Source organism: Streptomyces coeruleofuscus, from assembly GCF_039532725.1.
GTDB classification, from domain to species: Bacteria; Actinomycetota; Actinomycetes; order Streptomycetales; family Streptomycetaceae; genus Streptomyces; species Streptomyces coeruleofuscus.
This window is the reverse complement of sequence record NZ_BAAASE010000001.1, coordinates 115,343-170,652: the sequence shown is the minus strand read 5'-3', so window position 1 is coordinate 170,652 and position 55,310 is coordinate 115,343. Positions and strand designations below refer to the sequence as shown.

At 70.7% G+C, this 55,310-nt stretch carries 56 protein-coding genes and 1 riboswitch (2 of these 57 running past the window's edge); of the genes, 26 read left to right on the top strand and 30 right to left on the bottom strand.

The genetic code is table 11. The features are described 5' to 3' along the window. Both ABFX81_RS00750 and ABFX81_RS00745 read left to right on the top strand, forming a co-directional pair. Positions 1-16: the 3' end of an SDR family oxidoreductase gene (locus ABFX81_RS00750; protein WP_086850616.1), read on the top strand. 752 nt of this gene lie to the left of the window's left edge; the window shows 16 of its 768 coding nt (coding positions 753-768); its start codon lies off the left edge, out of view; the stop codon is at positions 14-16. Positions 17-86: 70 nt separating this feature from the next. After that, positions 87-629: a TetR family transcriptional regulator gene (locus ABFX81_RS00745; RefSeq protein ID WP_086850614.1), complete on the top strand. Its 543-nt coding sequence runs from the start codon at positions 87-89 to the stop codon at positions 627-629. 173 nt (positions 630-802) lie between these two features. Here the strand turns inward: ABFX81_RS00745 and ABFX81_RS00740 are convergent, their stop codons facing one another. The 3 genes from ABFX81_RS00740 to ABFX81_RS00730 all read right to left on the bottom strand — a co-directional run bounded on the left by ABFX81_RS00740 (position 803) and on the right by ABFX81_RS00730 (position 3,157). Beyond that, positions 803-1,414 carry a TetR/AcrR family transcriptional regulator gene (locus ABFX81_RS00740; protein WP_346137471.1) on the bottom strand — a complete coding sequence of 204 codons (612 nt, stop codon included), beginning with the start codon at positions 1,412-1,414 and terminating at the stop codon, positions 803-805. Between the two features lie 158 nt (positions 1,415-1,572). Continuing rightward, positions 1,573-2,964, bottom strand: coding sequence for an amidase family protein (locus ABFX81_RS00735; RefSeq protein ID WP_086850610.1), 1,392 nt, complete (start codon positions 2,962-2,964; stop codon positions 1,573-1,575). Next, entirely contained in the window at positions 2,951-3,157 is a 207-nt protein-coding gene (locus ABFX81_RS00730) for a hypothetical protein (protein WP_086850607.1), read from the bottom strand. The genes ABFX81_RS00735 and ABFX81_RS00730 overlap by 14 nt, the downstream gene beginning before the upstream one ends. A gap of 148 nt (positions 3,158-3,305) precedes the next feature. Here ABFX81_RS00730 and ABFX81_RS00725 point away from each other — a divergent pair, with 148 nt between their 5' ends. Together ABFX81_RS00725 and ABFX81_RS00720 are read left to right on the top strand one after the other, a co-directional pair. Then, the gene (locus tag ABFX81_RS00725; RefSeq protein WP_086850604.1) at positions 3,306-4,631 is read left to right on the top strand and encodes an MFS transporter; all 1,326 of its coding nucleotides are present in this window, start codon (positions 3,306-3,308) and stop codon (positions 4,629-4,631) included. A gap of 68 nt (positions 4,632-4,699) precedes the next feature. Continuing rightward, a complete protein-coding gene (locus tag ABFX81_RS00720; RefSeq protein WP_346137470.1) occupies positions 4,700-5,638 on the top strand; it encodes an MBL fold metallo-hydrolase in 939 nt (312 codons plus the stop codon). A gap of 629 nt (positions 5,639-6,267) precedes the next feature. On the opposite strand, the gene ABFX81_RS00715 is transcribed toward ABFX81_RS00720, so the two are convergent. Then, positions 6,268-6,522, bottom strand: coding sequence for a hypothetical protein (locus tag ABFX81_RS00715; RefSeq protein WP_086850601.1), 255 nt, complete (start codon positions 6,520-6,522; stop codon positions 6,268-6,270). On the opposite strand from ABFX81_RS00715, the gene ABFX81_RS00710 reads away from it, so the two are divergent. The 13 genes from ABFX81_RS00710 to ABFX81_RS00650 all read left to right on the top strand — a co-directional run bounded on the left by ABFX81_RS00710 (position 6,412) and on the right by ABFX81_RS00650 (position 16,882). Beyond that, complete coding sequence (locus tag ABFX81_RS00710; protein ID WP_346137755.1) at positions 6,412-6,990, top strand: alpha/beta fold hydrolase; 579 nt, start codon at positions 6,412-6,414, stop codon at positions 6,988-6,990. The two genes, ABFX81_RS00715 and ABFX81_RS00710, sit on opposite strands and share 111 nt — an antisense overlap. A 126-nt stretch (positions 6,991-7,116) precedes the next feature. Then, positions 7,117-8,112 carry an alpha/beta hydrolase gene (locus ABFX81_RS00705; RefSeq protein WP_346137469.1) on the top strand — a complete coding sequence of 332 codons (996 nt, stop codon included), beginning with the start codon at positions 7,117-7,119 and terminating at the stop codon, positions 8,110-8,112. A 65-nt stretch (positions 8,113-8,177) separates the two neighbouring features. Continuing rightward, positions 8,178-8,618, top strand: coding sequence for a flavodoxin domain-containing protein (locus tag ABFX81_RS00700; protein WP_086850597.1), 441 nt, complete (start codon positions 8,178-8,180; stop codon positions 8,616-8,618). Positions 8,619-8,675: 57 nt separating this feature from the next. After that, positions 8,676-9,068, top strand: a complete 393-nt coding sequence (locus ABFX81_RS00695) for a nuclear transport factor 2 family protein (RefSeq protein WP_086850595.1) — start codon at positions 8,676-8,678, stop codon at positions 9,066-9,068. Positions 9,069-9,093: 25 nt separating this feature from the next. Next, the gene (locus ABFX81_RS00690) at positions 9,094-9,792 is read left to right on the top strand and encodes a type 1 glutamine amidotransferase domain-containing protein (protein ID WP_346137468.1); all 699 of its coding nucleotides are present in this window, start codon (positions 9,094-9,096) and stop codon (positions 9,790-9,792) included. A 184-nt stretch (positions 9,793-9,976) separates the two neighbouring features. Then, entirely contained in the window at positions 9,977-10,846 is an 870-nt protein-coding gene (locus ABFX81_RS00685; RefSeq protein ID WP_086848291.1) for a helix-turn-helix domain-containing protein, read from the top strand. Between the two features lie 652 nt (positions 10,847-11,498). Next, on the top strand, positions 11,499-11,831 hold the full coding sequence (locus ABFX81_RS00680; RefSeq protein WP_086848293.1) for a carboxymuconolactone decarboxylase family protein: 333 nt from the start codon (positions 11,499-11,501) through the stop codon (positions 11,829-11,831). A gap of 100 nt (positions 11,832-11,931) precedes the next feature. Then, positions 11,932-12,948 carry a zinc-binding dehydrogenase gene (locus ABFX81_RS00675; RefSeq protein WP_086848296.1) on the top strand — a complete coding sequence of 339 codons (1,017 nt, stop codon included), beginning with the start codon at positions 11,932-11,934 and terminating at the stop codon, positions 12,946-12,948. A 25-nt stretch (positions 12,949-12,973) separates the two neighbouring features. Then, positions 12,974-13,345, top strand: a complete 372-nt coding sequence (locus ABFX81_RS00670; RefSeq protein WP_086848298.1) for a DUF2255 family protein — start codon at positions 12,974-12,976, stop codon at positions 13,343-13,345. A gap of 67 nt (positions 13,346-13,412) precedes the next feature. Further along, positions 13,413-14,996, top strand: a complete 1,584-nt coding sequence (locus ABFX81_RS00665) for a Na+/H+ antiporter (RefSeq protein ID WP_086848300.1) — start codon at positions 13,413-13,415, stop codon at positions 14,994-14,996. A 47-nt stretch (positions 14,997-15,043) separates the two neighbouring features. Then, positions 15,044-15,265, top strand: a complete 222-nt coding sequence (locus ABFX81_RS00660) for a hypothetical protein (RefSeq protein ID WP_086848302.1) — start codon at positions 15,044-15,046, stop codon at positions 15,263-15,265. Beyond that, a complete protein-coding gene (locus ABFX81_RS00655) occupies positions 15,214-15,828 on the top strand; it encodes an MDR/zinc-dependent alcohol dehydrogenase-like family protein (protein WP_086848304.1) in 615 nt (204 codons plus the stop codon). The genes ABFX81_RS00660 and ABFX81_RS00655 overlap by 52 nt, the downstream gene beginning before the upstream one ends. Before the next feature lie 67 nt (positions 15,829-15,895). Next, positions 15,896-16,882 carry an aldo/keto reductase gene (locus ABFX81_RS00650; protein WP_086848306.1) on the top strand — a complete coding sequence of 329 codons (987 nt, stop codon included), beginning with the start codon at positions 15,896-15,898 and terminating at the stop codon, positions 16,880-16,882. A gap of 239 nt (positions 16,883-17,121) precedes the next feature. Here the strand turns inward: ABFX81_RS00650 and ABFX81_RS00645 are convergent, their stop codons facing one another. From ABFX81_RS00645 to ABFX81_RS00635, 3 genes are all read right to left on the bottom strand, one after another. Then, a complete protein-coding gene (locus ABFX81_RS00645; protein ID WP_086848308.1) occupies positions 17,122-18,450 on the bottom strand; it encodes a TRAM domain-containing protein in 1,329 nt (442 codons plus the stop codon). A gap of 126 nt (positions 18,451-18,576) precedes the next feature. Continuing rightward, positions 18,577-20,628, bottom strand: coding sequence for an APC family permease (locus ABFX81_RS00640; protein WP_346137467.1), 2,052 nt, complete (start codon positions 20,626-20,628; stop codon positions 18,577-18,579). A gap of 299 nt (positions 20,629-20,927) precedes the next feature. Continuing rightward, positions 20,928-21,845 carry a PfkB family carbohydrate kinase gene (locus tag ABFX81_RS00635; protein ID WP_086854884.1) on the bottom strand — a complete coding sequence of 306 codons (918 nt, stop codon included), beginning with the start codon at positions 21,843-21,845 and terminating at the stop codon, positions 20,928-20,930. A gap of 248 nt (positions 21,846-22,093) precedes the next feature. On the opposite strand from ABFX81_RS00635, the gene ABFX81_RS00630 reads away from it, so the two are divergent. Further along, positions 22,094-22,765 (top strand): NAD-binding protein, encoded by a 672-nt coding sequence (locus ABFX81_RS00630; RefSeq protein WP_086854885.1) that lies wholly within the window; start codon positions 22,094-22,096, stop codon positions 22,763-22,765. Then, positions 22,765-23,442 (top strand): potassium channel family protein, encoded by a 678-nt coding sequence (locus tag ABFX81_RS00625; RefSeq protein WP_010035052.1) that lies wholly within the window; start codon positions 22,765-22,767, stop codon positions 23,440-23,442. Before ABFX81_RS00630 ends, ABFX81_RS00625 begins: the two co-directional genes overlap by 1 nt. Positions 23,443-23,578: 136 nt before the next feature. On the opposite strand, the gene ABFX81_RS00620 is transcribed toward ABFX81_RS00625, so the two are convergent. From ABFX81_RS00620 to ABFX81_RS00585, 8 genes are all read right to left on the bottom strand, one after another. After that, positions 23,579-24,310: a DUF3159 domain-containing protein gene (locus ABFX81_RS00620; RefSeq protein WP_086854886.1), complete on the bottom strand. Its 732-nt coding sequence runs from the start codon at positions 24,308-24,310 to the stop codon at positions 23,579-23,581. Positions 24,311-24,313: 3 nt separating this feature from the next. Beyond that, positions 24,314-24,712 (bottom strand): single stranded DNA-binding domain-containing protein, encoded by a 399-nt coding sequence (locus tag ABFX81_RS00615; RefSeq protein WP_086854887.1) that lies wholly within the window; start codon positions 24,710-24,712, stop codon positions 24,314-24,316. Between the two features lie 53 nt (positions 24,713-24,765). After that, a complete protein-coding gene (locus tag ABFX81_RS00610) occupies positions 24,766-25,449 on the bottom strand; it encodes a response regulator (protein WP_086854888.1) in 684 nt (227 codons plus the stop codon). Continuing rightward, complete coding sequence (locus ABFX81_RS00605) at positions 25,446-28,001, bottom strand: ATP-binding protein (protein ID WP_086854889.1); 2,556 nt, start codon at positions 27,999-28,001, stop codon at positions 25,446-25,448. Before ABFX81_RS00605 ends, ABFX81_RS00610 begins: the two co-directional genes overlap by 4 nt. A gap of 130 nt (positions 28,002-28,131) precedes the next feature. Beyond that, positions 28,132-29,298 (bottom strand): alginate lyase family protein, encoded by a 1,167-nt coding sequence (locus ABFX81_RS00600; protein WP_086854890.1) that lies wholly within the window; start codon positions 29,296-29,298, stop codon positions 28,132-28,134. A gap of 157 nt (positions 29,299-29,455) precedes the next feature. Further along, the gene (locus ABFX81_RS00595; RefSeq protein WP_086602687.1) at positions 29,456-30,211 is read right to left on the bottom strand and encodes a DUF3710 domain-containing protein; all 756 of its coding nucleotides are present in this window, start codon (positions 30,209-30,211) and stop codon (positions 29,456-29,458) included. 1 nt (position 30,212) lies between these two features. After that, positions 30,213-30,773 carry a dUTP diphosphatase gene (gene dut, locus ABFX81_RS00590; protein ID WP_086854891.1) on the bottom strand — a complete coding sequence of 187 codons (561 nt, stop codon included), beginning with the start codon at positions 30,771-30,773 and terminating at the stop codon, positions 30,213-30,215. Between the two features lie 77 nt (positions 30,774-30,850). Beyond that, the gene (locus ABFX81_RS00585; RefSeq protein ID WP_086854892.1) at positions 30,851-31,435 is read right to left on the bottom strand and encodes a hotdog domain-containing protein; all 585 of its coding nucleotides are present in this window, start codon (positions 31,433-31,435) and stop codon (positions 30,851-30,853) included. 58 nt (positions 31,436-31,493) lie between these two features. On the opposite strand from ABFX81_RS00585, the gene ABFX81_RS00580 reads away from it, so the two are divergent. After that, entirely contained in the window at positions 31,494-31,952 is a 459-nt protein-coding gene (locus ABFX81_RS00580; protein ID WP_086854893.1) for a DUF3093 family protein, read from the top strand. 99 nt (positions 31,953-32,051) lie between these two features. On the opposite strand, the gene ABFX81_RS00575 is transcribed toward ABFX81_RS00580, so the two are convergent. From ABFX81_RS00575 to ABFX81_RS00560, 4 genes are all read right to left on the bottom strand, one after another. Further along, positions 32,052-33,032, bottom strand: coding sequence for a hypothetical protein (locus tag ABFX81_RS00575; RefSeq protein WP_086854894.1), 981 nt, complete (start codon positions 33,030-33,032; stop codon positions 32,052-32,054). Between the two features lie 13 nt (positions 33,033-33,045). Beyond that, positions 33,046-33,342 carry a DUF4193 domain-containing protein gene (locus tag ABFX81_RS00570; protein ID WP_003993510.1) on the bottom strand — a complete coding sequence of 99 codons (297 nt, stop codon included), beginning with the start codon at positions 33,340-33,342 and terminating at the stop codon, positions 33,046-33,048. A 404-nt stretch (positions 33,343-33,746) separates the two neighbouring features. After that, positions 33,747-34,979 (bottom strand): ATP-binding protein, encoded by a 1,233-nt coding sequence (locus tag ABFX81_RS00565; RefSeq protein WP_086854895.1) that lies wholly within the window; start codon positions 34,977-34,979, stop codon positions 33,747-33,749. Between the two features lie 6 nt (positions 34,980-34,985). Then, positions 34,986-35,639, bottom strand: a complete 654-nt coding sequence (locus tag ABFX81_RS00560; protein WP_003993508.1) for a response regulator transcription factor — start codon at positions 35,637-35,639, stop codon at positions 34,986-34,988. Positions 35,640-36,051: 412 nt separating this feature from the next. On the opposite strand from ABFX81_RS00560, the gene ABFX81_RS00555 reads away from it, so the two are divergent. Then, complete coding sequence (locus tag ABFX81_RS00555) at positions 36,052-36,225, top strand: hypothetical protein (RefSeq protein ID WP_010035018.1); 174 nt, start codon at positions 36,052-36,054, stop codon at positions 36,223-36,225. Positions 36,226-36,395: 170 nt separating this feature from the next. On the opposite strand, the gene ABFX81_RS00550 is transcribed toward ABFX81_RS00555, so the two are convergent. Continuing rightward, complete coding sequence (locus ABFX81_RS00550) at positions 36,396-37,211, bottom strand: inositol monophosphatase family protein (RefSeq protein WP_086854896.1); 816 nt, start codon at positions 37,209-37,211, stop codon at positions 36,396-36,398. Between the two features lie 8 nt (positions 37,212-37,219). Further along, positions 37,220-38,347, bottom strand: coding sequence for a ferrochelatase (locus ABFX81_RS00545; RefSeq protein ID WP_086854897.1), 1,128 nt, complete (start codon positions 38,345-38,347; stop codon positions 37,220-37,222). Between the two features lie 159 nt (positions 38,348-38,506). Between ABFX81_RS00545 and ABFX81_RS00540 the strand changes: the two genes are divergently transcribed. From ABFX81_RS00540 to sepH, 3 genes are all read left to right on the top strand, one after another. Next, a complete protein-coding gene (locus ABFX81_RS00540) occupies positions 38,507-39,745 on the top strand; it encodes an MFS transporter (RefSeq protein WP_086854898.1) in 1,239 nt (412 codons plus the stop codon). Then, the gene (locus tag ABFX81_RS00535) at positions 39,705-41,024 is read left to right on the top strand and encodes a D-arabinono-1,4-lactone oxidase (protein ID WP_086854899.1); all 1,320 of its coding nucleotides are present in this window, start codon (positions 39,705-39,707) and stop codon (positions 41,022-41,024) included. Before ABFX81_RS00540 ends, ABFX81_RS00535 begins: the two co-directional genes overlap by 41 nt. Positions 41,025-41,546: 522 nt before the next feature. Beyond that, positions 41,547-42,581, top strand: coding sequence for a septation protein SepH (gene sepH, locus ABFX81_RS00530; protein WP_086854900.1), 1,035 nt, complete (start codon positions 41,547-41,549; stop codon positions 42,579-42,581). A gap of 101 nt (positions 42,582-42,682) precedes the next feature. Here sepH and ABFX81_RS00525 read toward each other — a convergent pair whose 3' ends face one another. Next, positions 42,683-43,534, bottom strand: coding sequence for a rhodanese-like domain-containing protein (locus tag ABFX81_RS00525; RefSeq protein WP_086854901.1), 852 nt, complete (start codon positions 43,532-43,534; stop codon positions 42,683-42,685). A 251-nt stretch (positions 43,535-43,785) separates the two neighbouring features. On the opposite strand from ABFX81_RS00525, the gene ABFX81_RS00520 reads away from it, so the two are divergent. Then, a complete protein-coding gene (locus tag ABFX81_RS00520) occupies positions 43,786-44,589 on the top strand; it encodes a VOC family protein (RefSeq protein WP_086854902.1) in 804 nt (267 codons plus the stop codon). Positions 44,590-44,708: 119 nt separating this feature from the next. Here ABFX81_RS00520 and ABFX81_RS00515 read toward each other — a convergent pair whose 3' ends face one another. The 4 genes from ABFX81_RS00515 to ABFX81_RS00500 all read right to left on the bottom strand — a co-directional run bounded on the left by ABFX81_RS00515 (position 44,709) and on the right by ABFX81_RS00500 (position 50,121). Then, positions 44,709-45,359 carry a thymidine kinase gene (locus ABFX81_RS00515; RefSeq protein ID WP_086854903.1) on the bottom strand — a complete coding sequence of 217 codons (651 nt, stop codon included), beginning with the start codon at positions 45,357-45,359 and terminating at the stop codon, positions 44,709-44,711. A gap of 56 nt (positions 45,360-45,415) precedes the next feature. Beyond that, the gene (locus tag ABFX81_RS00510; RefSeq protein ID WP_086854904.1) at positions 45,416-46,612 is read right to left on the bottom strand and encodes an alkaline phosphatase family protein; all 1,197 of its coding nucleotides are present in this window, start codon (positions 46,610-46,612) and stop codon (positions 45,416-45,418) included. Then, positions 46,612-47,199, bottom strand: a complete 588-nt coding sequence (locus ABFX81_RS00505; RefSeq protein WP_099054597.1) for a DUF5998 family protein — start codon at positions 47,197-47,199, stop codon at positions 46,612-46,614. The genes ABFX81_RS00510 and ABFX81_RS00505 overlap by 1 nt, the downstream gene beginning before the upstream one ends. Positions 47,200-47,295: 96 nt before the next feature. Beyond that, complete coding sequence (locus ABFX81_RS00500; protein ID WP_346137466.1) at positions 47,296-50,121, bottom strand: bifunctional acetate--CoA ligase family protein/GNAT family N-acetyltransferase; 2,826 nt, start codon at positions 50,119-50,121, stop codon at positions 47,296-47,298. A 177-nt stretch (positions 50,122-50,298) separates the two neighbouring features. Between ABFX81_RS00500 and ABFX81_RS00495 the strand changes: the two genes are divergently transcribed. Next, a complete protein-coding gene (locus ABFX81_RS00495; RefSeq protein WP_003993478.1) occupies positions 50,299-50,580 on the top strand; it encodes an HPr family phosphocarrier protein in 282 nt (93 codons plus the stop codon). A gap of 159 nt (positions 50,581-50,739) precedes the next feature. On the opposite strand, the gene ABFX81_RS00490 is transcribed toward ABFX81_RS00495, so the two are convergent. From ABFX81_RS00490 to ABFX81_RS00475, 4 genes are all read right to left on the bottom strand, one after another. After that, complete coding sequence (locus tag ABFX81_RS00490) at positions 50,740-51,435, bottom strand: GntR family transcriptional regulator (protein WP_086845734.1); 696 nt, start codon at positions 51,433-51,435, stop codon at positions 50,740-50,742. 186 nt (positions 51,436-51,621) lie between these two features. After that, a complete protein-coding gene (locus ABFX81_RS00485; protein ID WP_086845732.1) occupies positions 51,622-52,407 on the bottom strand; it encodes a peptidoglycan DD-metalloendopeptidase family protein in 786 nt (261 codons plus the stop codon). A 13-nt stretch (positions 52,408-52,420) separates the two neighbouring features. Further along, positions 52,421-52,584: riboswitch (cyclic di-AMP (ydaO/yuaA leader) on the bottom strand. Positions 52,585-52,776: 192 nt separating this feature from the next. Continuing rightward, positions 52,777-54,165 carry a M16 family metallopeptidase gene (locus tag ABFX81_RS00480; protein ID WP_086845730.1) on the bottom strand — a complete coding sequence of 463 codons (1,389 nt, stop codon included), beginning with the start codon at positions 54,163-54,165 and terminating at the stop codon, positions 52,777-52,779. Beyond that, positions 54,162-55,310, bottom strand: partial view of an insulinase family protein gene (locus ABFX81_RS00475; protein ID WP_086845741.1) — the 3' portion only. The gene runs 246 nt beyond the window's last position; 1,149 of the gene's 1,395 nt are visible here — the last part of the coding sequence; its start codon lies off the right edge, out of view; its stop codon occupies positions 54,162-54,164. The genes ABFX81_RS00480 and ABFX81_RS00475 overlap by 4 nt, the downstream gene beginning before the upstream one ends.

Genomic DNA, 55,310 nt, shown 5'->3' with positions numbered 1-55,310 from the left:
CTTCACCGCCGCCTGATCCGTCGTCCGCCCGCGGAAAAGCGACACGCTAAGAACATTCGTTTCCTTACGTAATGTGCTTTGTGCTTATGCGCGAGAAGGAAACATCCGAAGGGCGGGAGACAGCGGACGGCGAGGGGCGACGCACCCGCCGCCGCGATCCACGGCGCAGGGAGCGCGTACTCGACGCCGCGCTGGACGTGCTCGCCGAGGACGGGGTCGCCGGGATCACGCACCGCAAGGTGGCCGCCCGGGCGGACGTACCGCTGGGCTCCGTCACGTATCACTTCGTGAGCCTGACCGAACTGTGCACGCGGGCGTTCGCCCGGTACATCGAGCAGCGGAGCACCGAGTACGAGGCGCTCTTCGCCGAGGTGACCTCGCGCGAGGACCTGACCGAGGTCCTGGTGGAACGGGTGCGGGGAGGGCCGTCCCGGCACCGCAGCGCGGTCCTCGGCTTCGTGACCCAGGAGTGGACCAGGTCCAGCCGGGCGGTGCTGGCCCGCTTCACCGGGCCCGAGGCCGCCGCCCGCCTCGACGCCCTTCTGGAAGGAATGATCATGGACACGCTGCTGTCCACGGAACGGGAACCGCGTGCGGAGATCCGGGCAGCCACGGCTCCCTCAGCCTGAGCGCCGGCTCGGACGATCCCGCCCACACGGCCGCCCGGGTCGGGGTGATCACTTCGATCGGCTACGGCGGCTTCGTCTGCGGCCCGCCGCTGATCGGGGCCCTCGCCGACCGGACCGAGCCAACCACTTGGCCTCCACGGCCCGGTGGCCAGACCGCCCGATGAGCGAAGTGGTCAGCTGTCGGGTTTCTTCGAGCGTCGCGGGGCGGCGGCCTGGGTGGGGCGAGCGCCGGCCTCGATCTGCAGTGCGTACACGGCGTTCGTCACGAGTTCACGCGCGTATGCGGCGTCCAGTCGACCAGGGCGGAAGAGGATGCGGTACATGATCGGCGCCACGACACGGTCGATCAGCAGTTCCCTCTCGGGCACCGGCTCCCCCCGCTGCACCGCACGGGCCAACACGGCGTCGATCTGCTCTGCGGCATACGCCGAACACTGACCGGCATTGATGCCGTCGGGATCGCCGAGCAGGGCGTCCCGGATGTAGGCACGCCCGGGCGGCGAGGCCATCTCGTCGAGGAACTGTTCCGCCCACGCGTCGAGATCGGCCCGCAGGCTTCCGAGATCGGGCGGACCCGTTTCCGGGCGCAGTCGTTCGACGGCCACGTCGGACAGGAGTTCCTGCAGATCGCCCCAACGACGGTAGATCGTGGAGGGGGTGACGCCCGCCCGAGTGGCCACCATCGGGACTGTGAGCGCGTCGCGGCCCACCTCCCCTACGAGTTCACGTACCGCCGCATGGACGGACTCCTGTACGCGTGCGCTGCGCCCGCCGGGGCGGGCCATGGGCCTGGGACTCATGCGATCCACCTTAATGCAAATTTGTTGCTTCTAGCCGATGGCCGGCGTCGGCGACCCGCAGGGCTGCGTATCCGGGCGCCCGAGCACGCTGGACGCCCCTGCGGCGATGCAACCGCATGCCGGGCTGGAACGTCCGCCTTCCCTCAGGCAGCGAGGGGAGCAAGCCGCCCCGCGCCGGCCACCGACTCCTCGTAGACACGGCCCACACGGAGCACCGTCGCGTCGTGGAAGGGGCGCGCCATCAGCTGCATTCCGATCGGCAGTCCGGCGTGGTCGTGACCGACCGGCAGGGTGAGGGCCGGGACGCCGGTGATGTTGGCGGGGGCACAGAGGCGGACGTAGCTGTCCGACACGGCCTCGGTCGTGCCATCGGCCCACTCGACGGCTTGCTGCCCCGCCTCGGCGGCGGTCATCGGCACCGTCGGCGCGGCGAGAACGTCGATTCCGTCGAACATGCGAGCCCAGGCGTCTCGCATCATGGTGCGGGCCCGCTGGGCGCGGAGGTAGTCGCCCGCAGAGGTGAGTTCGCCGGCCTCCAGCAGCGCGCGAACGTCCGCCGCGTACAGGTCGGGGGTGGCCCGCAGCGACCGCTCGTGGTACGCGGTGGCCTCGGGAACCATCAGCCCCCACTGAACGGCCTGGATGTAGCGCGCCATCGGGATCTCGACGTCGACGAGCTCCGCCCCCAGCTCCGCCAGCCGCTCGATCGCGCCGCGTACGGACTCCTCGACCTCGGGCGTAACCCGGTCGAAGTAGTGGTTCCGCGGTACGCCGACCTTCAGTCCTCGCAGGTCGCCTCCCGGGAAGCGGTCCAGCATGGGGCCGGACACGCTCGCCGGGTCGCGCGGGTCGTGGCCGGCGGTCGCCGACAGCACCAGCGCGGCGTCCTGGACGGTGCGGGCGAGAGGGCCCACATGGTCGAGGGACCAGGACAGCGAGGTCACGCCTGTGCGTGGGACCAAGCCGTAGGTCGGCTTGAGGCCCACGACGCCGTTCAGGGCCGCGGGGACCCGGATGGAACCGCCCGTGTCCGTGCCCATGGCGAACGTCGCCCCGCCGGCGGCGACAGCTACCGCCGAGCCGCCGCTCGACCCACCCGCGACCCGGCTGTGATCCCAGGCGTTGTTCGTCTGCGGAGTGGTCAGGCCGTAGGCGAACTCGTGCGTGTGCGTCTTGCCCAGGAGGACGGCCCCGGCGGTGCCGAGCCGTTCGGCCACCCGACTGTCGCGTTCCGCCACGTGCCCTGTCCGGACGTGCGAACTCGCCGTGGTGGGTATCCCCTCCGCGTCGATCAGATCCTTGAGCGCCATGGGGATCCCGTGCAGCGGCCCGCGCGGTCCGCTTCCGGAGATCTCCCGTTCGGCGCGGACCGCTGCGGCCAGGGCCGCGTCGGCGGCGACGGTGACGTAGGCGCCCAGCCGTCCTTCGACGGCGGAAATACGGGCGAGCACCGATTCGGTGAGTTCGACGGGGGACAGCTCCCGTGCGCGCACCGCACGGGAGGCTTCGACCAGCGACAGCTCAAACGGTTGCATCGGCGTTCCCCTGCCCGGCTCGGTAGGAGGACGCGGGAGGGGTCTCGCCGAAATCGAGCTCGCGCAACCTGCTGATCACGGAGTGGATGTAGTTGGCCGTCATGGCCACTTCCTCGTGTCGGCCGTCCCCGAGGGGGAGCCCCGCCCGCAGCGCCCCTCGGGCTGCCTCTTGGGGGGTGAGTTCGCTGGTCATGGCGTCCTTCCGGATCTGTGCGGCGCGACGGGCCGGGGCTTGTACAGGACCTCCGACCACCGTAAACGCGAATCATTTGCTTTAGTCGATCGTAGGACCTACGGTGCCTTAAAGCAAACCAATCGCTTTTAGTACGGGAAGGACCCTCATGCAGAGCGTCCCCGCGGGCCTGACGCCTCCCCGCACCTCCCCATCCGGACGCCTGCCGTTCGCATTGCACACCTCGATCCTCATCGCGCTGCTCGCCGCATCCAGCGCGCCGACCCCGCTGTACCCCCACTACCAGGCTCAGTGGCAGTTGTCGGCCCTCGACATCACGGTGGTCTTCAGCGCCTACGCTCTGGCACTCCTGATCGCACTGCTGACGACCGGAACCCTTTCCGACCATGTCGGACGCCCCCCCGTGCTCCTGGGCGCGCTCGCGATCCAGGTCGCCTCCATGGCACTGTTCGCGACGGCCGACGGCCTGACCACCCTGATCGGCACCCGCGTGCTGCAGGGCATCGCGACCGGCGCGGCGACCAGCGCAGCAGGTGCGGCTCTCCTCGACCTGGAAGACCCCGCCCGGCCGGGGCGCCCCGCTCTGGCCAACAGCATCGCGCCGGTGACGGGCATGGCGGCCGGCGTCCTGGCAGCCACCCTGATGGTGCGCTTCGCCCCCATTCCGGCGATCACGGTGTACGCGGCCCTGATCGCCGTGTTCGCCGCGCAGGCCATCGCCCTGGTCTCGACGTCCGAGACCGTCCGCCGCCGTCCCGGAGCACTGCGCTCGACGCGGCCCCACCTGGCGCTGCCGTCGGCGGCCGCCCACGCTCTCCTGCTCAACGGCGCCGGCGTCGTCGCCGTCTGGGCACTCGGCGGCTTCTACTCGTCCCTGGGGCCGGGCTTCACACGGCTCATCTCCCCCGACGGATCCGAATACGCCGGCGGCCTGGTCTTCTTCACGCTGACGGCCGTCGCCGCCCCGACGGTGTACTTCACGCGCAGGATGCGTGCCGACGTCTCCGCTCTTCTTGGGAGCTGCGCGGTGATTCCGGCGGCCGTCCTGACCCTGGGTGCCCTCTATCTCGCCGACCCCGTACTTGTCTTCACCGGGGCGGCGCTGGCCGGGTTCGGCTTCGGAGCTGTCTCCCAGGGTGCGCTGCGCGCGGTCGTCGACTCGGTACCGGCCTGGGAGAAGGGCGGCACGCTCGCCTCCTATTACGTACTCAGCTACTTGGCGATGAGTCTGCCCGCCATCGGCGCCGGCGCCCTCACCGCCGGCTTCGGACTGCGTGCGGCAGCACTGGCCCATGCCGGCTGCGTGGCCGTACTGGCGACCGTCGCAGTCTCGACGCTGACCGCCCCGCTGCGCAGTCGGCGCCGGACACCGTCTGCGGACGCCCACTCCCGCCCGGCAACGAGCAACTACACATCCGCCTCACCGGACACACCCGCCCCAGACATCTCGGTCCTCGCGACCCATAACAGGTAAGGAAGGTCTTCGTGTTCACCTCATCGCAGACGACCAAGTCCACTACTCGCCCCGCCTCTGCCTGGACGGTGGGCAACCACACCGTACGACGCATCGACGAAGTGGTCCTGCCCGCCCAGACCGGTCCGTGGCTGCTGCCCGGGGCAACCACCGACCTCGTGAGCCGGACTCCCTGGCTGAGCCCCGAATTCGTCGACGAACAAGGCGTCCTGCGCCTGGCGAGTCACAGCTTCGCCGTCGAGGTGGACGGCATGCGGGTGCTGGTGGACACCGGCATCGGAAACGGGAAGCGGCGCTCCAACCCCGCCTGGCACAACCTGAACAGCGACTACGAAGCACGGATACGGGCGGCGGGCTTCGCGCCGGAGAGCGTTGACGTCGTGGTCCTGACCCACCTCCACGCCGACCACGTGGGGTGGAACACGCGTGCCGAGGGCGACGCCTGGGTGCCCACCTTCCCGAACGCGCGTTATCTCACCTCACGCACCGAGTGGGACTACTGGGCGGGTGTCGACATGGAGGAGGCGCGTCGACAGATGTTCCGGGACTCGGTCCATCCCGTCCGGGAAGCAGGTCTGTTCGACCTCATCGATGTCGCGGACGAGGGCACGGACGTCGCGCCGGGCATCCGTCTGCTGCCCACCCCCGGCCACACACCGGGGCAGGTAGCGGTGGAACTGAGCAGCCGTGGCGAGACCGCACTGGTCACCGGCGACAGCATCCACCACCCGGTCCAGATGGCGCATCCGGAGCTCTGCAGCTGTGTGGACGTCGCTCCCGAACTCGCGGCCAGGACCCGGACCCAGGTGCTCGGCTCACTGGCCGGTACGTCAACTCTCCTGCTGGGGAGCCACTTCCCGCCGCCGACCGCCGGACACGTGCGACGCGAGGACGGCGGGTACCGACTGGCCCCGGCTCCGTCAGGGGTCACGCCCATCGGACGGCTGAAGCGGATCGGAGCACCCAGGACGGGCCGCGCACCGAGTCGCACCGGTCCGTGCGGGTGACGTCCTGGCGTCCGCGACCGGGCGGCCCGGGAGTGGCTACGAGACTCCTCCGGCATGCGCTCCGTCGTCACCGATGGGGGCCGGGGGAAGTTACGACCGATCACCGGCTCGCGCCCTTAGCGCAAGCCGGCTGTCGGCTGTCCCTCGTGGGCGACAGTCACGCCGACGCGTTGCGAACGAGGGCAACCTGCCGGCCCCACTCGCCCCTGGCGGGCCAAGCAACGCGACCCTGCTTCAGTCTCACGAACCGAGCGTCATTCGAGCGTCAAGAGTGATGAATGCACGTCGCCGACGCAGCAGGTCAGACACCCTTGTCCGCAGGCTCCAGAATCGCCACGCACTCCACATGGTGCGTCATCGGAAAGATGTCGGCTTGGACGAGCTGCGGAAACTACCAGGTCAGCGCCGGTTTCTCGGCCAACCGACCGGCGTGCGGACGTCCCGAGCATCAAACGAGCGTCATGACGGACAGTCCGTCCACTTCACCGACGCCGCCAGGCCACCAATTAGGACTTCGAGGTGCGTCAGGTCGGACGGGACTGCCCGAGCGGCCAGTGTGGTGTCAATCCTCATGGTGCTCGGGTCGACCGGTGGGCGGAGCAAATGATCGCCTGACGGGGTGGGGACGGCTATGTCGAGTCTGACCGGTGTGGTGCGCCTGGCCAGGCAGCCATCGCCGCGTCGACCACCCGCTCCAGGGTCTGCCGTGTCGCCCCGTCGCACGCTTGCTGGTTCATCCCCTGGATGACCGCCGTATGGAAGGCCGCGAGCCCATCGGCGTCCACGTCGGCGCCGAGCAGTCCTGCATCGATGTCGTCGCGGATGCGGGCGGCGATCGACCCCGGCACCGGCGCCACCCCGAAGGCCCGGAACCCCCTCGACATCGACGAACTGGCCGAACGGTTGGTCGCGGCTGCCGACGCGGCAGGGCTCACACATTTGCAGTCAGTGGGTACTCACTCGGCGGCCCCGTCGCGATCCGCCTCGCCGCGCGCCATCCCGAGCGCGTCAGCTCACTCGTGCTGAACGCGTCTTTCGCGCACGCCGACACCCGCACCGATCTCGCAGCCTCCGTCTGGCACCAGTTGTTCGCGTCCGGTCAGCACACACTGCTCGCTGAGTACCTGAACCTGATGGGGCTCGGTGAAGCAGTTTTGAACGCCCTTACCCCGGACCAGGCCCACGTCAGAGCCGAGCAACTCGCTACCACCCTCCCCTCCGGCACCGGTGACCAGCTCGGCCTGGTCCGGCGGGTCGACGTCCGCGCCGATCTCGCCGGCATCTCCGTACCGACACTCGTCGTCATCACCACCGCCGACCCCCTGATCTCCCCCGCTCTGCAACGACACTGATTTCCTCGCACGGAACTGAGGACCAGGAGCCCCTCACCTCTTCCTGGCCAAGGCTCTGGACCAAGGAAAAGGATTCATCCACCCGGAAATCCGCATCCAGGGGAAAATTCCTTCCCCCTCACAGACGTGGACATCATCACGGCCTCGACGAAGCATGGTGCCAGGACCACCCGCCAGCGGGTCACGGATGACGAAAAGGGACAGACTGCCATGATCGAGACGGTTTCCTTCAAGAACAAGGCCGTGGAAATCGCGGCACACCTGCACCTGCCGGACGACTTCTCAGAGGACAAGAAATACCCGGCTCTCGTCGGAATTCACCCGGCCGGCGGAGTGAAGGAACAGACCATCGGCCACTACGCGAAGCGGCTGGCCGCGCACGGATTCGTCACTGTGGTCTACGACTCCTCCTACCAAGGAGAAAGCGGCGGCGAGCCTCGTCTTCTGGAGGACCCGACGGCGAGAGTCGAGGACGCCCGCTGCGCAGCGGACTTCCTCACCACTCTCCCGTTCGTCGACACCGAACGGATCGGCGTTTTCGGCATCTGCGCCGGCGGGGGTTACGCGATCAGCGTGGCGCAGACCGAACGCCGCTTCAAGGCGGTGGCCACCGTCAGCGCGGCTCCGATGGGTGAGGGCTCCAGAGGCTTCCTGGGACACCTGTCACCGGTGTCCGACCAGATCAAGACGCTGGAAATGGTCGCCCAGCAGCGCACGGCGGAGGCCAGGGGTGGGGACCCGGTCTACGCCCCGTTCGTCCCGGAAACGCTGGAAGAGATCGACGACAACACCCCGGACCTCCTGCGTGAGGGGTACGACTACTACAGGACGCCCCGCGGTCAGCATCCCCGCTCGAAGGGCGGTTTCCTGCTGAGCAGCATGGACAGGATGTATGCCTTCTCGGCCTTCGACCAGATTCCGGAACTGCTGACCCAGCCGATGCTCCTCATCGCGGGGAGCAAGGCGGACACCAAGATCTTCAGCGATCAGGCGTACGAGATTTCCAACGGCCCGAAGGAGCTGTTCGTCGTCGAAGGCGCGACGCACATCGCCATGTATGACGTACCGGAGTACGTGGATCAAGCGATCAGCAAGATGGTGAAGTTCTTCGCCGTCCTATAGCAGTGCGCTCTTCCGACGCACAGCTCGGTTCACCCGGACAAAGAAATTCGAGGAGCACGATCCGCATGTCCCCTTCCGGCCCTCCCGGAATCGCCATAGCCCTTCATTCGGGCTACGGCCACACGGCCGTCATCGCCGAAGCCGTGGCCCGTGGCGCGGCCGACTCCGGTGCCGAGGTCGTCTCGATCTCCGTCGACACGATCACCGACGAGCAGTGGGCCCAGCTGGACGCCGCTGACGCGATCATCTTCGGTTCCGCCACGTACATGGGCACCGCCTCGGCGGCCTTCCACGCGTTCGCCCAGGCCAGTAGCAAGCGCTGGTTTCCCCACGCCTGGGTGGACAAGCTCGCCGCGGGGTTCACCAACGCCGGCGCCCAGAGCGAGACCGACGCGGGTCCGGATGCGGTCCACCGCTCCGACATCGCCACCGCCGAGCACCTGGGTGCGCGCGTCGCCCGTCAGGCGGCGATCTTCCGCGCCGGGCATGCCACCCTCGCCGCCTGACCACGCGGACTTCCCGTAACAGCCACACAAACACCCCACGCACACGAGGAGTGAACCGTGTCCGAATCCCCGAGCCTGGCCCTCATCCGCCGGGTGTACGAATCCCGCATGGCCCCGGAGGTCACCAGCGAGGTCATGGCGCCGGACCTCGTCTGGGACATCACCCCCGGATTCCCGAACAGCGGCGTCTACCACGGCTGGGACGACGTGGCGAAGAACTTCTTCGGCGCGACGATGACCAGCTACGAGTCCTTCGGCGCGGTACCGGAGGAGTTCTACGCGGACGACGAAGGCCACGTCTTCGTGTTCGGGCACTACCACGCTGAGACGAAGACCGGGAACAAGGCCGACGTCCGCTTCATCCACCTGTGGACCGTCCGCGACGGCAAGGCTGTCAGCATGCGGCAGGCCGCTGACAGCCACGTCCTCCAGGAAGCCCTCAACGGCTGACATCACCACCGGGAGAAACACCCCCATGACGAAGATCCTCTTTGTGATCACCGCGTCCGACCACTGGACGCTGGCCGACGGCACCCGCCACCCGGCCGGCTTCTGGGCCGAGGAGGCGATCGGCCCGTACCAGGTCTTCAAGGAGGCCGGATACGGGATCGCCGCGGCCACCCCCGGCGGCGTACCGCCCACCGTGGACGCCCTCAGCCTCACTCCCGACTTCAACGGCGGCGAGGAGGGCGCGGAGCGCATGCGCTCCGCGCTGCGTGAGGCCACCGAGCTGGCACACCCCATGCGGATCGAGGACGTGAACATCGACGACTACGACGCCGTCTTCTACCCCGGCGGCTGGGGCCCCATGGAGGACCTGCCCGACGACGGCGCCTCCGGCAGGCTGCTCACCGACTGGCTCGCCTCCGGCAAGCCCGTGTCCCTGGTGTGCCACGGCCCCGCCGCCCTGCTCGCCACCATCGGCCCCGACGGGACCTCCCCGTTCGCCGGCTACCGCCTGACCGGGCTGTCCAATGCCGAGGAGAAGCAGAACGGTCTCGCGGACCGCGCGAAGTGGCTGCTCCAGGACCGGCTCGTGAACGAGCTCAGGGCCGACTACCGCGAGGCCGACCCGTTCACCCCGCACGTCGAGGTCGACCGCACGCTGTACACCGGCCAGAACCCCTACTCGGCCGTCCTTCTGGCCCAGGAACTGGTCAAGGCACTGAGCTGACACCACACAGCACCGCATGATCCCCAGCCACCAGGTACGCCCACGGCGCGTACCTGGCCCGCGTCTCACCTCGTGTAATCACATGAGCGGGAGATAAGATTCTCGTGCGCCGGCAGCCGAAAGCCGGGGGAGGATTACCTCCCCATCACTTACAGTGCCGGGCCCTTGTGCGAGGCTGGAGATCATGCACCGCGACCCGCACCTGAACGAGCTGGGCGAGTTCCTCAAGGCCCGCCGTGCCGAACTCAGTCCCTCCGAAGTCGGGCTCCGCGGCGGGCAACGGCGGCGTGTGAGCGGGCTGCGCCGCGAGGAAGTGGCTCTTCTCGCCTCGATCAGCACCGAGTACTACACGCGCATCGAACAGGGTCGTCTCCAGGCATCGGCCGCTCTCCTGAACGACATCGCCCGGGTGCTCCGGCTCAACGAGGCTCAGCACACCTACCTCTTCGATCTCGCGACCAGGCAGAGGGTGCGCCCGCCGTTCTCGGGCGACCGCCAGCAGGTGGATCCGCAGTTGCAGCGCATGCTGGACGATCTCACCGCCACTCCTGCCTTCGTCATCGGCCGACGGACCGACGTTCTCGGCTGGAACCAGCTCGCCGCAGGGCTGTGGACCGACTTCGGCCGCTACCCGGAAGAAGAGCGTGTGTTCATCCGGCTGCTGTTCACCGAGCCCTGGATGCGCGAGCTGTACGCGGACTGGGAGGAGGTCACCCGACTGGCCATCGCTCACCTGCGCATGGAGAGCGCACGGTATCCCGGCGAACCGCGCCTCGCCGCTCTGGTCGAGACCCTCTCCGCCCGCGACGCCCAGTTCCGTCAGTGGTGGGCCGAACATGACGTCGCCATGCGGGACAAGGGCACGAAGAAGCTCCGTCACCCGGTGGTGGGCGAGTTGACGCTCGACTGGAACACGCTCACGTGCGGTACGGACCCCGAGCAGCACATCATCGTCTGGAACGCCGAGTCCGGTTCCCCGTCCCACGACGCCCTGCGCCTTCTGGCTTCCTGGTCGGCGGAACAGAAGCGGACGGCGTCCGACACCGTCGCGTGAGCCTCCGGCCTCTCCGGGACCGGAGAGGCCGGAGGAGGACTACCTCACAGCGTTCACGCCCGTGAGGTCCGCCGACAATTCCCATAGCCCGCTGCCTGTTCCGGGCGATCGCCCAGTCCATTCCGGCCCGGGTGGGATGCATCCAGGGGCTAATCCTTCCCCTGTCCGTCGCGCCGAGCGGCACCGCCACACGGTGTCCCAGGTCGCTCCGCGCCCCACGACGCGAGGAGGCGCAGTCCGTCATGGGACGGAGTGCGCGATGTCGAGCGATCGTCCCCCGGTCGAACCGCGTCGGCCGACGGCGCTCGAACAGCCGTCCCTCTGTCGCTGCCCGCGAGCCGGACGACGTCCGCACGGCGCGGCTCCCGGTACGCGCCGACGTGTCCCGAGCCAAGGGGGGTAAGGATTTCTCCCCTGGATAAGTCCCCCCTCGAGTGGAACTCTCCCCTTTGCGAGTTCGCGCGAAGAGGCCAGGGTCGAGGAAAGGGAAGCAGACGTCCCGTCGGGCGCGGGCGGAATTGTTTCTGGACATCACCCGCATTCCGCACTTCACGCGACCGGCGAATGACGACACGCACATACACATCCCCCAGGAATGCCCGGCCGAGCGCCAGGCGACCTGATCCGAAACACCCGCCAGGAGCACCACCACATGACCGACCGGAAGAAGTTCGCGCCGGCGGCGATCCAGGAGTTCGCCCCGAAGCTCGCCGAGGTCACCGACACGGTCCTGTTCGGTGACATCTGGGAGCGGCCGGGCTTGTCCCCACGTGACCGCAGCCTGGTCACCGTCACCGCGCTCGTCGCCCTCCACCGCACCGACCAGCTCGGCTTCCACCTCGGCAAGGCGCTGGAGAACGGCGTGACCAAGGACGAACTCGTCGAGGCCATCACCCATCTGGCCTTCTACGCCGGGTGGCCCAACGCCATGTCAGCGGTGACCCAGCTCAAGGCGATCGTGGACAAGGCGGACGAGTCGGCCTGAGATCCGCCCCACCCGTCGCTCCCAGGGCGCGGGCCCCTCGTCTGCCCCGCTCCCACGCCCGGCCTCCGCAACCCGACCCATCGAAGACCAGAGGCACGCCATGCGAGCAACCGTCATCCACGCGCCCGGCGACATCCGGGTGGAGAACCGTCCCGAGCCGGAGATCACCGCACCGACGGACGCCGTCATCCGCACCGTCGCCACCTGCGTGTGCGGCTCCGACCTGTGGAGCTACCGCGGCGTCATGCCGGTCGACGAGCCGCAGCCGATCGGCCACGAGTACGTCGGCGTCGTGGAGGAGGTCGGCAGCGAGGTGTCGGGCGTCGAGCCCGGCCAGTTCGTCATCGGCTCCTTCGTCGCATCCGACAACACCTGCCCGGTCTGCCGCGCCGGTTACCACACCTCCTGTCAGCACGCGGAGTGGGTCACCGGCTGCCAGGCCGAGTACGTCCGCGTCCCCCTGTCCGAAGGCACCCTGGTCGCCGTACCGGAGCAGCCGACCGAGGAGCTGATACCGAGCCTGCTGGCGTTGTCCGACGTGATGGGCACCGGCTGGTACGCGGCCAAGGCTGCCGGGGTCAGGCCCGGTGCGACGGCCGTGGTGGTCGGTGACGGGGCGGTCGGCCTGTGCGCCGTCATCGCCGCGAAGGAACTGGGTGCCGAGCGTGTCATCGCCATGAGCCGGCACGAGTCCCGTCAGAAGCTGGCCCGGGAGTTCGGTGCCACCGACATCATCACCGAGCGCGGTGATGAGGGGGTGGCACGGGTCAAGGAGCTGACGGACGGCACAGGCGCCGACGCGGTGCTGGAATGCGTCGGCACCCAGCAGTCAATGCAGCAGGCGCTGCGGTCCACCCGCCCCGGCGGCAACGTCGGCTTCGTCGGCATGCCGCACGACGTGCGGATCGACGGGCAGGAACTGTTCTTCTCCCACGTCGGCCTGCGCGGCGGTCCCGCGCCCGTGCGGGCCTGTCTGCCCGACCTGATCCACCGCGTCCTGTCCGGCCGTATCGACCCCGGCAGGGTCTTCGACCTCACCCTGCCCCTGGACGAAGTCGCCGAGGGCTACAAAGCCATGGACGAGCGTCGCGCCATCAAGACGCTGCTGCATCCGTGACCTCGCGCCCGACGGAGAACCACCGATGACGACATGGACGAGCGACGAGCTCCAACGCATCGACGAGGCGGAGGAGTTGGAACTGGCCCCACTGCGGCGTGACGGCACGTGGCGCGCGCCGGTGCCGGTCTGGGTCGTCCGCGACGGTGACGACCTGTACGTGCGCTCCTTCCGGGGCACGGACGGCGGCTGGTGGCGTACGGCCCGCGCCGGGCGCGCGGGACACATCCGCTCCGGCGGCGTCGACAAGGACGTCGCCTTCACCGACGTACGCGACGACGAGACCAACGACCGTATCGACACCGCCTACCGCACCAAGTACGGCCACTACGGCGGCACATACGTCGACCCCATGGTCGCCTCCCGCGCCACGACGCTGCGTCTGGTCCCGAGATGAGCGGGACGATCCGGTGGGAGGCCGCCGAGCCCCCGCCGGCACCCGAACTCTCACAGGAGTAAGTCCCATGCTCGGTCTCGAACTCGTCGTACTCCTCGGCGTGGCCGTGCTGGCGGGCAACGTCCTGGCACAGCGTCTCGGCATCGCGCCGCCCGTCGTCCTGCTCGCCCTGGGCGCCCTGCTCGGTCTGGTCCCGGCCGTCCGTCAGACCCAACTACCGCCCGAAGTCGTACTGTTGCTCTTCCTTCCCGTGCTTCTGTACTGGGAGAGCCTGACGACCTCGAGCCGGGAGATCCGCTCGAACCTGCGCGGCATCGTCCTGATGAGCACACTCCTGGTCATCCTCACCGCGGGTGCCGTGGCGGCCGCGGGGCACGCGCTGGGGCTGCCGTGGGGGCCCGCGTGGGTGCTGGGCGCGGCGGTGGCGCCCACCGACGCCACGGCGGTCGGTGCCCTGGCCCGCGCGCTGCCGCGTCGCCAGGTCACGGTGCTGCGCGCGGAGAGTCTCGTCAACGACGGCACCGCGCTGGTCATCTTCGGCCTGGCGGTCGGTCTGACCGTCGGTGAGGAGCATCTCACCGTCCCCCACGTCGGGGCGCTGTTCCTCCTCGCCTACGGCGGTGGGGCTGCCGTGGGCGTGGCGGTCGCCTGGGTCAACATGAATCTGCGGCGCCGCCTCCAGGACCCGTTGCTGGGCAATCTCGTCATGATCCTGGCGCCGTTCACGGCCTATCTGCTCGCCGAGCTGATCCATGCCTCGGGCGTCCTCGCGGTCGTGGTGAGCGGGCTGATCATGGCTCAGGTGGCGCCGCGCCTCATCCGCGCCGAGCACCGCAGGCAGGCCCTGGCGCTCTGGCCTCTGGCCACGTTCATCATCAACGCCACGCTGTTCGTCCTGGTCGGTGTGGAACTGCAGTACGCGCTACGGCACATGAGCCGGCCGGACCTCACGGACGCGCTGATCGCGATCGGTGTGGTCAGCGTGGTGCTGGTAGTCGTACGGTTCGCGTTCCTGTTCGGCTCCGCCTACCTGATCCGCGCGCTCGACCGGCGACCGGAGCAGCGGCTGCGGCGCATGAGCGACCGGGCGCGCACTGTCAGCGGGTTCGCGGGCTTCCGGGGGGCGGTGTCCCTGGCCGTGGCCCTGTCGGTACCGGAGATCCTCGACTCCGGTGCGCCTTTCCCGAACCGTGACTTCATCGTCTTCGTCACCTCCGGCGTCATCGTGGTGACGCTCGTGGGGCAGGGACTGCTGCTGCCAGGGGTGGTGCGCTGGGCCCGGCTGCCGCGGGACACCTCCGTCGAGGAGGAAGAACTCCTGGCCGAGACCAAGGCCGGCGAGGAGGCCCTTGAGGCACTGCCTCGGCTCGCCGCCGATCTGGGCACGTCCCCACGGGTCGCGGAGTGGCTGCGCCAGGAGTACGAGGCCCAACTGGCCGCCGTGCGGGCGCGGGGCGCGGGCGCCGATGGCGACCCCGCCCTGCTGCACAACCGTCACTACAACGCGCTGAGGCTCGCCCTCATCGCCCACAAGCGCGGGACCGTCGTCCGGCTGCGCGACGAGCAACGGATCGACGACACCGTTCTGCGCCGGCTCCAGACCACCTTGGACTACGAGGAGGTGCGGCTGGCCGGAACGGAGGTGGAGTGAGCCGACGCCACCGGCCCGGCACGAAACCCACGAGGAAGGACCCCGTCATGCCCTCCGGCTTCATCGACGTCCACGCCCACCTCCTGCCCGACTTCTACGTCCGGCAGGCGACGGCGGCGGGTCACACCCACCCCGACGGGATGGGGAGCTGGCCGTCCTGGTCGGTGGAAGCCCACCTCGACCTCATGGACCGCAACGGCATCACGACCGCGATGTTGTGGTCCCGGCCCCCACCGGCGCGTCCACCGCCGCGGCGGCCGGCTTTCTGAACAACGCGCTCACCGCCCGCAACGTGCTCGACGCCTTCCGACTGCCCCCGGATGCCACCCTCCTGGTTACCGGCGCGGCAGGTTCGGTCGGTGGCTACCTGGTCGAACTCGGTGTCGCAGAGGGCCTGCACGTAGTAGCCGTCGCGGCCGAGGACGACGCGGACCTGCTCCGCTCACTCGGCGCGCAGACACTCGTGCCCCGCGGCCCCGGCATCGCCGAGCGCGCACTGAAGGAACTAGGCGGCCCGGTGGACGCGGTGGCGGACGCGGCCTTGCTGCACAAGCGGATAGCTCCCGCCGTCCGGGAGGGCGGCCAGATCGGCATCCTGCGCTCCTGGGACGGCGACCCAGGACGCGGCATCACGGTCAAACACCTCAACGTGCGGGAACGGGACCGGGACCGGGACGCGATAGTACGGCTCCGCGACCAGGCCGAAGACGGCACGATCACCCTGCGCCCCGCCCTGCCCTTCGACGCGGATGACGCAGTAGCCGCGCACATACGACTCGAACAAGGCACCCTGCGTGAACGCATCGTCCTGACCTTCGACCACGGCAACTGACGGTCCGACTTCGGCAGGACAGACCCACTCGGCTCATCGAGAGGGTCGACCGGCAAGGAGGAGAACAATGCACACACGAACGCTGGGGCGGGACCTGCGCGTCTCCGCGATCGGGCTCGGCGCCATGGGCATGTCCCAGAGCTACGGTCCCAATCCCGGTGACCGCAAGGACATGATCGCCGTACTCCGCGGCGCCGTCGAACGCGGCGTCACGTTCTTCGACACCGCAGAGGTGTATGGCCCGTACGTCAACGAGGAACTCGTCGGAGAAGCCCTCGCACCGCTGCGCGACCAGGTGGTGATCGCCACCAAGTTCGGCTTCCACATCGAGAACGGCGCGCCCGCCGGGCTCAACAGCCGCCCCGAACAGATCCGCGCCGTGGCCGATGCCTCCCTCAGGCGCCTCGGAGTGGACACGATCGACCTCTTCTACCAGCACCGCGTCGACCCGGACGTACCGATCGAGGACGTTGCCGGCACGGTGGGTGAACTGGTTCAGGAGGGCAAGGTGCGCTGCTTCGGGCTCTCGGAGGCCGGCGCGCAGACCATCCGCCGCGCTCACGCGGTGCATCCGGTTACGGCGGTGCAGAGCGAGTACTCGCTGTGGACCCGGGACCCCGAACCGCAGGTGCTGCCCACCTGTGCGGCCCTCGGCATCGGCTTCGTGCCGTTCAGCCCGCTCGGCAAGGGGTTCCTGACCGGAACGGTCGACGCGTCCACGTCGTTCACGGACGACGACGTCCGCACCACCATCCCCCGGTTCTCCGCGGGGAACCGCACGGCGAACCAGGCTCTTGTGGACCATGTCGCGACGCTCGCCCAGGCCAAGGGCGCCACACCCGGCCAGGTCGCCCTCGCCTGGCTCCTCGCCCAGCACCCGTCGATCGTCCCGATCCCCGGGACACGGCGCCTGTCCCGTGTCGAGGAGAACACGGACGCCACTCAACTTCCTCTCTCGGCCGACGAACTGGCCGACCTGAACGCATTGGCCGGCCGGATCGGCGTGCAGGGCGACCGCTACAACGAGCACCACATGTCCCTGGTCGACAAGTAACAGAGATACGTAGGGATTACGGTCTGACGCCTTATCAGCGCGAGCGTCACATGAGCGTCAGGACTGCCGTGTGCTGCCCCCGGCGATGCCCCGGGGCAGCACACTCCCGCCTTCCCGGCAATGACCGGAGCCGCAGGTCAGGGGCGTTCGTACGGCATGCGACGTGCTCCACCCCTTGCACCCCCGAAAAGAAGTCGACCCACAACACCAAGATCGGCCTCATCCTGCAAAACAGCAGGTCAGAAGCCCTTCTGTGCAGGCTCAAGAATCGCCACGCACTCCACATGATGCGTCATCGGAAACAGATCGAACGCCCGAAGCGTCCGCACCCGATACCCCCCATCCCGGAAGTACCCCAAGTCCCGCGCCAAAGCAGCCGGATCACAAGCCACATAGGCGATCCGCCGCGCCCCGAGGGACGACAGATGCTCCACCGTCTTCCGCCCCGCCCCGGCCCGCGGCGGGTCCAGGACGATCAGGTCGACCTCCGTGATCCCCGTGCGCGGCAACACGCTCTCGACCTTGCCCTGCTCGATGCGCACGCGGTCGAACTCGGCGAGATTGTGCCGGGCGTCCTCCACCGCACGCTTGCCGGACTCGATGCCGAGGACCGCGCCCTGCTCGCCGACCCGGTCGGCGAGGGCGCCCGCGAAGAGGCCGACGCCGCAGTAGAGGTCGAGGGCCATGTCCCCCTTGCGGGGCAGGAGGCCCTGCATGACGGCCGTCACCAGGGTGTCCGCCGCCTGCGGGTGGACCTGCCAGAAGCCGCCGCCCCCGACCCGGTGGGTGCGGCCGTCCGCGCGCTCGCGGACGAAGGGGCGGCCGTGGACGCGGTGGACGCCGCCGGAGCGCTCGTCCACGCGCAGCACCGACACCGGGTGGTCGAGTTCGACCAGCGGGAGGCGCGCACCCGGCTTCGGCGTGAGGATCACCTGGCGGTCCTGCGAACCCGTGGCCGCGATCGCCTCGACGGAGTCCATGCCGGTCCAGACCCGCTTCTCGATGCCCAGCTCGCTGACGCCCTCCGCGGCGATCATGCAGTGGTCGATCGGCTCCACCTCGTGGGAGCGGTGCCGGCGCAGGCCCGCGCGGCCGTCGGCCGTGACGGCGTACTGGACGCGGGTGCGCCAGGACGGGACCTGGCCCGCGGGCACCTTGTCACCCTCGGCGGGCACCACCGTGCCGTCCCAGCCGGCCTCCTCCGGTGTGAGCCCGGCGAGCCGCTGGAGCTGTTCGGCGATGACATCGGCCTTCAGGCGCCGCTGCGCGCCCGGCTTGGCGTGCTGCCAGTCGCAGCCGCCACAGCGGCCGGGACCGGCGAACGGGCAGGGGACGTCGATCCGGTCCTTGGAGGCGTCCAGGATCTTCACCGCGTCCGCACGCAGGAACCGGGCGCCCTGCTCGCCCTCCGTCACCCGCGCCACGACCCGCTCACCGGGCAGCGCGTGCCGGACGAACAGCACCTGGCCCTCGGACGTGCGCGCGATGCAGTGGCCGCCGTGGGCGACGGGGCCGATCTCGACCTCGTACTCCTCCCCCACCAGCGACTTCCTCGGTTCTGCCTGCATGGTGGGGTGACTCCAAAAACGTGAGGGGAAAGGGCCGAAGAAAATCGGCCGGACAACAGCCCACCAGTCTACGTGGGCGCCGCCCGGCCGATTCACGCCCGTTTCGGCACGAGCAGTCGGCTGCCCTCAGGTCTTCGGGTCCGAGGACTCCCTCGGCCGGTCCTGAGCCGGACCTCGCCGCACCGAGCCCGGCGCGTTCCACTCCTGCTGCCTGCGGGCCCGCCGCTTGGCCGCTTCGGAGGACTGGAGCTGGTAGGGCACCGAGGTCACCATGATCCCCGGCGTGAACAGCAGCCGGCCCTTCAGCCGCAGGGCGCTCTGGTTGTGCAGCAGATGCTCGTACCAGTGGCCGACGACGTACTCGGGGATGATCACGGACACCGCGTCCCGCGGCGACTCCTTGCGCAGCCCCTTGACGTACTCGATGATCGGCCGCGTGATCTCGCGGTAGGGCGAGTCCAGGACCTTCAGCGGTACGTCGATGCCGCGCCGCTCCCACTCGTCGCGCAGCGCCTTGGTCTCCGCCGGGTCGACGTTGACGCTCAGTGCCTCCAGGGTGTCCGAGCGCATCAGCTTGGCGTAGGCCAGGGCGCGCAGCGCCGGGCGGTGGATCTTGGAGATCAGGACGACGGAGTGGACGCGGGAGGGCCGTACGCTGTCGTCGCTCGGCCCCTCGGGGGCGGCGATCTCCTCGGCGACCCGGTCGTAGTGCTTACGGATGGCCGTCATGGTCGCGTAGAAGATCACCATGCCGAGCAGGGCGACCCAGGCGCCGTGCGTGAACTTGGTGACGAGGACGACCACCAGCACCAGGCCGGTGAAGAAGGCACCGAAGGCATTGATGGCGCGCGAGCGGACCATGTGGCGGCGCTTGGCCTTGTCCTGCTCGGTGGCCAGGTGGCGGTTCCAGTGCCGGACCATGCCGGTCTGGCTCAGCGTGAAGGACACGAACACGCCGACGATGTAGAGCTGGATCAGGCGGGTGGAGTCGGCGCCGTAGATCCCCACCAGCAGGGCGGCGGCGCCCGCGAGGAGCACGATGCCGTTGGAGAAGGCCAGGCGGTCGCCGCGGGTGTGCAGCTGGCGCGGCAGGTAGCGGTCCTGGGCGAGGATCGAGCCGAGCAGCGGGAAGCCGTTGTAGGCGGTGTTCGCGGCGAGGAACAGCACCAGCGCGGTGGCCGCGGCCAGCACGAGGAACAGGAGGCTGCCCTTGCCGAAGACGGCCTCGGCGACCTGGGAGATCACCGGATTCTGGACGTAGTCCGCCCCGAGCGGGACGCCGTTGTGGACGAGGTCGCGGGCCGGGTTCTCGGCCATGCGGACGTCGGTCGCGGCGGCCAGCGCGATGATGCCGCAGAACATGGTGACGGCCAGCAGGCCCATCAACGCGAGCGTGTTCGCGGCGTTCTTGGACTTGGGCTTGCGGAAGGCCGGGACGCCGTTGGAGATCGCCTCGACGCCGGTGAGCGCGGCGCAGCCGGAGGAGAAGGCGCGCAGCAGCAGGAAGACGAGGGCGAAGCCGGCCAGGCCCTGGTGCTCGGGCTTGATGACGTAGTCCGCCGTCGGTGCCCGCATGGTGTCGTCCAGGACCAGTCCGCGGAAGGCGCCCCAGGCGATCATGGTGAAGACGCCCGCGACGAAGACGTACGTCGGGATCGCGAACAGCGAGCCCGACTCCTTCACGCCGCGCAGATTCATCAGCGTGAGCAGCACGATCACGCCGATCGCGCAGAGCACCTTGTGCTCGACCACGAACGGGATCGCGGAGCCCAGGTTCTCGATGCCGGAGGAGATCGACACGGCGACGGTGAGGACGTAGTCGACGAGCAGCGCGCTCGCGACCGTCAGGCCCGCCTTGGGGCCGAGGTTGGTGTTCGCCACCTCGTAGTCGCCGCCGCCGCTGGGGTAGGCGTGCACGTTCTGCCGGTACGACGCGACCACGGTGAACATCAGCACGACGACCGCGACCGCGATCCACGGACTGAAGTGGTACGCCGTCACACCCGCGATCGACAGGACCAGCAGCACCTCCCCCGGCGCGTACGCGACGGAGGACAGCGGGTCGGAAGCGAAAACGGGTAGTGCGATGCGCTTCGGCAGGAGTGTTTCCCCCAGCCGGTCACTGCGCAGTGCGCGCCCGATGAGGATCCGTTTGGGCACGTCGGTCAGTTTGGACACAACAGAGGATCGTAAGCGTTCGATTGCGGGCTCGCCCACCCGCCACCCCCCATCGGCGATCCGTCTGCTCTCCGAGTGAATTCAGGGGCCCCTGCGGCTGGGGAGTCAGCAGGTCACCCGGCTCCCATGCCTATATGACTAAGCCCCGCCCGTCCCCCGGCCGTTGCCGCCCCTGGAGGTCCCATGCACACGACCGCAGAACTGATCGGCGCCGCGGCCACCCTGTTCGTCCTCGTCATCCTCACCGCGGCGAGCGTGCGGAGCATCGGCCGCCGCAAGGACGTGTCGCCGGGGACACGCTAGAAGACAGCCCGCTCCAGCTCCGCCACCCCGGCAAGCAACTCCTCCCGCCCGATGCTGTCCGTCCGGGTCGACGGGACCGTGCAGGCGTACGCCCCGGCCACCGCGCCGTGCAGGGCGCACTGGTGGGGTGGGGCGCCGTTCAGCCAGGCGTGGAGGAACGCGGCGGCGAAGGCGTCGCCCGCGCCGTTGGAGTCGACGACCGGTGCCGGGGGCGTGGCGGCGGGTACGTGGGTCAGCTCGCCGTCGGCCAGGAGGTACGCGCCGGCCGCGCCGGCGGTGGCGACGACCGTGCGGGCGCGGCCCCGCTCGGTGATCCGCCGCATGGTCCGCTCGGGGTCGGCCAGTGCCGTGCTGGACAGGAAGACCAGGTCGGCCTGGTGGGCGAAGGGCTCGTGGTAGGGGTTGGCCCCGTCCCAGTCGTGGAGGTCGGTGGAGATCGTCAGGCCCGCCTCGCGCAGGACGGGCAGCGCGTGGGCGCAGGGCTGGGTGATGACGACATGCGCGTGCCTGCTGGCCGCGGCCAGCTCCCGCAGCGTGGCCTCGGGAAGCCGGTCCGTCTCCGCCGAGCGGGTGGCGTCGTACAGGGACAGCCGTCTGCCGTCGGGTCCGACGAGGTTGACCGCGCGCTTGGTGCCGAGCGGCTGGGGCACGGCGGTGAGCGCGATGCCGCGGTCGCGGTGCAGGGCGCGGACCAGGTCGCCCTCGGGGTCGTCGCCCAGCATGTCGAGGTGGTGCGTGCGCAGCCCCAGCGCGCTCGCGGCCAGCGCGACGAAGTCACCGCTCTGGCCCGCACGCGTCACGATCCCGGGCCTGATCATGTGGCTGTCGGCGAACGGCACGGGCAGCTCGGGGACGTGCACGATCGTGTCGACGCCCGCGCCGCCCAGGACCAGGACGTCGATCTCGGTACTCATGCCGGCTTCCTCCCCCGGCCGAGGGCCGGCAGGGCCCTCGGCAACCCCCTCGACTTTGCCGATACGTTGGAGTCGGGCAGTCGAACGCGGCACCGGCCCCGGAAGGCATCATGACGTGATTCCACCGGCATGATGTTGCCTGGCGGCCCGAACTCAGGCCGCGACATGGTGCCTGGCGAGCCGAAAGAGAGACATGAGCAGGACAATGTTGATGGTCAGAGGGCCCGTAGGAAGCACGGTGTGACGCGATGCATATTGTGATCATGGGTTGCGGAAGGGTGGGCTCCGCCCTGGCCCAGACCCTGGAGCAACAGGGCCACACGGTCGCCGTGGTCGACCAGGACCCCACCGCCTTCCGCCGCCTGGGTTCCTCTTTCGGCGGCCGCCGGGTCACCGGGGTCGGCTTCGACCAGGACACCCTGCGTGAGGCGGGCATCGAGGAGGCCGGCGCCTTCGCCGCCGTCTCCAGCGGTGACAACTCCAACATCATCGCCGCGCGCGTGGCCCGCGAGATGTTCGGCATCGAGAACGTCGCCGCCCGCATCTACGACCCGCGCCGCGCCGAGGTCTACCAGCGCCTGGGCATCCCCACCGTCGCGACCGTCCGCTGGACGGCCGACCAGATGCTGCGCCGCCTGCTCCCCTCGGGCGCCGAGCCGCTGTGGCGCGACCCCACCGGGGGCGTCCAGCTCGCCGAGGTGCACACCTCCACCGCCTGGGTCGGCCACAAGATCAGCCGGATCCAGGAGGAGACGGGCGTGCGCGTGGCGTTCCTGACCCGGCTCGGCGAGGCGGTCCTGCCCACCTCGCAGACGGTGTTGCAGGAAGGCGACCTGGTGCACGTGATGATGCGCACCGACGAGATCGACAAGGTCGAGGCTGTGTTCGCCAAGGGTCCCGAAGAGGAGGGCGGTCACTGATGAGGGTCGCCATTGCCGGAGCCGGCGCGGTCGGCCGCTCGATCGCGGGCGAGCTGCTGGAGAACGGCCACGAGGTCCTGCTGATCGACAAGGCGCCGACCGCCATCTCGGTCGAACGCGTCCCGCAGGCCGAGTGGCTGCTGGCCGACGCCTGCGAGATCACGTCCCTGGACGAGGCGGCGCTCCAGCGCTGCAACGTCGTCATCGCCGCGACCGGCGACGACAAGGTGAACCTGGTCGTCTCGCTCCTCGCCAAGACGGAGTACGGCGTCCCGCGGGTGGTCGCCCGGGTGAACAACCCGAAGAACGAGTGGCTGTTCAACGAGTCCTGGGGCGTGGACGTCGCCGTCTCCACGCCGCGTCTGATGTCGGCCCTGGTCGAGGAGGCGGTGAGCGTGGGCGACCTGGTCCGCCTGCTCCGCTTCAGCCACGGCGACGCCAACCTCGTCGAGCTGACCCTGCCGGAGGAGTCGGCCCTGGCCGGCACGCAGGTCGGCGACGTCGAGTGGCCCGAGGACACGTCCCTGGTCACGATCATCCGCGGCACCCGCGTCCTGACGCCCTCCCGGGAGGACTCCCTGGAGGCGGGCGACGAACTCCTCTTCGTGGCCGCACAGGCCCGTGAGGAGCAGCTGGAGGACCTGCTGTCGGTACGCCGGGACAGCGCGGCGAGCTGAGCGTGGCCCCGCGGGGACCAGCAGGAAGGGGCTTCCCGGATCTCCGGGAAGCCCCTTCCTTCAGCTCTGGAGCCCTACAGCTCTGGAGGCTTCAGCTCTGGAGCCCTACAGCTCTGGAGGCTTCAGCTCTGGAGCTTCACTGCTCGGCGGACCGAGCAGCAGCCTCCCGCTCCCTCTCCTCGGCGGCCTTCTCCTCCGCCTCCATCTCCGCGAACACGTCGATGGGCGCGGGCGCCTTCGCCAGGAAGACCCACGTCAGCCATACGGCGAGCAGGAACGGCGGGATCTTGAGGGCGACCAGGACCCAGCCCAGCTGTGTCGTGTCGGCCCACCAGTACAGCGGGAAGAGGATCGCGCACTTGGCGAGCAGGATCGCACCCCACGCGTAACTGGCCTTCGCGTAGGCCTTCTTGCGGCCGGGGTTCCGCGTGCGCCAGGAGAGGTTCTCCTTGAAGACCGGGCCGAGGATCAGCCCGATCAGCGGGACACCGCACAGGGTGGTGATGATGTAGGCGAGTCCCAGGCCCAGCGTGTAGAGCATGCCGGGCAGGTAGAAGTCCTTGGCGTTGCCGGTCATCATCGCGAAGACGACACCGAAGGCCACGCCGAAGACACCGCTGAAAGCGTGCTTGACGGTGTCCTTCGTCACCAGCCGGACCACGACGAGCACCACCGACACGGCCAGTGCCGCGATCGCCGACAGGTGCAGGTCCTTGTTGATCGTGTAAATGGTGACGAACAGCAGGCCGGGCAGCACCGTCTCGATCATGCCCCGCACGCCGCCGAACGCTTCGAACAGGGCGGCCTCGGTCACCGCCCGGGCGTCGTCCGCAGATGTCTCTTCGGTCGGCTTGTCGAGCGACGTCACCGGCTACTCCCGTCCGAGGGGTCTCAGTTCGTACTTGGGATTGAACAGCACCCGGCGGCCCCGGCTCATGGAGATCCGGCCCGATGCGATGAGCTTGCGCCCCGGCTCTATGCCCACGATCGAGCGTCTGCCGAGCCACACCACGTCCAGCGCCGCGGAGCCGTCGAACAGCTCGGCCTCCAGGGCCGGGACTCCGGCGCGCGGTCGCAGGGTGACCGTGCGCAAGGTACCAGTAACCGTCACTATCTGCCGGTCATGGCAGTCTCCGATCCGGATACAGCCCGCGGTCTCGGTGTCCTCGCGCAGTTCCTCGGACTCCAGGTCCTCCTGCGACGAGGAGAGCCGGTCGAGCATGCGCCGGAACCGGCCCGCCTGCTTCTGCGAACGAGGAACAGCACTCATGTCTAGAGCCTACCGGGGCACGCTGACACCCACGTAGCCCCGGGGCGAGGACCTCACTTCTCGAACCGGTAGCCCATCCCCGGCTCCGTGATGAAGTGCTTCGGATGGGAGGGATCCGCCTCCAGCTTCCGCCGCAGCTGCGCCATGTACACGCGCAGATAGTTGGTCTCCGTCCCGTACGACGGCCCCCACACCTCCTGGAGCAGCTGCTTCTGCCCGACCAGTCGGCCGCTGTTGCGGACGAGGACCTCCAGCAGGTGCCACTCCGTGGGGGTCAGCCGTACGTCCTTCCCGGCGCGGTTGACCTTCTTCGCGGCCAGGTCCACGGTGAACTCTCCGGTGTCCACGATCACGTCGTCCTCACCGCCCCCGGCCGGTTCGGCCCGGCGCACGGCGGCCCGCAGCCGGGCCAGCAGTTCGTCCATGCCGAAGGGCTTGGTGACGTAGTCGTCGGCGCCCGCGTCCAGCGCCTCGACCTTCTCGTCGGAGGAGTGCCGGGCCGACAGCACCAGGATCGGCACCCGGGTCCAGCCCCGCAGGCCCCTGATCACCTCGACGCCGTCCATGTCGGGCAGGCCGAGGTCGAGGACGACCACGTCGGGGTGGCGGGCGGTGGCGAGCTGGAGGGCGGTGGCGCCGTCGTGGGCCGCGTCGACCTCGTACGCGCGTGCCCTGAGGTTGATCACGAGGGCGCGTACGATCTGCGGCTCGTCGTCGACCACCAGCACACGGGTCATGAGGCCTGCCTTTCCGGTTCGGCTGCGTGTTCCGCCACGTGGAGTAGGTCCGGGCGCGCTCCCGCCGCCCGGAGCGTGAGGACCATGGTGAGCCCGCCGCCCGGGGTGTCCTCGGCGTCGAGCGTGCCGCCCATGGCCTCGGCGAAGCCGCGGGCCACCGCGAGCCCCAGTCCCACGCCGGCGCCGCGCGGAGCGTCGCCGTAGCGCTGGAAGGGCTCGAAGATGCGGCCCTTGGCCTCGTCGGGGACGCCCGGCCCCCGGTCGACCACCCGTACCTCGACCCGGTCGGCGAGCGCGCTGGCGGCGACCAGCACGGGCGTGCCGGACGGACTGTACTTGACGGCGTTCTCGACGAGGTTGGCCATGGCCCGCTCCAGCAGCCCGGGGTCCACGGCGACCATGGGCAGGGTCTCCGGGACGTCCAGGTCGACACTGCCCCCGGGTACGCCGCCGAGCGCCATCGGCACCACTTCGTCGAGGTCGATCTCGCGGATCAGCGGGGTGACCGTGCCGGTCTGGAGCCGGGACATGTCGAGCAGGTTGCCGACGAGGTGGTCGAGGCGGTCGGCGCCCTCCTCGATGCCCTCCAGCAGCTCCGCCCGGTCCTCCTCGGACCACTCGACGTCCTCGGAGCGCAGGGAGGTCACCGCCGCCTTGATCCCGGCGAGCGGGGTGCGCAGGTCGTGGCTGACGGCGGCGAGCAGCGCCGTGCGGATGCGGTTGCCCTCGGCGAGGGTGCGGGCCCGGTCGGCCTCCTCCTGGAGCCGGCGGCGGTCCAGGACGACGGCGGCCTGGGCGGCGAAGGCGGCCAGCACGCGGCGGTCCTCGGCGGGCAGGACGCGGCCGGTCAGCGCGAGCGCCATGTGGTCCCCGACCGGCATGTCCACGTCCGCCTGGTCGGGCCGCTCGACGGGACGTCCCTGCCCGACGCGGCCGGCGCAGGTCCACGGCTCGACGTCGCTCGCCCTCTCCAGCAGGGCCGCCGACTCCATGCCGAAGGTCTCCCGGACCCGTTCCAGCAGGTCCTCCAGGCCGGTCTCGCCGCGCAGCACATTGCCCGCGAGGAAGGACAGGATCTCGGACTCGGCCCGCAGCCGGGCCGCCTGGTGGGTGCGGCGGGCGGCGAGGTCGACCACGGAGGCCACCGCGGCACCGACGGCGACGAAGATCACGATGGCGACGATGTTCTTCGGGTCGGCGATGGTCCACCGGTGCAGGGGCGGCGAGTAGAAGTAGTTCAGCAGCAGGGAGCCCACCGCCGCCGAGGCCAGCGCCGGCATCAGCCCGCCGAGCAGGGCCGCCGCCACGGTCAGCGCCAGGAAGAGCAGCATGTCGTTGGCGAGGCCGAGGTCGACGGCGCTGAGCAGCGCCGCCAGGACCGGCGGGCCGGCGACCCCGGCGATCCAGCCCCCCACCCGCCGGGACCGTCCGAGGCGCGCGCCCCGGGCCACCGGCAGTCCGCGGCCCTTGGCGACCTCGTCGTGGGTGACGATGTGCACGTCGAGGTCGGACCCGGACTCCCGGGCGACGGTCGCGCCGACGCCGGGCCCGAAGACGTACTGCCAGGTCCTGCGGCGCGAGGAGCCCAGCACGATCTGGGTGGCGTTGACACCGCGGGCGAAGGCGAGCAGGGCGGCCGGTATGTCGTCGCCGACCACGTGATGGAACGTTCCGCCGAGGTCCTCGACGAGGGTCCGCTGCAACGCCAGTTCCTTCGGCGAGGCCGAGGTCAGCCCGTCGCTGCGGGCTATGTAGACGGCCAGCACCTCCCCGCCGGCGCCCTTCTCGGCCAGCCGCGCGGCCCGGCGGATCAACGTCCGGCCCTCCGGGCCGCCGGTCAGGCCGACCACGATCCGCTCGCGCGAGCCCCAGATCCTCGACACCCGGTGATCGCTGCGGTACTGGGTGAGGTAGGCGTCGACCCGGTCGGCCACCCACAGCAGCGCCAGCTCGCGCAGGGCGGTCAGGTTGCCCGGCCGGAAGTAGTTCGACAGGGCCGCGTCGACCTTGTCCGGCTGGTAGATGTTGCCGTGCGCCATCCGCCGCCGCAGCGCCTCGGGCGACATGTCGACCAGCTCGACCTGGTCGGCACGCCGTACCACCTCGTCCGGCACGGTCTCCTGCTGCCGCACCCCGGTGATCGACTCGACGACGTCGCCCAGTGACTCCAGGTGCTGGATGTTGACGGTCGATATCACGTCGATGCCGGCCGCCAGCAGTTCCTCGACGTCCTGCCAGCGCTTGGCGTTGCGGGAGCCGGGGATGTTGGTGTGGGCGAGTTCGTCGACCAGGGCGATCTGGGGGCGGCGGGCGAGAACGGCGTCGAGGTCCATCTCGGGGAAGACGCCGCCGCGGTACTCCAGCCGCCTGCGCGGCACCTGCTCCAGGCCGTGCAGCATCACCTCGGTGCGGGGGCGGTCGTGGTGCTCGACGAAGGCCACCACGCAGTCCGTGCCCCGCTCGACGCGGCGGTGCGCCTCGGACAGCATCGCGTACGTCTTGCCGACACCCGGTGCCGCACCGAGGTAGATCCGAAGCTTGCCGCGTCCCATGGCCTCATTGTCTTCCGGTCCGCCCACTGCGCAGCGTCGACCTTACGGCCAACAATCACGACATATGGGTTCCGGGCGCGGCAGCAGGCCGTCTTTGACGGAACTCTGACGCGCCCGGCCGACCGGGGCCTTACGCGGGGTTGTCGCCGTGGGTGAGGGTCTCCCAGGCGACGAAGAGGTTGTTGCTGCCGGCGGGGCGGCCGCGCAGGGTCAGCGTCTCGGTGTTGGTCATGGCGTGTCCGAGACGGTTGGCCAGGGCGTTGTGGCCGACCTCGGGGACCGGCCCGAGCCCGGGCTTCAGGGAGCCGCCGCACAGCCAGCCCGGGGCGGCGGCACCGAGCTGGTACTTGGCGTGGAAGCCGAGCGCGTGCCGCAGCCGCTCCCCCACGTCGGTGCCGTAGAGGTCCTGCCCCTGGATCCGGCTGGTCTCGGCGACGTGCGAGATGGCGGAGAGGCCGTACCCGGTGTGCGTGAAGTCCCGGCAGGTCTCCTGGCTGAGCCCGTCGACGAAGGTCGACTGCCCCTGCCAGTACTTGACGATCTTGTCGCGGGTGTTGAGGTTCTGGCTCGGCACGGTCTTCGGCAAGTCGCCGTCGGAGGCCAGGTAGACGTAGGCGGCCGTACGCGTGCGGAACTTCGCCATGGCCTTGTCGTACGACGCCTTGTCCTCCAGGAAGACGGAGATGCCGACGGCGGCCTCCATCATCGACAGCTCCCAGTTGCCGTTGGAGTTCGAGCCGTTGATCACCTCGGGCAGGTACACGGTGCGGAGCATGGTGGCGAAGCGGCCGGAGTTGGCCCAGGTGCCGGTGTACGTGTACTTGATGATCTCGGCGGCCTTGGGCCAGGAGGAGCCGGCCCAGCCGGTCTGGAGGGGCGCGTTGCTGTTGGTGTGGTCCCGGATCACGGCGGACCAGGCGTCCATCAGCTCGATCGCCTTGCGCGCGTGCCGTTCGTCGCGGGTGACGTACCAGGCGAGGGCCTGGGTGTAGGCCGCGATCGCGTCCTCGCGTTCGTCGGTGCAGCCGTTGTTGGGGTTGGAGTACGAACCGCATTCGACGACCGCCCGGGGCTTGGGCGTGCGGTTCAGGTCGGCGTACTTGCTCGCCATCATCTGGCCGAAGGCGCCCTTCCAGGGCTGGGCCCCGGCGTTGACCTTGGCGCGAGTGAAGTCCAACTGACCCTTGGAAACGGCGACTCCGGGGTGGACAAAGGTGCTGGGAGCGGCGTCGGCGGGCCAGGCGAGCACGCCTGCGACGAGGGCGGCCGCGGCCGCTAAGAGTCCGGTTCTGCGCATACGTGAGGGCCTTCCGTTCTCGTATGTGAACATGAAGCGCCTTTATGAACAGACGCGTCGGACGGAGACGCTAGGTACAGACCAATGACCCGTCAAGGCTCCCCGCATGAGAAAGGGCCGCACCCCGAAGGGTGCGGCCCTGGTGTCTCTACGACGCTCAGCGAACCTCGGTGATCTCCGGTCCGCGCTGGAGCTGGCCCATTCCGCCGGCGAAACGGGAGCCCTCCTCCTCCTGCTGGATGCCCTCGGGGACCATCTGGGCGTCGTTGGGCAGCTTCAGGACGATCGGGTCGCGGGGCGCCATCGGGCCCTCGCCTCGGACCACGACCGTGTCCCGGAAGATCTGCTCGAGCAACCCGGCGGCCTGCGGCTGCACCGCGCCCTGGCCCGAGATGACCCCGCGCAGGAACCAGCGGGGGCCGTCCACACCGACGAACCGCACGACCTGGAAGCCGCCGGTGCCGTCCGGCAGCTGTACCGGCACCTGGGCCCGCAGCTCCCAGCCGAGCGGCCCCTCGACCTCGTCGACGATGCCGCCCTGCTGGGTGATGCCCGAGCCGATCTCCTCGCGCACCTCGCCCCAGATGCCCTCGCGCTTGGGCGCGGCGAAGGCCTGCAACTGGATGGCGCTGTCCCGCAGCACGACCGTCGCCGCCACGATCGCGTCACCCGCGACCTCGACCCGCAGCTCCATGCCGTCGACGCCCGGCACGAACAGACCGCCCAGGTCGACCCGGCCCTCGCCCGGATCCCGTACCTCGGAGCTGTCCCAGGGCCCGTCGGGCCGCGGCGCCGGCTCGAGCCTCAGGCGCTCGCCCTCGCCGCCCGCCTCACTGTCGACACCGTCGACGACCTGCTCGGCCTCGCCGGCCGCGTCCTCGGCGGCATCCCTCTTCTTGCGACGTCCGAACACGTCACTGTCCTTCCCGGTCGGATACGACCGAAGCGTATCGATTCCCACCCGCCTGACCGCCCAGGGCGGCCTGACCGCTTGTGCCGCTCGTCCCGTGCACCGCGGCGTGTCCTCCGGTGGACCCGAAGCCCCCCTCGGCCCGCGCGGAATCGGGAAGCTCCGCCACCTCCTGGAAGCGGACCCTCTCGACCTGCTGGACGACCAGTTGGGCAATCCGGTCGAAGCGCTCGAACCGCACGTCCTCGCGCGGGTCGAGATTCACCACGATCACCTTGATCTCCCCACGGTACCCGGCATCAACCGTCCCCGGGGCATTCACCAGGGCGACGCCGCAGCGGGCGGCCAGGCCGGACCGGGGGTGCACGAAGGCCGCGTACCCCTCCGGCAGCGCCACAGACACTCCCGTGGGCAGGACGGCCCGCTCGCCCGGCGCCAGTTGGCACGCCTCGGTGGTGCGCAGATCGGCTCCCGCGTCCCCGGTGTGCGCATACGACGGAAGCGGTACGTCCGGATCGACGCGCCGGATCAGCACGTCCACGGGCTGACGGCTCGCAGGAGTCATGGGGCCTTCCGGGCTGACGGGGCTCGTGGGGGTAATGGGAGTTGTGGGGGCCATGGGGCTCAAGAGGCCGTCCGGACTCACGGGTTCACCTCGAAGGCACGGGCTCGCCGGACCTGGTCCGGGTCGTTCATGGCCGCCTGGATCTCCTCCTGGCGGCCGTGGTCGACGAAGTGGTCGACCTTCACCTCGACGAAGAGCGCGTCGGCACGGACGGCGACGGGCCCGTCGGGGCCGCCGACACGTCCGGTGGCGGTCGAGTAGATCTTCCGCCCGGCGACCGCCGTCACCTCCGCCTCCAGGTACAGCGTGGTGCCGACGGGCACGGGCCTTACGAAGTCGGTCTCCAGCCGGCCGGTCACGGCGATCGTGCGCAGCAGCCAGTTCAGCGAGCCGAGGGTCTCGTCCAGGGCGGACGTGAGCACACCGCCGTGGGCGAGGCCCGGGGCGCCCTGGTGGGCGGGCTGCACGGTGAACTCCGCGGTGAGTGACACGCCCTCGCCGGCCCGTGCCTCCAGGTGCAGCCCGTGCGGCTGGTCGCCGCCACAGCCGAAACACTGGCCGTAGTGCGCACCGAGGAGCTCACCGGGCACCGGCGCGTCCGGATGCCGCACCGGTCGCACGGCGTCGGCCGGAGGCTGAAGAGCAGCGGAAGTACGACTCACAGCCGGAGACCTTACCCGCGCGTCGGCCCCTTCCGGACACCGTGTCAAGCTTGGCTCCATGCAGCTCTCCGCCGCCCCGTACGAAGAACGCCTGACCGCTCCCCGGTCCTGGTGGCTGATCTCGTTCCTGGTCGGGGTCTCCATGGCCCTCGTCCTGCTCCCGTTCGGCACGCTGCCCATGCTCGGCGGCCTGGCCGGGGGCACCGCGGTCGCGGCCGTCGCCGCGAGTTCGTACGGCTCGGTCCGCATCCGCGTGGTGGGAGATTCACTGATCGCCGGCGAGGCGAAGATCCCGCTGGCGGCGCTGGGCGAGGCGGAGGTCCTGGACGCGGAGGAAACCCGTGCCTGGCGCACCCACAAGGCCGACCCGCGCGCCTTCATGCTGTTGCGCGCCTACATCCCCAGGGCCCTGCGCGTGGAGGTCACGGACCCGGAGGACCCGACTCCGTACCTGTACCTGTCCACGCGCGAGCCGGAGCGCCTGGCGGAAGCGCTGAGGGCGGCCAAGCCGGTCTAGCACACCTGCGCGGGGCGTCATCCGGTGGCGGGCGGCGGACCGACGGCACGCGCACACGCGGGCCCGGCGTCTCCCCGTGCCCATCGTCTCGGCGTCGCCTCAGTGCCCGTCGTCGCGCTCGTCGCGTTTCTCGTGGTGCTTTTCGCTCTCGGGTTTCTCGTCCCCGAAGCGGCCCAGGGGGTCGTCAGTGATCTCGCCCATCTCCAGGGCGTCCGCCGGACGTTCCAGGGCGGGGAGCGGCTCCAAAGCGTCCCAGGGGACCTGGATCCCGCGCAGGTCCTCGCGGATCCGGACGGCGAGCTTTCTCGTCTCACTGCGGTTCATGGCCGCCCCGACGGCGGCGCCGATCAGGAACGGCACCAGGTTCGGCATGCTGCGGACCATCCGCTTCATGATCCGCTGCCGCAGGTCCCGCTTCATGCGGCTGTTCAGCGCCGTGCTCAGCGTCGACGGCTTGGTCGCGTCGATCCCGCGCTCCCCCGACCACGAGTGGAGGTACGCGGTGCTGCGCTGCTTGAGGTTGCCGGGCGGCCGTACGCCGTAGACCTCGTGGAGTTCGGCGATCAGCTTCAGCTCGATCGCCGCGACGCCGGTGATCTCGGCGGCCAGTTCCGTCGGCATGGCGGGCGGCACGGGAAGCATCGCCGCCGCGCCGATGCCCGCTCCGACCGTCGCCGTCGCCTTCGCCGCGCCCGCGACGAGTCTGTCCGCGAGCTCTTCGGGCCCAAGGCCCGGGAACTGCCTGCGGAGCGTCGCCAGGTCCCGTACGGGGACGCGCGGGGCCAGTTCGATGATCCGGTCGGCGAGATGGGCGAGGCCGGCCCGGGCCCGGACCGAGCCCTTGCGGGCACTGTCCATGGCCCGCTCCCGGAGCGTCCCCGCCGTCCGGGCGACGGATACGGGGACGTCCACGGACGCCGGAAGGTCACTCCGGTCCGCTGCCGGTTCGAGCGAGGCCGCCCCCGTACTGGTTGAGCCTCGCTCGTCGTCACGCGCGCCGTCTTGCGGGCCGTCGATCGGCCCTTCGTCCGCTTTCCGTTTGGAGAAGCGGCGCTTCCAGGGAGGGGTCGAGCCAGTCACGGCCGACCCCGCCTCAGTCGCAGTCGCGGCAGATCGGCTGGCCGTTCTTCTCCCGGGCCAGCTGGCTGCGGTGGTGCACCAGGAAGCAGCTCATGCAGGTGAACTCGTCCTGCTGCTTCGGGAGCACTCGTACTGCCAGCTCCTCGTTCGAGAGATCGGCGCCGGGCAGCTCGAGGCCCTCTGCGGCCTCGAACTCGTCGACGTCCACTGCGGAGGCCGACTTGTCGTTCCTCCGAGCCTTCAGCTCTTCGAGGCTGTCCGAGTCAACGTCGTCATCGGTCTTGCGTGGAGTGTCGTAATCGGTTGCCATGTCGCTCTCCCCCTCTGGGTGTCTGCGGTGTCTCCAGCGCACGTAACGCGTGAGAGGCCGGACTTGTGCCCGACCTGAGGCGGAGATTTTGCCTCACATCAAGGTCTGTTACTCAATCGACACCCAACCGGACTCCTCACGAGTGATCGGCTTGGATGGCGATGGGGACCGTACACGGTCCGAATGCCGCACTTCAAAGGCGTCTCACCGTGTACTTCCCGTGATCAAGACCCCCGAAAACCGGGATTTTCCCGGCTTTCCGACAGGACCATGATCACGGAGAGTAGATGGCCGGAAAAGCGTGCCTGTGATCGATCACACACGGGACACGCGCGGTGCGATGTCGAAAATTCAGCGCAAAGCGAACATCCCCATGTTCCGCCGAGTTGATCGGCGACATGATCTCAGATGGGCAGCGTGACTCGCATCACGAGCCCACCCCCTTCCCGCGGCTGTGCGTAGATGTGCCCGCCGTGCGCCCGGGCCACCGACCGGACGATGGACAGACCGAGTCCGACGCCCTTGTCGCTCCCCGTGCGCTCGGTGCGCAGCCGCCGGAACGGCTCGAAGAGGTTGTCGATCTCGTACGCCGGCACGACGGGGCCCGTGTTGGAGACGACCAGGACCGCCTGGCCGTGCTGGACCTCGGTGGTGACCTCGACCCAGCCGCCCTCGGCCACGTTGTAGCGCACGGCGTTCTGCACCAGGTTGAGCGCGATCCGCTCCAGCAGCACGCCGTTGCCCTGGACGACCGCGGACTTCTGCTCGCCGCGGATGCGCACCCCCTTGGCCTCGGCCTCGCCGTGCACCTGGTCGATGGCCTGCCCGGCCACCTCGGCGAGGTCCACCGGGCCCCGCTCGACGATCTGGTTGTCGCTGCGGGCGAGCAGCAGCAGGCCCTCGACGAGCTGCTCGCTGCGCTCGTTGGTGGCCAGCAGCGTCTTGCCGAGCTGCTGGAGTTCCACGGGCGCGCCCGGGTCGGACAGGTGCACCTCGAGCAGCGTGCGGTTGATCGCCAGCGGCGTTCTCAGCTCGTGCGAGGCGTTGCCGACGAAGCGCTGCTGGGCGGTGAAGGCGCGCTGGAGCCGCTCCAGCATGTCGTCGAAGGTGTCCGCCAGCTCCTTCAGCTCGTCGTCCGGGCCGTCCAGCTCGATCCGGCGGGACAGGTCCGAGCCCGCCACCGCGCGGGCGGTACGGGTGATCCGGCCCAGCGGCGACAGGACGCGGCCGGCCATGGCGTAGCCGAAGGCGAAGGCGATGACCGCCAGCCCGAGCAGGGCCAGGAGCGAGCGGCTGAGCAGGTTGTCCAGGGCGGCCTGGCGCTGGTCGTTCACGCACTGGTTCATGGCGTGGTTGAACTCGCTGGGCGAGGCCTGGTCGGGCAGGTTGCAGATGTCGCTGGTGACCTTGCCCTCGACGATCTTGAACGGCAGCTCGCTGCCCACGTTCAGCGCCTCCGCGGCCAGCAGGTAGATGATCGACAGCAGCAGGATGCCGGCGATCAGGAACATGCCGCCGTAGAGCAGCGTGAGCCTTATGCGGATGGTCGGGCGCAGCCAGGGGAACGGCGGCGCTGGTCGCCGGGGATCCCAGGTGGGCTTCGGGGGCGCCTGAGGGGGCGCGGGAGTGGTGGCCACAGTCGATCAGATCCGGTAGCCGGAGCCGGGGACGGTGACGATCACGGGCGGCTCGCCGAGCTTGCGGCGCAGGGTCATGACCGTCACGCGGACGACGTTCGTGAACGGGTCGGTGTTCTCGTCCCAGGCCTTCTCCAGCAGCTGCTCCGCCGAGACGACGGCGCCCTCGCTGCGCATCAGCACCTCCAGGACGGCGAACTCCTTGGGCGCGAGCTGGACCTCCTTGCCGTCGCGGAAGACCTCGCGGCGGTTGGGGTCGAGCTTGATCCCGGCGCGCTCCAGGACCGGCGGCAGGGGCACGCTGGTGCGCCGGCCGAGGGCCCGCACGCGCGCGATGAGCTCACTGAACGCGAACGGCTTGGGCAGGTAGTCGTCGGCGCCGATCTCCAGGCCCTCCACCCGGTCGCTGACGTCACCGGAGGCCGTGAGCATCAGCACGCGCGTGGGCATGCCGAGCTCGACGATCTTGCGGCAGACGTCGTCGCCGTGCACGAGCGGGAGGTCGCGGTCGAGGACGACCACGTCGTAGTCGTTCACGCCGATGCGCTCCAGGGCGGCCGCACCGTCGTACACGACGTCGACGGCCATGGCCTCCCGGCGCAGCCCGGTGGCCACCGCATCGGCGAGCAGTTGCTCGTCCTCGACGACGAGTACGCGCACGTCCCTGGTCCTTCCTCATGTCCTCCCGCGTAGCGCCGCACAGGCGCAGACGGGCAGGGGTCTTCGACGGTTCGTTGGTGTGTTGCCCTCCATCCTGCCCTTTTCGGCCATAAGTCGGAGGTAAGGCGGGTGAGGGGACGGGGCCCGAGGCGGAATAAGAGATTTTCTCCTCCGGTTAGGTTTCCACGGAAGGGAGCTTGGGGAGGACGGCTTTACATCCCACGATCACGCTCTGCTTGTACCGCACCACCATGCGGTGCGGCTCAACCCGCTTCCGCAGGGCGGGCGTGGGTGTCCGGCACCGTCGCCGCCCAGCTGAGCGGCGCTGGGCATCCACCGGAGACGTGATCGTCCCTTCCGAACGGCACACCCCCGTGCCATCGACCCACGACCCAGGACGAGGGGGCGCAGCATGGACGCATTCACCGCAGGACTTCTGCAGCGCATAAGGGCGACCGAGTCCGATCTGTCCCGGGCTCGCGACGAGGGCGACGACTTCCTCGTCGAGGTGGAGCAGGGCGAGCTCGACGACCTGCGCCGTCTCGCCGCCGAGCACGGTGTGGAGGTCGGCGCGACGAGCGTCTGATCAGGCCGTACGAAGCGGGTCCCGGCGAATCCAGCGCCGGGGCCCGCTTCGTCGTGTTGCGGCCCCGTTCACTCGGTGTCGGGTGCGCCGTCGGCCGTCGTACGACTGCGGGTGCGTCACCGGCTGTCGTACGACGGCCGGGCCGTCCTCAGTGGTGCCAGGTCCCGAAGTCAGTCGTGCCAGGCCCCGAGGTCCTCCAGCAGGCGCTGGAGGGGCTCGAAGACGCCCGGGCTACCCGCGACTGTCAGATCCCCCGACGGACGCTCTCCGGGGCGTCCACCGGTCAGCGCGCCCGCCTCCCGGGCGATCAGGTCGCCCGCCGCGAGGTCCCAGGCGTGCAGACCGCGCTCGTAGTAGCCGTCGAGGCGTCCCGCGGCCAGGTCACACAGGTCGACCGCCGCCGAACCGCCGCGCCGGATGTCGCGCAGCAGCGGGATCAGCCGCCGGGCGACCTCGGCCTGGTGGGTGCGGACTTCGGCCACGTAGTTGAAGCCCGTCGAGACCAGCGCCTGGTCCAGGGGCGGCGCGGGGCGGCAGGCCAGCCTGCGCTCGCCGTCCCAGGCCCCGGTGGCCCAGGCTCCGCCGCCGAGCACCGCGTGGAAGGTCTCGCCGCGCATCGGGGCCGTGACGACTCCGACCACCGTCTCGCCGTCCTGCTCGGCGGCGATGGAGACGGACCAGGTGGGCAGCCCGTACAGGTAGTTGACCGTGCCGTCGAGCGGGTCGATCACCCAGCGGACGCCGCTGGTGCCCTCGGTGGTGCCGCCCTCCTCGCCGAGGATGCCGTCGTCCGGGCGGCGCTCGGCGATCAGGCCGGTGATCAGCTTCTCGGCCGCGATGTCCATCTCCGTGACGACGTCGATGGGGCTGGACTTGGTCGCGGCCACCGCGAGGTCGGCCGGGCGCCCGTCCCGCAGCAGCGCGCCCGCGCGGCGAGCGGCCTCCTGGGCGAGTTCGAGCAGGTCCTTGTGCAGGGGGTCGGTCACGGGGCTCCTCACGCGTAGGTGCTGTCGGCGCCCGCGGCGGCGGGGCGGGGGGCACGGGCCGGGCAGCAGCCGACCGGGCAGAGGTGGTGGCTGGGCCCGAGGGCGCCCAGGGCGCAGGGGGTGACCTCCTGCCCGCGCTCGACGGCGGCACGCTCCACGACGAGCTCCCGGATCGCGGCGGCGAACCTCGGGTCGGCGCCGACGGTGGCGGAGCGGCGCATCGGCAGCCCCAGCTCCTCCGCCTTGGCCTCGGCCTCCGTGTCGAGGTCGTAGAGGACCTCCATGTGGTCGGAGACGAACCCGATGGGGGCGATCACCACGGCCGGGACACCTGCCGCGTGCCGCTCCTCCAGGTGGTCGCCGATGTCGGGCTCCAGCCACGGGATGTGCGGGGCGCCGGAGCGGGACTGGTAGACGAGCTGCCAGGGGTGGTCGACGCCGGTGCGCTCACGGACGGCGTCCGCGATCAGCTGCGCCACGTCCAGGTGCTGCCTGACGTACGCGCCGCCGTCGCCGTGGTCCTCGACGGGCCCGGAGGTGTCGGCGGAGGCCGTCGGGATCGAGTGCGTCGAGAAGGCGATGTGCGCCCCGTCCCGGACGTCCTCGGGCAGCTCGGCGAGGGACCGGATCACCCCGTCGATCATGGGTTCGAGGAACCCCGGGTGGTTGAAGTAGTGCCGCAGTTTGTCGATCTTCGGCAGCTCCAGCCCCTCGGCCTCGAGGGCGGCGAGCGAGTCGGCGAGGTTCTCGCGGTACTGGCGGCAGCCCGAGTAGGAGGCGTAGGCGCTGGTGGCGAGGACCAGGATGCGCCGGCGGCCGTCGCTGACCATTTCGCGCAGCGTGTCCGTCAGATACGGCGCCCAGTTGCGGTTGCCCCAGTAGACCGGCAGGTCCAGGCCGTGGTCGGCGAAGTCCTTGCGCAGCGCGTCCAGCAGGGCGCGGTTCTGGTCGTTGATGGGGCTGACCCCGCCGAAGAGGAAGTAGTGCTGCCCGACTTCCTTGAGGCGTTCCTTGGGGATGCCGCGCCCCCGCGTCACGTTCTCCAGGAACGGGACCACGTCGTCCGGGCCTTCCGGGCCGCCGAAGGAGAGCAGGAGCAGGGCGTCATAGGGGCTGACATCGCGCGCGTCTGGCATGAGTCGATCCTGCCACCCGGCACTGACAGCCGGGAAACGGCGGGGTGACACCCGCGCGGCGGACGGCCCGAAGTGGGTCTGGCCGGGTGCGTCGGGCGCACCCCGGGGCGTAATCTGTGTCGACTGCGTTCGCAGCTTACTGAGCCTCCCGGAGACCCCGTGCCCAGCCCCTACCGCGCCCTGTTCGCCGCTCCCGGCAGCAAGGCCTTCTCCGCCGCGGGCTTCCTCGGCCGTATGCCGCTGTCGATGATGGGCATCGGCGTCGTCACGATGGTCTCCCAGGTCACCGGACGCTACGGCCTGGCCGGCGCCCTGTCGGCCACCATCGCGCTGGCGGCGGCGGTGGCCGGACCGCAGGTCTCGCGACTGGTGGACCAGTACGGACAGCGGCGGGTGCTGCGGCCGGCCACGCTGATCTCGCTGGCCGCGGCGGCCCTCCTGCTGTTCGCGGCGCACTACGGGTGGCCGGACTGGGTGCTGTACGTGGCGTGCGTCGGCATCGGCTGCGTGCCGAGCGTCGGCGCGATGATCCGGGCCCGCTGGGCGGCCCTGTACCGGGGCACGCCGCAGCTGCACACCGCGTACTCCTTCGAGTCCGTGGTGGACGAGGTGTGCTTCATCTTCGGGCCGATCATCTCCATCGGCCTGTCCACGGCCTGGTTCCCGGAGGCCGGCCCGCTGCTCGCCGCCTGCTTCCTGGCCGTCGGTGTCTTCTGGCTGACCGCGCAGCGCGCCACCGAGCCGGAGCCGCATCCGCGCGAGCACCGTGGCGGGGGCACGGCCATGCGCTCGCCGGGCCTTCAGGTCCTGGTGGCCACCTTCGTGGCGACCGGGGCGATCTTCGGGGCGGTCGACGTGGTCACCGTGGCCTTCGCCGACGAGGAGGGGCACAAGGCCGCCGCGAGCGTCGTCCTCGCGCTGTACGCGGCCGGTTCCTGCGCGGCGGGCATGATCTTCGGCCTGCTGCACTTCGCCGGAGCGCCGGAACGCCGGTGGCTGCTGGGCGTCTGCGCCATGGCCGTGAGTATGATCCCCCTCCTACTGGTCGGAAACTTGCCGTTTCTGGCCGTGGCGCTGTTCGTTGCGGGTCTGTCCATCGCGCCGACGATGATCACGACGATGTCCCTCATCGAAGAGCACGTACCACGCGCGCAGCTCACCGAGGGCATGACCTGGGTGAGCACCGGGCTCGCGGTGGGGGTCGCCCTCGGCTCCTCCGCGGCCGGCTGGGTGATCGACGCGGCCGGGGCGCGTGCCGGGTACGGGGTTCCGGCGGTGGCCGGGGCCGTCGCGGTCGCGGTGGGTTTCCTCGGATTCCGTCGGCTCAAGCGGCCGGCTACGGGTCGGGGAGGCTCCGTTGAGCAGCACAGCGAACGGAAAGAACGGCACGTGGCGTAACTGGGGCGGCAACGTCTCCGCGCGGCCCGCGCGGGAGGTCACCCCGGCCTCCGTCGACGAGCTGGCCGCCGCCGTGCGGCGGGCCGCCGAGGACGGCCTGAAGGTGAAGGCCGTCGGCAGCGGGCATTCCTTCACGTCCATAGCCGCGACGGACGGTGTGTTGATCCGCCCTCAACTGTTGACCGGCATACGCGACATCGATCGCGAGGCCATGACCGTCACGGTGGAGTCCGGCACCCCGCTCAAGAGACTCAATGTCGCTCTGGCGCGCGAGGGACTGTCGCTGACGAACATGGGCGACATCATGGAGCAGACGGTCTCCGGCGCCACCAGCACCGGAACGCACGGCACGGGCCGCGACTCCGGCTCGATCGCCGCCCAGATCAAGGGCCTGGAGCTGGTCACCGCCGACGGCTCGGTCCTCACCTGCTCCGAGAAGGAGAACCCGGAGGTCTTCGCGGCCGCCCGCATCGGCCTCGGCGCCCTGGGCATCGTCACCGCGATCACCTTCGCCGTGGAGCCGGTCTTCCTGCTCACGGCCCGCGAGGAGCCGATGCCGTTCGACCGGGTCCTCGCCGACTTCGAGGAACTCTGGGCCGAGAACGAGCACTTCGAGTTCTACTGGTTCCCGCACACCGGGAGCACCAACACCAAGCGCAACAACCGCAGCGCGGGTCCTGAGAGGCCGGTGCCCCGGCTCCAGAGCTGGTTCGAGGACGAGTTCCTGTCCAACGGGGTCTTCCAGGTGGCGAACTGGGTCGGCCGCGCGGTGCCCGCCACGATCCCCGCGATCGCCCAGATCTCCAGCAAGGCCCTGTCCGCGCGGTCCTACACCGACATCCCTTACAAGGTCTTCACGTCTCCGCGCCGGGTGCGCTTCGTGGAGATGGAGTATGCCGTTCCGCGCGCGGCCGTCGTCGAGACGCTGCGCGAGCTGAAGACGATGGTCGACCGCTCCGGCCTGAGGGTCAGCTTCCCCGTGGAGGTGCGCACCGCTCCGGCGGACGACATCACCCTGTCCACCGCGTCGGGCCGGGACACCGCGTACATCGCCGTCCACATGTTCCAGGGCACGCCCTACCAGCGGTACTTCACAGCGGCCGAGCGGATCTTCACCGCCCACGAGGGCCGTCCGCACTGGGGCAAGGTGCACACCAGGGACGCCGAGTACTTCTCCCGGGTGTATCCGCGCTTCGGCGAGTTCACGGAGTTGCGGGACCGTCTCGATCCTGACCGGCGGTTCCAGAACGACTACTTGCGGAGGGTTCTGGGGGCGTAGGCGACGCATTGGGGGGTTGTGTTCCCCGGAGCCTCGCTCCCCCGGTCGTGGCGTCGCCCTCACCGCAGGAGCTCCCGCACAAGGCCGTTCAACTGCACAAGAAGAGGGCGCGTGTCCGGAAGTGACAGTTCCGCTTCTGGAGATTACGTGAAGTTCCCCACGTTCAAGATCAAGAAAAGCGGGGAGGGGCGACCAAGTCCGTCCCCCCGCCAGAAGTTGGACGGCGCGCCAATCCACGCACGTGGCCCAAATGGAGTACTGTGGCGAGCCCTGGGTCCGGTCTCCTGTCAGGGTGTACGGGGCCTTTAAGGACCGCCGGGAGGGGGCTAGTTGCACAGGGTGACAGAGTTCGTCACTTAGCGTTGCGAATAGGTAACCGTGCCATAACGGCGATCCAGGGCCCGCGCCCGACACGCCGGGCAACTCGGCAAGGTTGTGGCAGGCTGCACCCGGGCAGGCCACACTCGACTAGCGGAAGCAGCGACGCACGTGACGTCGGCAGGCACCACCCGGGAGGTCCCCATGCCCGAACTGCGTGTCGTGGCCGTCTCGAATGACGGCACACGGCTGGTGCTGAAGGCTGCGGACAGCACGGAGTACACGCTTCCGATCGACGAACGGCTCCGCGCCGCCGTGCGCGGCGACCGTCCTCGCCTCGGCCAGATCGAGATCGAGGTGGAAAGCCACCTCCGCCCCCGCGACATCCAGGCGCGTATACGTGCCGGCGCGACCGCGGAAGAGGTCGCGCAGATGGCAGGCATCCCGGTCGACCGGGTCCGCCGCTTCGAGGGTCCGGTGCTGGCCGAGCGCGCGTTCATGGCCGAGCGGGCCCGCAAGACCCCGGTCCGCCGCCCCGGCGAGAACTCCGGTCCGCCGCTGGGCGAGGCCGTGCAGGAGCGGCTGTTGCTGCGCGGTGCCGAGAAGGACACCGTCCAGTGGGACTCGTGGCGTCGCGATGACGGCACGTGGGAAGTCCTGCTGGTCTACTGCGTCGCGGGCGAACCGCACTCGGCGAGCTGGACGTACGACCCGCCCCGGCGGCTCGTCCAGGCCGTCGACGACGAGGCGCGCATGCTCATCGGCGAGACCGACGACCTGGCCGCGCCCGAGCCCAGCTTCCCGTTCGTCCCGCGGATCGCCCGGCTGCCGCGCGACCGGCCGCTGGACCGTTCCGCCGACCGTGAGCGGCCCAGCCTTCCGCCCGCGGCGTCCGAGCCGGTGGAGGAGAGCGCGGGTGAGCGGGACTCGCTGACCAGCCTGCTGGAAGCGGTGCCGAGCTTCCGCGGCGACCTGGTGGTGCCGGAGCGCCCGGCACCGGAGCCCGAGGAAGAGCCCGTCGCCGAACCCGAGGAAGAGGAGCCCCCGGCTCCCGCCGCCTCGGCCGGTTCCGCCTACGCGGACGTTCTCATGCCGCGCTCCGTCGGCAGCCACCGCGACCGGCTCATCGGCGCAACCGACCGCCAGGCCGAGGCCGACGGTGTCCGACCAGGGCGCAGAGCCGCCGTCCCGAGCTGGGACGAGATCGTGTTCGGGACACGGCGCAAGAAGCAGGAGTAGCCGGATCGGCTTCGGCTTCGGCTTCGGCTGTACGAGGATGCTGTACGAGGACGAGGGGCCGCGCCTTCCGGGCGCGGCCCCTCACTCATGAGGGGTCAGGGCTACCGGGGGTCCGGTCCCACCGCCACCGGCCGGTCCGGGTCCGAGGACCACTCCGACCACGAACCCACGTACAGCTCCGCCGGAATGCCCGCGACCGCCAGCGCCAGGACCTCGTGGGCCGCGGACACCCCCGACCCGCAGTACACACCGACCCGCGCGTCCTCGGTCACGCCGAGTCCCTCGAAACGCGCGCGCAGTTCCCCGGCGGAGAGGAAACACCCGTCCGCCCCCACGTTCTCCGTGGTGGGGGCCGACACCGCGCCCGGGATGTGCCCGGCCACCGGATCGATCGGCTCCACCTCCCCCCGGTACCGCTCCCCCGCCCGCGCGTCCAGCAGCACCCCGGACCGCGCCAACTCCGCGGCGGCGTCGGCGTCGAGCAGGCCTCCCGGCCCCGGCTCGGGCACGAAGTCGCCCTCGGCCGGTGTCGGCACGGTCTTCTCCAACGGTCCTTCCCAGGCCGGCAACCCGCCGTCGAGGACCCGCACGTCCGGGTGACCCGTCCAGCGCAGCAGCCACCACGCCCGGGCCGCCGCCCAGCCCTGGCTGCCGTCGTAGACGACCACCGGCGTCCTGGACGACACTCCCGCCCGGCGCATCGCGGCACCGAAGCGCGCGAGGTCGGGCAGCGGATGCCGGCCGCCTTCCCCCGGCTCCGAGGCCAACTCCCGGTCCAGGTCGACGAAGACGGCCCCGGGGAGGTGCCCTGCCTCGTACGCGGCCCGGCCGTCGTACGGCGGCTCACCAGTCGCCTTGGCCGCGGTGAGCTGCCAGCGGACGTCGAGCAGGACGGGCGGGCCGGCGTCCGCCAGGTCGCTCGCCAGGTCGGATGCGGAGATGATGGCGTTCATGGCTCCATCCTCGCGCACAGGGGTGGCCGAGCCGTCCGGGTCCGGCTGCTCTGCTCGGCCGAGCCGGGGTCATCACGCGGTGTACGGGAACAAGCACATCCTGTACAGCTGAACGACACGTGCCGACAAGCGCGCCGCAAGGGACAGCGCACCGCACATCAGGCATTCTCCCGGACGGGGGCCGCCCCGCAGGGCGTGCCCACGAGGGCTGCGCAGAGCACGCCCACCGCGAGGCCGAGAAGAGAGTGACGATGACCGACGCACGGGAGTCAGCCGGCCCGAACGGCCCAACACCCGCTCGGCACGCGCCCGGCACGCCCTGCTGGGTGAGCCTGATGGTGCACGGGCCGGCCGCGACCCAGGAGTTCTACGGAGCGCTGTTCGGCTGGGAGTTCCAGCCGGGCCCTCAGCAACTCGGCCCGTACGTACGGGCGCTGCTCGACGGGCACGAGGTGGCGGGGATCGGCCGGCTGCCGCCGGACCGCCATCTGCCCATCGCGTGGACCCCCTACTTCGCCTCGGAGAACGTGGATCTGACCGCCGAGACGGTGCGCAGCTGCGGCGGCACGATCGGCGTGGGCCCGCTGGACGCCGCCGACGCGGGCCGCCTGGCGATCGGCTCCGACCCCTCGGGGGCGGTCTTCGGCGTGTGGCAGGCCGCCGCGCATCTCGGCACATCCGTCTCGGGCGTCCCCGGCACGCCCGCCTGGAACGAGCTGCTGACCTTCGAGTCGGCGACCGTCGCCAAGTTCTACCGGACGGTGTTCGGCTTCCAGGAGGAGCCAGTGGTGTCCGCCGACTTCGACTACGTGACCCTGAATCTCGGGGGCGCGCCCGTCGTAGGCATCCACGGGCTGGGGCAGGCCCTGCCCCGCGATCGGGGCCCGCACTGGGTGACGTACTTCCAGGTCGCCGACGTCGACGACGCCCTGGACAGCCTGGTGCATCTGGGCGGGCAGGTCCTCAAGCCCGTCCATGACACCGCGCACGGGCGGGTGGCGGCGGTGGCGGATCCAGAGGGGGCGCGCTTCGCGCTGTTGCAACGGCGGGGCTGACGGTCTGCCGGCCCGGCCCGCCTGAAAGCGGGACGGCACCGCTGGGTGGTCGGACGGCTTCGCCAAGTGACCGGGACGGCACCGCCGCGGTGGTCAGGAGCAAGTCACCGCCGGGACGGTCAGGAAGACGACACCGGCAGCACGTCCGGGGACAGGGCCGCCGCATGTGCTGTCGCCGAGGTCATGCGGCGCCTGTGATGGCGGCGGCACAGGACCTCGTAGCCGACCTCGTCGGCGGAGTGGGTGACGTCCCCGACGACCACCTGGGCGCCCTCGACGACCATGACGCCGCCTATCGTGCGGGCGTTGTGCGTGGCCCGGGCGCCGCACCAGCACAGGGCCTCGACCTGGAGCACCTCGACCCGGTCGGCCAGTTCCACCAGCCGCTGGGAGCCGGGGAACAGCTTGGAGCGGAAGTCGGTCGTGATGCCGAAGGCGTAGACGTCGAGGCCCAGGTCGTCGACCACACGCGCGAGCTGGTCGATCTGCTCCGGCGCCAGGAACTGCGCCTCGTCGGCGATCACGTAGTCCGCGCGTCCGCCCTGCGAGAGGTGGTCGACGATGTAGGCGTAGAGGTCCTGGCCGTCCTCGACCTCCACCGCGTCCGTGACCAGTCCGAGGCGCGAGGACAATTTGCCCTCGCCGGCGCGGTCGTCACGCGAGAAGATCATGCCCTGGAGGCCTCGCGCCGAACGGTTGTGCTCGATCTGGAGAGCCAGCGTCGACTTCCCGCAGTCCATCGTTCCGGAGAAGAACACCAGCTCGGGCATGTCGAGTTGAGCACCTTTCGGCGTGGGAGGTCGGACGGAGAGGTCGGGGCGGGGCTTCAGGAGCGTACTTCGAGCAGCGGGACCAGCTGCTCGGCGGGGGTCATCGAACCGTGGTTGCCGACCATCGCCGACTCCTTCGGCTCCCGCTCCGAGGCGATGAGCAGGACGTCGTCGCGCGCGGCGGCGACCACGTCACCGATCCGGCCGTACACCCGTTCGTCGATCTTCGGGCCGAACCAGCCCGCCGCGATGGCCTCGTCGCGTGAGGCCACCCAGAACTGCTCGCCGAGTACCTCGCGCCAGCAGGTCAGGACGTCGTTCGCGGCGCCGGGCACCGCGTAGACGTGCCGGGCGCGGCCCTCGCCGCCGAGCAGGGCGACGCCGGCGCTCAACTCCCAGTCCTCGTCGAAGTCGATGCGGTGCTGCTCGTCGAACGGCACGTCGATCATGCCGTGGTCGGCGGTGACGTAGAGGGCGCTGCGCGGGGGCAGTTGCTCGGCCAGGCGCTGGACGAGGCGGTCGACGTACATGAGCTGGCCGCGCCAGGTGTCGGAGTCGACGCCGAAGCGGTGGCCGGCGCCGTCGACCTCGGCGAAGTACGTGTAGACCAGGGAGCGGTCACCCGCGGCCAGTTGCTCGGCCGCCAGGTCCATACGGTCCTCGCCGGTCAGCCGCCCGAGGAACGTTCCGCCGCTGAGGGCGACCCTGGTCAGCGGGGTGTTCTCGAAGGTCGGGGACGACACCTGCGCGGCGTGCACGCCCGCCTTGTGGGCCAGCTGGAAGACCGTCGGGTACGGCTGCCAGGCGCCGGGTGGTGTCCACGGCTGCCAGCGCAGCTGGTTCATCAGCTCGCCGGTGTCCGGATCGCGCACGGTGTAGCCGGGCAGGCCGTGCACGCCGGGCGGCAGGCCGGTGCCGACGGAGGCCAGGGAGGTGGCCGTGGTCGCCGGATAGCCGGCGGTGAGCGGACGTCCGGTGCCGCCGCGCGAGGTGGCGAGCAGGGACGTCATGAAGGGGGCGTCCTCGGGGTGCGCCCTGAGCTGCTCCCAGCCGAGGCCGTCGATCAGGAACACGCAGTTCCGGTCGGCGGGGGTCAGCTCGGAGATCGCGGCGGTCATGCCCGGCACGCCCAGGCCTGCGGCCAGCGTGGGCAGCAGGTCGGCGAGGGAGCCGCTGCCGTACTCGGGGACCGGCGCGGAGGTGACGGTGAGCGGTTCGGGATGGTGGTCCCAGGCCGTGTTCGGCTGTGCCATCAGCGGGCGCTGTCCGCGGTCGCCTCGGACAGGGCCTGAGCGAAGGCGAGTGCCTGGCGCACGGTCTCCGGTCCGTCCCCGGCCTCACTGACGCGCAGGCTGAGGTCGTCCGCCGTCGAGTTGCCGGTGTAGCCGTGGTCCGCCTCGCAGTTGGGGTCGCCGCAGGCGGCCGGCTCCAGGTCGATGCGGGAGACGGCGCCCCAGCCGATCGTGAGGACGACCTCGCGGGGCAGGGTGCCCGGCTTGTACGACTCCGGGTTGGCGACCACGCGGCTGACCACGATCGACGAGATGCGGCTCAGCTTCACGGACTCCGTCGACGTCGTGGCGTACGGCGTCGGGGAGGTGCTGTCGGCGGCCTGTTCGTCGGTGTGGCTGACGATGAAGCGGTGGTCGGTGAGGACGAGCACGGTCACGTGCCGCCGTACCTCGTTCTGGTCGAACGTCGTCTCCTGATGGACCAGGTACGACCGGATGGGCTCGCCGCCCACGGCGGCCTCCACCGCCTCGGCCACGAGGGCCGGGTAGTAGCCGCTGCGCTCGATCGCCGCCCGCAGCCCCTGGGTCGTCGTACTGGTCTTGGCCATGACGCCCATCCTACGGGGGCCCACTGACTGCGAGGCACCGCTCGCCCCCTGTCAGTACGCGGGGAGGGCCCTGTCAGCACGCGGGGCGGTCCTCTGTCAGTACGCGGGGAGGGTCCGCGGGCCGAGGTCGTCGCGGGCGGGCGGGGGCGCGAGGCGGATCGAGGCGCCCAGGACGCTCAGGCCGTGCGAGGCGACGACGACCGGCTCCAGGGTGACCGCGACGACCTCGGGGTGGTCGTCGACCAGCCGGGACACCCGCAGCAGCAGTTCCTCCAGGGCGCCGGTGTCGGCCGGTGCGGAGCCGCGCCAGCCGAACAGCAGGGGTGCGGTGCGGATCGAGCGCACCAGCGAGGTCGCCTCCTTGTCGGTGACCGGGACCAGCCGGTGGGCCGTGTCCCCGAGCAGCTGCGAGGCCGCCCCGGCGAGCCCGAAGGAGAGCACGGCTCCGGCCGCCGGGTCGATGACGGCCCGTACGACGACGTCCACGCCGCGCGGCGCCATCCGCTGCACGACCGGGCTCAGCTCCTCGGGCGCGCCGAACAGCTCGGTCAACTCGGTGTACGACCGCCGCAGTTGGTCCTCGTCCACGAGGTCGAGGCGTACGCCGCCCAGGTCCGCGCGGTGCCGCAGGTGCGGGGCGGTGGCCTTGAGGGCGACGGGATAGCCGAGGGTGCGGGCGGCCTCGGCGGCGGCGTCGGGGGTCGGGGCGGGCAGGGCGCGGTGGACGTGGATGCCGTAGTGGCCGAGCAGGTCGCAGGTCTCCTCCGGGCCGAGCGTGAGTCCCTGCCCGCGCGCGAGGAGCCCGTCGATCAACGTGGCGGCGCCCTTCTCGTCGATGTCCTCGTACTCCGGCACCCTGCCGGGGTCGGCGGCGTCGCGCCGCCACTGCGCGTAGGCGACGGCCTGCGCGAGGGCGCGGACGGCGCGTTCGGCCGCGGGGTAGGCGGGGATGAGGTGGGAGTCCTCGGGGGGTTCTCCGGGCAGCGTCGGGCTGAGGGCGGACTGAGGGCTCTCGGGGCGGGTCCGCGGCGGATTGCCCACGTCGGCCTGCGGTGCCGTGCTCGCCGCCGCCGACAGGGCCTCTGCCAGGCCGCCCAGCTCCACGTGCACCACCAGGACCGGCTTGGCCGGGGCGGCGGCCACCGCGGAGCGCAGCGCGCCGGCGAGGGCCGCGTCCGCGACCGAGCCCTCCCCCACCGCCGGTATGGCGGTGACGACCACCGCGTCGCACCGGTCGTCGGCCAGGGCCCGCGACAGGGCGGTGTGGAAGTCTGCGGCGGAGGCCGCCGTGGTCAGGTCCTGCGGGGGGTGCGGCCGCAGCCCCTCGGCGAGACACGCGTCGTACGTGAGCAGGCCGAGCGACTCGGAGTTGCCGAGGATCGCCACCCGGGGCCCGGCCGGCAGCGGCTGGCGGGCGAGGAGCAGGCCGGCGTCCACCAGCTCGGTGATGGTGTCGACCCGGATGACGCCGGCCTGCCGGAGCAGCGCCGAGACGGTCGTGTGCGGCAGGCGGGTCGCCCGTACGGCGTGCCCCTGGGGGGCCGCTCCGTGCCGGGCGCCCTGGACCACGACCAGCGGCTTGGCCGCGGCCGTCCGGCGGGCGAGGCGGGTGAACTTGCGGGGGTTGCCGATGGATTCCAGGTACATGAGGACGACGTCGGTGTCCGGGTCCTCGTACCAGTACTGGAGGACGTCGTTGCCGGAGACGTCAGCCCGGTTGCCGGAGGAGACGAAGGTGGAGACGCCGGTCACGCCCGTGACGCCGCCGCCGCGCCGGTGCAGCCGGGACAGCAGGGCGATGCCGATGGCGCCGGACTGGGCGAACAGGCCGATCCGGCCCGGGCGCGGCGTCTCGGGGGCGAGGGAGGCGTTGAGCCGTACCCGCGGGGAGGTGTTGATGATGCCGAAGGCGTTCGGCCCGATGATCCGCATGCCGTAGGTGCGCGCCTGCCGCACGAGGGCGCGCTGGCGTTCGCGCCCCTCGGTGCCGCTCTCGGCGTATCCGGCGGAGACCACGACCAGCCCCTGCACGCCGTGTTCACCGCACTCGGTGACGACCTCGGGGACGTGTTCGGCCGGCACGGCGACGACAGCGAGGTCGACCGGGCCGTCGATGTCCCGCACCGAGCGGTGGGCGGGCACCCCGTCGAGATCCTTCTGCTCCTCGGGGAGGGCCTTGTTCACGGCGTACAGACGGCCGGTGAACCCGGCGTCGCGGATGTTGGCCAGGACGCTCCGGCCGACGCCGCCGGGCGTGCGCCCGGCGCCGATGACGGCGACCGAGCCGGGCGCGAGCAGCCGCTGCACGGACCGCGCCTCGGCGCGGTGCTCGCGCGCGTACTGCACGGCGAGGGAGCGGTCGGTGGGTTCGAGGTCGAACTCCAGACGGACGACGCCGTCCTCGAAGCTGCGTTTCTGGGTGTACCCGGCGTCCGTGAACACCTTGATCATCTTGGTGTTGGCGGGCAGGACCTCGGCGGCGAAGCGGCGGATGCCGCGCTCGCGGGCGACGGCGCCGATGTGTTCCAGCAGGGCGGAGGCGACCCCGCGGCCCTGGTGGGCGTCCTGTACGAGGAAGGCGACCTCGGCCTCGTCGGCGGGTGCGGACGCGGGCGTTCCGTCCGAGCCGATCCGGTCGTAGCGTACGGTGGCGATGAACTCGCCGCCCACCGTGGCCGCGAGTCCCACCCGGTCCACAAAGTCGTGGTGCGTGAAGCGGTGGACGTCCTTGGCGGACAGGCGAGGGTACGGCGCGAAGAAGCGGTAGTACTTCGACTCGTCGGAGACCTGCTCGTAGAAGCTGACCAGGCGCTCGGCGTCATCAACGGTGATGGGCCGGATGCGCGCGGTACCACCGTCGCGCAGCACCACGTCGGCTTCCCAGTGGGCGGGATACTCGTGCCGGTCCGGCGAGGTCTGCATGGGCCCCAGAGTACGGCTAGCGTCCGACAGCGGCGCGAGGCAGTCTGTGGAGGGCGTCAGTCGGGTCGAGGCCGCGATCCGACGGCACCCCGGGGCGGGACATCAGGACCGCTCCGGTGCAGCTTCACGTATGGGAAACTGGTCTAGACAACCCTGAAAACCGAAGGGCAGCAACACATGGCTGAGCGCCGCGTCAACGTCGGCTGGGCCGAGGGCCTCCACGCCCGCCCCGCCTCCATCTTCGTCCGAGCCGCCACGGCCGCAGGCGTCCCGGTGACGATCGCCAAGGCAGACGGCAACCCCGTCAACGCGGCCTCCATGCTGGCCGTCCTCGGCCTCGGCGCCCAGGGGGGCGAGGAGATCGTCCTCGCCTCCGACGCCGAGGGCGCGGACGCCGCCCTGGACCGGCTGGCGAAGCTGGTCTCCGAGGGTCTCGAAGAACTGCCCGAGACCGTCTGAGCTTTCTTCCGCACCTGATCCGGTGCACCACTGAAGGGCTCGTCCGAATTTCTCGGGCGAGCCCTTCGCCATTTCCGGTCGCGGGTCGTCGAATTCTCGTTCACGGGCAGCAGAAATAATCCCCCGCGAATTAGCTGCTCTTTGTATACGGCTCTCGTGTTAATGCCGCAGGCTCGCCGTGTTTACGGGATGTTGCGAGTTCCTCACACGCTCGGCCCGCTCCCCGGCGGAGCCGAAACGCAGCCGGTGCGCACCCGTCGCGCGCTCGGCGTGCAGCGCCGTGACCGCCCGCGCGCGCTCGCTGTCACCGCGCGCCACCGCGTCCACGATCGCGCCGTGCTCGGTCCAGGACTCCACGGGACCGGCCGACGCCTCGACGGTGTACATCCAGGCGATCTTGTGGCGGAGCTGGGTGAGCGTCGAGGTCAGCGCGGGGCTGCCGGAGGCCTGCGCGAGCGTCTCGTGGAACCAGCCGCCCAGGGAGCGCAGGTCGTCGCTGTTGCCCCGGCGGGCGCGCTCCTGGCCGAGCCTGACCAGGCCACGCAGGACCTTCAGATGGGCCTCGGTGCGGCGCTGGGCGGCGCGGGCGGCGCCGAGCGGCTCCAGCAGCGTCCGCATCTCCAGCAGGTCGGCGGCCTCCTGCTCGGTGGGTTCGGCGACGCACGCGCCCGCGTGCCGCCGGGTCACCACGAAGCCCTCGGCCTCCAGGGTGCGCAAGGCCTCCCGGACGGGGACGCGCGAGACACCGTAGCGGCGGGCGAGGAGTTCCTCGGTCAGCCGGCTGCCGCGCTCGTAGACACCCGCGACGATGTCGTCCCGGATGGCCGTGCACACCGAGTGCGCGGGAATACGCATGACCGACCTCCGTTTAATCCCCGTGAAACGTCGAGGAGTGACGCGTGTTCCGTGACTCTATTGCAATGAGCCGGAATTTCCGACGGCGGACCGGAATCCATGGTTATTTTTTGGACAGTCGGACGTCACAAACGGCGAAAGCCCCGGCTCGGGAGCCGGGGCCTCGGGTAACGGGGTGGTACGCCGTCAGACGTTCACGCCGTGCGAGCGGAGGTAGGCGACGGGGTCGATGTCGGAGCCGTACTCGGGGCTCGTACGGGCCTCGAAGTGCAGGTGCGCACCGGTGACGTTGCCGGTCGCGCCGGACAGGCCGATCTGCTGCCCCGGAGTGACCTGCTGGCCCACCGAGACACCGATGGACGACAGGTGGCCGTACTGGGTGTACGTCCCGTCGTTCATCTTGATCACTACTTGATTGCCGTAGGAACCGCCCCAGCCGGCCTCGACGACCGTGCCCATGCCCACGGAGTGGACGGAGGTGCCGCTGGCGGCGTGGAAGTCGACGCCGGTGTGGCTGCCGGAGGACCAGACGGCGCCGCCGGCCTTGTAGCCGGTGGAGACGTAGGAGCCGGAGATCGGGGACACGAAGGTGTTGAGACGCTTGCGCTCGGCCTCGCGGGCGGCGCGCTCCTTGGCCTCACGGGCCTTCTCGGCCGCCTCCTTGGCCTCCTTGGCCGCCTCGGCGGCCCGCTCGCGGGCGGCCTCCTCGGCCTTCTTCTTGGCGGCGGCCTCCTCGGCGGCCTGCTTCTGGGCGACGGCCTGAGCGTCGATCTGCTCGGCCACGGTGTCGCCCATGGTGACGACGGGGGTGAGACCGGTCTGCTCGACGGCGGGCTCGGCGGCGAAGGCCGGGGCGGCCACGGTGCCGATGACGCCGGTGGTGGCGAGGGCCGCGACGCCCGCGGCGCGGGCCGTGCCGCGCTGCATACGGCTGGGACGACGATGCTTCCCGGTGGCGCGGGTGAACGCCATGGAGTGGCTGGTCCTTTCCTTCCTTCTCGCCTACCGGGTTAGCTGACGGGTTCGGAGCAGGAAGGTCTCCTACGGACCCCCTCGCGGCTCGCGCGGGCGTCCGATTCACCCCAGGGACTGCGTTGGGTCCCCGGCTCCCCTGGCTCGCGCCGTACGGGGACTCGGCGATGACTGTCCGGTGCCGCGGGTGCGGCGCACTGCCTGACGAACAGCCCGGACGAACCTAAGCGGGGCCACTTTCAATTCCCAAACGAATCCCGGTTTTTGTAGCGCATCCCACAGGGCAGACAGGCAACCTCCGCACCAATTCGGGCATAAGGGAGCCCTGGTGCCTTAGAAGACAACCAGGGCCCCTGCGCGCGCGTGCTCCTACTCGGCGGCGACGACCGAGACTTCGCCGATGCCCAGGGCCTCGACGGGGCCCTTGATCTGCGCCGCGTCACCGACGAGGACGGTCACCAGGCGGTCCACCGGGAAGGCGCTGACGGCCGCCGCGGTGGCCTCCACGGTGCCGGTCGCGGCGAGCTGCCGGTACAGCGTGGCCTGGTAGTCGTCGGGCAGGTGCTGCTCGACCTGGTCGGCCAGCGTGCTCGCGACGGCCGCCGCGGTCTCGTACTTCAGCGGCGCCACGCCGACCAGGTTCTGCACGGCGACGTCCCGCTCGGCGTCGGTCAGTCCCCCGGCGGCGAGGGTGCGCAGCACCGTCCAGAGGTCCTGGAGGGCGGGGCCGGTGTTGGGCGTGTCCACGGAGCCGCTGATGGCGAGCATCGCGGCACCGGTCCCGTCCGGGGCGGACCTGAGGACCTGGCCGAAGGCCCGCACCCCGTAGGTGTAGCCCTTCTCCTCGCGCAGCACGCGGTCCAGGCGGGAGGTGAGGGTGCCGCCCAGGCAGTACGTGCCGAGCACCTGCGCGGGCCACACGCGGTCGTGCCGGTCCGGGCCGATCCGGCCGATCAGCAACTGGGTCTGGACGGCGCCGGGACGGTCCACGATGACGACGCGGCCCGTGTCGTCGGCGGTCACCGGCGGTACCGGGCGCGGCTCGGCCGCAGAGCCGGTCCAGGCGCCCAGCGTGTCGCCGAGCAGGGCGTCGAGGTCGATGCCGGTGAGGTCGCCGACGACCACGGCGGTGGCCGTGGCGGGCCTGACGTGCCTCTCGTAGAAGGCGCGTACGGCCCCGGAGTCGATCGCGGCGACCGTCTCCTCGGTGCCCTGGCGGGGCCGCGACATGCGCGAGCCCGCCGGGAACAGCTCCTTGGAGAGCTCCTTGGCGGCGCGGCGGCCGGGGTTGGCCATCTCGTGCGGGATCTCGTCGAGGCGGTTGCGGACCAGCCGCTCGACCTCGCTGTCGGCGAACGCGGGTGCCCGGAGGGCGTCGGCGATCAGGCCGAGCCCCTTGGCGAGCCGGGAGGCCGGGACCTCCAGGCTGAGCCGGACGCCGGGGTGGTCGGCATGCGCGTCGAGGGTGGCGCCGGCGCGCTCCAGCTCGGCGGCGAAATCCTCGGCGGAGTGCTTGTCGGTGCCCTCGGAGAAGGCCCGGGCCATGATCGTGGCCACGCCGTCGAGGCCGGCAGGCTCGGCGTCCAGGGGTGCGTCCAGCAGCACCTCCACGGCGACGACCTGCTGGCCGGGGCGGTGGCAGCGCAGGACCGTCAGGCCGTTGCCGAGCGTGCCGCGCTCAGGAGCCGGGAACGCCCAGGGCTTGGGCTCGCCCCCCTGCGGCTGGGGGTGGAAATCCATCGTGGCGAGCTCGGTCACTTCGCCGCCTCCTCGTTCTCGTCGGTGGCTTCCACGGTCGCCGCGGACTCCGGGTCTTCGGTGCCTTCAGCGCTCTCGGCGTCCGGGTCGGCCGGGGCGATCGGCTCGTAGACGAGCACCGCACGGTTGTCGGGCCGCAGGCGGGCCTTGGCGACCTCCTGGACCTCCTCCGCCGTCACCTCCAGCACGCGCTGCACGGCGGTCAGGGCGAGCTGCGGGTCGCCGAACAGAACGGCGTACCGGCACAGCTCGTCGGCGCGGCCGGCGACCGTGCCCAGCCGGTCCAGCCACTCGCGCTCCAACTGGGCCTGGGCGCGCTCCATCTCCTCGGCCGTGGGGCCCTCCTCGGCGAACCGGGCGAGCTCCTCGTCGATGGCGGACTCGATGACCGGGACCTCCACGTCACCGGACGTCTTCACGTCCAGCCACCCCAGGGAGGGCGCCCCGGCGAGCCGCAGCAGGCCGAAGCCGGCCGCCACCGCCGTACGGTCGCGCCGTACGAGGCGGTTGTACAGGCGGGAGGACTCGCCGCCGCCGAGGACGGTGAGGGCCAGGTCGGCCGCGTCGCACGCGCGCGTGCCGTCGTGCGGCAGCCGGTAGGCGGCCATCAGGGCGCGCGCCGGGACCTCCTCCTCGACGACCTCGCGCAGCTGATCGCCGATGGTCTCCGGAAGCGTGCCGTCCCGGGGCGCGGGCTTGCCGTCGTGGCCGGGGATGGAGCCGAAGTACTTCTCGATCCAGGCCAGGGTCTGCTCCGGGTCGATGTCGCCGACCACGGAGAGCACGGCGTTGTTCGGCGCGTAGTAGGTGCGGAAGAAGGCGCGCGCGTCCTCCAGGGTGGCCGCGTCCAGGTCGGCCATCGAGCCGATCGGGGTGTGGTGGTAGGGGTGGCCCTCCGGGTAGGCGAGGGCGGTCAGCTTCTCGAAGGCGGTGCCGTAGGGGACGTTGTCGTAGCGCTGCCGGCGCTCGTTCTTGACGACGTCCCGCTGGTTCTCCATCGACTCGTCGTCGAGCGCGGCCAGCAGGGAGCCCATGCGGTCGGCCTCCAGCCAGAGGGCGAGCTCCAGCTGGTGGGCGGGCATGGTCTCGAAGTAGTTGGTCCGCTCGAAGCTGGTGGTGCCGTTCAGCGAGCCGCCCGCGCCCTG

Excerpts from the sequence above, each read along its gene's own strand:
- ABFX81_RS00745 (WP_086850614.1), top strand. The coding sequence starts at position 87 with ATGCGCGAGAAGGAAACATCCGAAGGGCGGGAGACAGCGGACGGCGAG.
- ABFX81_RS00740 (WP_346137471.1), bottom strand. The coding sequence starts at position 1,414 with ATGGCCCGCCCCGGCGGGCGCAGCGCACGCGTACAGGAGTCCGTCCAT.
- ABFX81_RS00735 (WP_086850610.1), bottom strand. The coding sequence starts at position 2,964 with ATGCAACCGTTTGAGCTGTCGCTGGTCGAAGCCTCCCGTGCGGTGCGC.
- ABFX81_RS00730 (WP_086850607.1), bottom strand. The coding sequence starts at position 3,157 with ATGACCAGCGAACTCACCCCCCAAGAGGCAGCCCGAGGGGCGCTGCGG.
- ABFX81_RS00725 (WP_086850604.1), top strand. The coding sequence starts at position 3,306 with ATGCAGAGCGTCCCCGCGGGCCTGACGCCTCCCCGCACCTCCCCATCC.
- ABFX81_RS00715 (WP_086850601.1), bottom strand. The coding sequence starts at position 6,522 with ATGTCGAGGGGGTTCCGGGCCTTCGGGGTGGCGCCGGTGCCGGGGTCG.
- ABFX81_RS00700 (WP_086850597.1), top strand. The coding sequence starts at position 8,178 with ATGTCCCCTTCCGGCCCTCCCGGAATCGCCATAGCCCTTCATTCGGGC.
- ABFX81_RS00690 (WP_346137468.1), top strand. The coding sequence starts at position 9,094 with ATGACGAAGATCCTCTTTGTGATCACCGCGTCCGACCACTGGACGCTG.
- ABFX81_RS00685 (WP_086848291.1), top strand. The coding sequence starts at position 9,977 with ATGCACCGCGACCCGCACCTGAACGAGCTGGGCGAGTTCCTCAAGGCC.
- ABFX81_RS00680 (WP_086848293.1), top strand. The coding sequence starts at position 11,499 with ATGACCGACCGGAAGAAGTTCGCGCCGGCGGCGATCCAGGAGTTCGCC.
- ABFX81_RS00675 (WP_086848296.1), top strand. The coding sequence starts at position 11,932 with ATGCGAGCAACCGTCATCCACGCGCCCGGCGACATCCGGGTGGAGAAC.
- ABFX81_RS00670 (WP_086848298.1), top strand. The coding sequence starts at position 12,974 with ATGACGACATGGACGAGCGACGAGCTCCAACGCATCGACGAGGCGGAG.
- ABFX81_RS00665 (WP_086848300.1), top strand. The coding sequence starts at position 13,413 with ATGCTCGGTCTCGAACTCGTCGTACTCCTCGGCGTGGCCGTGCTGGCG.
- ABFX81_RS00660 (WP_086848302.1), top strand. The coding sequence starts at position 15,044 with ATGCCCTCCGGCTTCATCGACGTCCACGCCCACCTCCTGCCCGACTTC.
- ABFX81_RS00650 (WP_086848306.1), top strand. The coding sequence starts at position 15,896 with ATGCACACACGAACGCTGGGGCGGGACCTGCGCGTCTCCGCGATCGGG.
- ABFX81_RS00645 (WP_086848308.1), bottom strand. The coding sequence starts at position 18,450 with ATGCAGGCAGAACCGAGGAAGTCGCTGGTGGGGGAGGAGTACGAGGTC.
- ABFX81_RS00635 (WP_086854884.1), bottom strand. The coding sequence starts at position 21,845 with ATGAGTACCGAGATCGACGTCCTGGTCCTGGGCGGCGCGGGCGTCGAC.
- ABFX81_RS00630 (WP_086854885.1), top strand. The coding sequence starts at position 22,094 with ATGCATATTGTGATCATGGGTTGCGGAAGGGTGGGCTCCGCCCTGGCC.
- ABFX81_RS00625 (WP_010035052.1), top strand. The coding sequence starts at position 22,765 with ATGAGGGTCGCCATTGCCGGAGCCGGCGCGGTCGGCCGCTCGATCGCG.
- ABFX81_RS00615 (WP_086854887.1), bottom strand. The coding sequence starts at position 24,712 with ATGAGTGCTGTTCCTCGTTCGCAGAAGCAGGCGGGCCGGTTCCGGCGC.
- ABFX81_RS00610 (WP_086854888.1), bottom strand. The coding sequence starts at position 25,449 with ATGACCCGTGTGCTGGTGGTCGACGACGAGCCGCAGATCGTACGCGCC.
- ABFX81_RS00605 (WP_086854889.1), bottom strand. The coding sequence starts at position 28,001 with ATGGGACGCGGCAAGCTTCGGATCTACCTCGGTGCGGCACCGGGTGTC.
- ABFX81_RS00600 (WP_086854890.1), bottom strand. The coding sequence starts at position 29,298 with ATGCGCAGAACCGGACTCTTAGCGGCCGCGGCCGCCCTCGTCGCAGGC.
- dut (WP_086854891.1), bottom strand. The coding sequence starts at position 30,773 with ATGACTCCTGCGAGCCGTCAGCCCGTGGACGTGCTGATCCGGCGCGTC.
- ABFX81_RS00580 (WP_086854893.1), top strand. The coding sequence starts at position 31,494 with ATGCAGCTCTCCGCCGCCCCGTACGAAGAACGCCTGACCGCTCCCCGG.
- ABFX81_RS00570 (WP_003993510.1), bottom strand. The coding sequence starts at position 33,342 with ATGGCAACCGATTACGACACTCCACGCAAGACCGATGACGACGTTGAC.
- ABFX81_RS00555 (WP_010035018.1), top strand. The coding sequence starts at position 36,052 with ATGGACGCATTCACCGCAGGACTTCTGCAGCGCATAAGGGCGACCGAG.
- ABFX81_RS00545 (WP_086854897.1), bottom strand. The coding sequence starts at position 38,347 with ATGCCAGACGCGCGCGATGTCAGCCCCTATGACGCCCTGCTCCTGCTC.
- sepH (WP_086854900.1), top strand. The coding sequence starts at position 41,547 with ATGCCCGAACTGCGTGTCGTGGCCGTCTCGAATGACGGCACACGGCTG.
- ABFX81_RS00525 (WP_086854901.1), bottom strand. The coding sequence starts at position 43,534 with ATGAACGCCATCATCTCCGCATCCGACCTGGCGAGCGACCTGGCGGAC.
- ABFX81_RS00520 (WP_086854902.1), top strand. The coding sequence starts at position 43,786 with ATGACCGACGCACGGGAGTCAGCCGGCCCGAACGGCCCAACACCCGCT.
- ABFX81_RS00515 (WP_086854903.1), bottom strand. The coding sequence starts at position 45,359 with ATGCCCGAGCTGGTGTTCTTCTCCGGAACGATGGACTGCGGGAAGTCG.
- ABFX81_RS00510 (WP_086854904.1), bottom strand. The coding sequence starts at position 46,612 with ATGGCACAGCCGAACACGGCCTGGGACCACCATCCCGAACCGCTCACC.
- ABFX81_RS00505 (WP_099054597.1), bottom strand. The coding sequence starts at position 47,199 with ATGGCCAAGACCAGTACGACGACCCAGGGGCTGCGGGCGGCGATCGAG.
- ABFX81_RS00500 (WP_346137466.1), bottom strand. The coding sequence starts at position 50,121 with ATGCAGACCTCGCCGGACCGGCACGAGTATCCCGCCCACTGGGAAGCC.
- ABFX81_RS00495 (WP_003993478.1), top strand. The coding sequence starts at position 50,299 with ATGGCTGAGCGCCGCGTCAACGTCGGCTGGGCCGAGGGCCTCCACGCC.
- ABFX81_RS00490 (WP_086845734.1), bottom strand. The coding sequence starts at position 51,435 with ATGCGTATTCCCGCGCACTCGGTGTGCACGGCCATCCGGGACGACATC.
- ABFX81_RS00485 (WP_086845732.1), bottom strand. The coding sequence starts at position 52,407 with ATGGCGTTCACCCGCGCCACCGGGAAGCATCGTCGTCCCAGCCGTATG.